Below are 55,809 nucleotides of genomic sequence, written 5' to 3' on the forward strand. Positions count from 1 at the left end.
GCGATCAGGATCTCTACAAGATCCTCCTCAGATCGTGCAGAATGAACCCACTCAGACGCTGAGCTGGAATAGACCCTCCCCAAATATCCCCGCCGGAGGCTTCCGCCGCCGGCCCGGCGCGCCCGCGGCGGCGGTCAGCGCAGCGCGCCCAGCCGCGGCACGCCCAGCTCGCGGATCAGCTTGGCGCGGATCGCCCGCGCGTAGTCGTCGAAATCCGCCGCCACCTCGACGAAGGCGCCGGGGCCGCGCACCACGAAGCTGCGGTAGTAGCGCGCCAACGCCACCTCGTCCGATTCGATCGCCAGACCGTTGATGGTGAGATCCGCCAGCGCCGGCGGGATCCGCAGCGCCTGCGGCGGCGGTCCGACATTGCTCTGCCCGTCGCCCGAGACGTCGATCTTGCGCGCCGCACAGGCCGGCGCGCGGCGCAGCTGCGCCAGCCCGTAGCGCAGCGCCGCGCCCAGCGCGGTGGGGGCATCGGCGAAGCCGCGCTCGCGCGTGCGCAGCCGGGCCACAAGCCGGTCCAGATCGGCCGCGCCGCGCAGCTCCACCCAGTCCTGGACCAGCGCCTGCTGGCCGATGCCGGACCATTCGTAGACCTGCAGTGCGACCACCTCCGAAGGCAGCGCGAACAGCGCGGCGCGCACCTGGCGGTCCTCGAACGCCCGCGCCAGCCCCTCCAGCTGCAGCCGATACTCGCGCGCATCGACCGAACTGCTGACGTCCAGCGCCAGGGTCAGCGCCAGCCGGCACTGCGCCGCGGCCGGGCCGGCCAGCGCCAGCAGCACCGCCAGCGCCAGCGCGCGGATCATGACGCCGGCACCACCACCTCGCGGTAAAGCTTGCGCCGGATCGCCCGCGGATAGTCGGAATAGCCGGTGGCGCGCTCGACGAAGCTGCCGTCGCCGGCGCGCACGAACTGCTCGTAGAACCGCGCCACGCTGATCCCGATCCGGTCGATCGCCAGCCCGTTCACCACCACCCCGCGCCGTTCGGCGGCGCGGCTCTCGGCGCGGGTCTCGCGGCCGTCGTTGGTGATGCCGTCGCCCGAGATGTCGATCACCCGCCGGGCGCACTCGGGCACCTGCTCGAACAGTGGCGCCATGAACGCCAGCGCGTCGCCCAACGCGGTCTTGCCGCCGGTCCAGCGCCGCGGCGCGGCACGCACCTGCGCCGCCAGCCGGGCGACATCCCCGGGCCCCGCCATCCGGCGCCACGGGATCGTCACCGCCTGGTCGGCGGCGCCGGACCACTGCACCACCGCCACGGTGGCGCCCTCGATCCACAGCGCGTCGGCCACGTCCGGCGCCTCCAGCGCCTCGGCCAACCCGTCCATCTGGAACCGGTACTCGCCGGAATCGATCGAGCCGGACACATCCACCGCCAGCAGCAGCGCCAGCCGGCAGCCGAACGCCGGCCCGGCCGCCGCCAGGCTTGCCAGCATCGCGATCGGCAGCGCCAGGATCCTCATGCCGGAAACCCTAGCGCCGCGCGGCCGGGCCTACCAGTGGCCAGTGTTCTCCATGCTTGCCCAGGGCTCCTGCTTCGGCAGGCTGTCGCCCTCCTGCAGCAGCTCGATCGAGACGTTGTCGGGGCTGCGCACGAACGCCATGTGCCCGTCGCGCGGCGGGCGGTTGATGGTCACGCCGGCGTCCATCAGCTTCTGGCACATCTCGTAGATGTTCCCGACCCGGTAGGCGAGGTGCCCGAAATGCCGGCTGTCGCTGGGCAGGCCGTCGTCGCCGTCCCAGTTGTAGGTCAGCTCCAGCGGGCACTCCTCCTGCCCCGGCGGCGCCATGAAGACATTGGTGTACCGCCCGCCCTCGCTGTCGGTGCGCCGCGTCTCCTCGAGGCCCAGCAGCCGGTAGAACGCCATCGACGTCTCCAGGTCCTTCACCCGGACCATGGTGTGCAGGTAGCGAATTTTCATATCGGGATCCCGTCCTTGATCAGAATTTGCAAACACACCCCAGATTTGGGTATGTTTCACGCCCGGACCGCCAGATAATGTAGCCCCCAGAATCAGCCGGACGAGGCGCGAGGATGAATGATATGTCGGACGACCCGCAAGCCCTGGACCAGATCGCCGCGCAGCGCGCCCAGACCCACCAGACCCGCCGCGCCACCGTCCCGGCGATGGAGGAGCGGCTCTACACCCCCCATCCGGTGCTCGACCACGGCTTCGTGCGGGTGGTCGACTACATGGGCGACGACAGCGCGATCGTGCAGGCCGCCCGCGTCAGCTACGGCGCCGGCACGAAAAAGGCGCGCAACGACGAGGGGCTGATCCGCTACCTGATGCGGCACTGGCACTCGACCCCGTTCGAGATGTGCGAGCTGAAGCTGCACGTCAAGCTGCCGGTTTTCGTCGCGCGCCAGTGGATCCGGCACCGCACCGCGAATGTCAACGAATACTCGGCCCGCTACTCGATCCTCGACCGCGAGTTCTACATCCCCGACCCCGCGCACCTGGCGGCCCAGTCCACCGCCAACAACCAGGGCCGGGGCGAGGTCCTGCACGGCGACGAGGCCGCCCGCGTGCTGGAGATCCTCAAGGCCGACTCGACCCGCGCCTATGACAACTACGAGGCGATGCTGTCCCAGGACGGCCAGCAGGGCCTGGCGCGCGAACTTGCCCGCATGAACCTGCCCGCCAACATCTATACCCAGTGGTACTGGAAGGTGGACCTGCACAACCTGTTCCACTTCCTGCGCCTGCGCGCCGACGCCCACGCGCAGTACGAGATCCGCGCCTATGCCGACGCGATCTGCGAGATGGTCAGGGACTGGGTGCCCGCCGCCTACGCCGCGTTCGAGGACTACCGCCTGAATTCCGTCCAGATTTCGGGCAAGGGGTTGAACGCGCTGCGCCGGATGCTCGCAGGAGAAGAGATGGACGCCGAGAAGGCGGGCATGAGCGCCGGGGAATGGCGGGAGTTTGAGGGGATATTGGAGAAGTAAGCATGTATTTCTCCGATCTAACCAATCGAGAAATAATAGAGCTTATTGAAGAAGAGGATGATCGCGCCTTCAGCAAAGGGCTAGGGCCAATGCATAGGTGCGCAGAAATAAAATATGCACTCTCCAAGCGCTTCGGATTTACAAATCACATTGGGTACGCCCCCGAAGGATCGGCCTCAAAAATTATTGATGACTACTATCACTCTATGTATAGAATAAAGGACACATCAATAGACGCTATCCATAGCGGAATTTTCATGCACAAGGACGTTTTTGGAAAAATATACCTCCCCGTGTTTTTCGGAACTAATTCAATTGATTATTTAGAATTTACAAACCTTAATCAGTATCAAAAAATATACATTAAATCAAACCCTACTGACCACGCCGCGTACAAGGAGTGTTGCAAGGATATTTTTCAGATAGGAACATCAATATTCCAATCTGACGTGAAGAGAAGGCTTGGAGAACATTCCTATCATCGATTTCGGCAAGCTGCTCTACACCTTCAAAGCGCTACTGCAATCTTAGACGGTGGTTCATCATTTCGCGGCGCCAATCAGTCGTCGATACTCGCAGTTGAGCAATTCCTAAAAGCTGCATGTATTGCGGCAGGGATGTCCGATAGGCAAGCAACAGATTTCAAACACAGAATATCTGAAATATATGACGCGCTTTCAGACTTCTATCCAAAGATACGCTCAAATGAATTATCCGAACTAATAGAGAGAACGCCCAATTATGTTAAAGACAGATACGAAAACAAGGAACCCACTAGATTGTACTCCGGAAGAAATATTATGCGCGCACAGCGCATCGGTAGCATTCTTACCGAAGAATTCATTGGCCACCATTGGCGCAATCATATTATTAAAGAAGGTTAATGGCGAGCGCAGGAGCTATATCCTACTCACCTAAAACACCGACCACACGCGCCTGCATGGTGGGGTGGAACCCCACGCTTTGGGCACCCAAAAACCAAATGTAAGGTGGTCTTCGGCCCACCAACCGCCACCCCCCGCCCGGATCCAAGGCCGAAGGCCGCCGGGCGCGCGCCTGCCCGTCCCGGCGGGCTGGCGCTTTGGCAGCCGCGCACTCCGGCCTGACCCTCTCAGACAGCGACGGGCATGAAGCGCAGACCGCGCACCTCGCAGCGCCACCCCACGGGCAGGCGCGTGCCCGGCTCGCACCCGGCCCCGGCGCCGCGGGGCGGCTGATCCCACGCGCCGCGCTCCGGCATCGGCCGGAATCCCTGCCGCCGCCGCCCGAAGGCCGCCGCCCTGGGGACGGACGCCCGCCGTCGATCCCGCCGGGCCATCGGTGCGGCGCGCGGGATTTCGCCGCGCGGGCGAAACTGTCCGCGCATCGGCGCCGTTCCTTCGCCGGTTCCCGATTCCGGGCCATTGATCCTGAGGAGTTCCACATGCGAGTTTTCGTTCCCGCCATCATCCTGCTCGTCGCGGCGGCCCCGGCCCTTGCCGGCCACGCCAGCGGCGACGCGCCCGGCATCGCCGCCATGGACGGCGCCGACCGCCACGGCGACGGCCGCACCAACGGCGAGGACTACGCCCCGGGGAAATCGGCACAGGAGCCCGATCCGACCTCGATCGACCGCAACGAGGACGGCAGGAAGAACGGCAAGGACTACGCCCCGGGCCAGATCCGCAACGGCAACTGAACGCCGCCCGCCCACCGGCGCAAGCGGCCCCGCGCGGGCCGCTTGCATCGCGGCGCCGGGCGGTCCGGCCCGCCGCGGCCCCCCGAAACCCCGGCCAGAGCCGGCGTTTAACGAAGTTTCGATATTCGTTTCATCAACGATATCATCTGGTTGAGGGGTTTTCACGGTGAAGCTGCCGCTTTTCACGGTCGCTGTCACGCTGCCCGCTCAGTCCTCGAACGCCGCCACCACCCGCCGCTCGCCCAGCGCGAAGGCGTCGGCGACGTGGATCATCGGGCCGTAGTCGGTGTCGCTCTCGCCCCGGTCGATCAGATCGGCCATCCGGGCATAGAGCCGCGGATACTCGGCATCGCCCGCGGTCTCGACCAGCGCGCCGTCGATCCGCAGCTCGGCCCCGCCCTTGCTCAGCCCCAGCGTGCCGGCGTCGGTCTCCACGTCGATGTCCCAGGTCTGCGGCCCGGTCTGCCGCCAGTCGAACACCGCCGACACCTCGGCCCCCGCCGGGTGCCGGAACGACAGCCGCGCCGCGATCGGCGTGCCCTTGTTCGCGGGGAACTCCAGCACCGCCTTCTCGACATGCACCGGATCGGGCAGGATCGCGGTCAGGATCGAAAGCGCGTTGATCCCCGGATCGAACACGCCCAGCCCCCCCGGCTGCCAGATCCACTCCTGCCCCGGATGCCAGTGCCGCACGTCCTCCTTCCAGGTGATGCGCAGGGATGTCAGCGTGCGATCCTTCAGCCAGTCCCGCGCCGCATCGACCTGCGCCGCCTCGCGGCTGTGCCAGGTGGCGAAGATCGTCACCCCCGCCGCGTCCGCCAGCCGGCGCAGCTCGAAGCACTCGGCCACGGTCGCGCCCGGCGGCTTTTCCATCATCACGTGCCTGCCCGCCGCGATCGCCTCGGCGGCATAGTCGAACCGCGCCGCGGGCGGCATGCACAGCGAGACGACCTCGACCTCGGGGTGCGCGGCCAGCATCGCGGCCTGCGTCACATGCGTCGGCACGCCCTCGACCTGCGCGTTGCGGCTGACGGCGGCGACCAGTTCGAACCGGTCCGAGCCTTCGATCGACGGGATGTGCTGGGTCCGGGCGATCGTGCCGACGGACACCAGGGCGAGCTTGTAGGCCATGCGTTCCTCCCCTGCCTCACTGGGTCGGGTTGCACCTAGCACCAAGCGGCCGCCCGCGCCACAGGATCGGATCGCGGCCGGACGGTCGTCCCGGATCGGGTCCCGCGCCGGTCAGGCCGCCACGGAAGATCACGTTGCCCGCACCGACGCGGCGAGCGGCCGGGGCGCGGCGGCAGTGCTAGTCGGCCTCGTCCGCGGTATCCGCGTTGAGCTGGGCGTAGCGTTCCGCCCCGATGTGCGTGTACAGCTCGATCTGCGTTTCCAGGTAATCGATGTGGCCCTCTTCGTCGGCGAGAAGCTCCTCGAACAGGTTCTTGCTGACGTAGTCGCCCACCTTCTCGCAGTGATCGCGCGCCTCGATATAGAGGTTGCGGGCGTCGTGCTCGGCCGCCAGGTCCGCGTCCAGCGTCTCCTTGGCGTTCTGGCCGATGCGCAGCGGGTCGAGCTTCTGCAGGTTCGGATGGCCGTCGAGGAAGATGATCCGGTCCACCAGCTTGTCCGCGTGGTGCATCTCCTCGATGCTTTCCGCGCGCGACTTGGCGGCCAGCCGGCCCAGGCCCCAGTCCTTTTGCAGGCGGTAATGGAGCCAGTACTGGTTGATCGCCGTCAACTCGCTGCGCAGCGCCGAGTTCAGGTACTCGATGACCTTCTTGTCGCCCTTCATCGCTTCACTCCTTGCCGATGATGTCCCGCAAATCCCGTAATGCGTCGGGAACGTCAGTATGTAGGCTGGCGGGGGCCGCGGCAAAGCCGGCGCACAGGTTGGGGTTCCGGCGCATGGTGGCCAGGAACAGCGGCAGGCAACCGCCGCAGTCCGGCGTCGTGCCCAGCGCCCGGTAGACCCTGCCCGGGGTGATCACGGTGTCGGGGTCGGCGGCGCGCATCCAGTCCAGCGCGGCGTGGATGTCCCGGTCCGAGATGGCTCGGCAGTGGCAGACGATCATGCGGTCCTCGTGGCGGGCGGGCGGGCTGCGTGCGGCGGGGCGGGCGTGGTCGCGGGCGCGGGCGCGGTCAGGATCAGACGTCGCAGGGTCACGGGGTATCCTTGTTCGCTGGTCCGGGCCGCGGCGGAGCCCGCCCCGTCGCCTTCTCTCAGGTCGCCCTATATCAGATTGAAACCGTCGGAAAAGCCCTTCCGACAAAATCAGTCACGATCGGAAAAGGGGCGCGAACGCCGCTCCGATGGCGTGGCCCCGGGGATCGGCTCGAGGTCGGGGGCGACCAGATCCACCGCGCGTGGTTGCCCTGCGTGTCGGTGTCCCCGCCGGTCAGAATGTCGCCGCTGCGGGCACCGGGGACGTTGTCCGGGCAGGCGATCGGGTCGCCCGGGCGCGTCCCGGTCCCGGCGTCAACGCCGTGGCAGGCGCGCGCCGGCTCCATGCGCGCGACGGCGACGCCGGACCGCACCGCGCCGGCGGGCCCGGCCCCCTTGCGCAAGCGCAGCCGCTGACGCAAGACGGAAGAACCACCCGAGCAGGAGGTTCCATGTCCGCCACAGACGCCCCCGCGCCCGCCAAGCCCAGTTGCTGCGCCCCGCGCAGCGCCGCCGGATCCGGTGGCGGGACGGCGGCGCCGGAATACGCCGCCCACACCGCCGCCGCGGACGCGGTCGCCCCCGGCCCCGCCGCCGTGCGCGCGGCGCTGCGTGCCGGGCTGGTCGAGATCCCCGGCGGCTTCTTCGACATGGGCACGCGCAGGCCGAACTATCCCGACGATCACGAGGGGCCGATGCGCAAGGTGCACGTCTCGACCTTCGGCGTCGCGCCCGGCACGGTGACCAACGCCGAATTCGCCCGTTTCGTCGCGGCCACCGGCTACCGCACCGTCGCCGAGACCGAGGGCTGGTCCTTCGTCTTCCACCTGCTGCTGGCAGATGCCGGCGCCTATCCGCAGCACCCGCCGCAGACGCCGTGGTGGCGGCAGGTGCACGGTGCGACCTGGGCCGCGCCCGAGGGGCCGGGCAGCACCACCGAGGGCCGCGAGACCCATCCCGTCGTCCATGTCTCGTGGTTCGATGCCGTCGCCTACTGCCGCTGGTCCGACCTGAGACTGCTGACCGAGGCGGAATGGGAAAAGGCCGCGCGCGGCGGGCTGGCGCACAAGAAGTTTCCCTGGGGCAACGTGCTGGAGCCGGGTGGCGCGCATCGCTGCAACATCTGGCAGGGCGATTTCCCGCACCGGAACACGCAGGCGGACGGCCATCTCGGCACCGCGCCGGTCGATGCGTACGCGCCGAACGGCTTCGGGCTGTGGAACATGACCGGCAACGTCTGGGAATGGTGCGCCGACTGGTTCGGCCCGGTCGCGCCGCCGCGCAGGCTGCCGCCGCGCGACCCGGCCGGCCCCGAGACCGGCGACGTCCGGGTGATCCGCGGCGGCTCGTTCCTGTGCCACCATTCCTACTGCGTGCGATACCACGTGCACTCGCGGTCGCGGAACACGCCGGACAGCACCTCCAGCAACACCGGCTTCCGGGTGGCGGCAAACCTCTGAGACGGCCGGGCGCCCGACCCGGCGCAGGATCGTCGGCATGTTGCGGGCGTGGCGACCGGCGACCCGCGCAGCTGATGTCCGCGACCATTACCGGTCGTGCATCCCCTTCCCCGCGAAGATCCTCGGCGCGTGCCTCTCCACCCGGCGCGCCCGCGTGGCCGACTGTTTCGCGTCCGAGATGTGCAGCACATAGCCGCGCTGCCGGCCCGGCGTCAGCGCCTCGAACGCGGCCTTGAAGTCAGGATCGGCATCCATCTTCGCCCGTAGCTCGTCAGGGTAGACCAACGCGCGCCTGGCCTTGAAGTCGACCTTCAGACCGGCCTTCTGAACCGCGATGGCGCTATCGATAATCGCCCGCAGAACCGGCTCCTTCTTGTCGATCTCGCCGAGGCTGCGGAACCGGATCTGCCGTGCCGCCTGCGAGTTCTTCCCCGGCGCGACCAGCACCCCCGCGGGATCGTCGATCAGCGCGCCCTTCAGGAAACCCAGCCCGACGCAATCCTTCATCGCGTACAGAATGACGACGTTCGCCCCGTCATGCGTATAGCAGGGCTGGCGCCACTTCAGCTCCTCGGTCAGCGGAAACTCCAGCAGGATCGCGCGCAGCCGCCGGCGTTCCTCGGCCCAGGTCTTCGCCTTGTCGAAATAGGGGTCCAGTCGCATCTGCATTCCGCATCGCTTCGGGTCCGCCGCGCGCAGTTTCACCGCGCAGCACGGGGCGACTGCATCACGATCCCGAAACCGAGTCCAGTGCCGCCGCCGGCCGGCGGCGACGAGGCCGGGTGCGGGGCCGGGTGCGGGGCGGGTGCGGGGGCGGCCCACACCCGCATCAGGTCAGGCCGGCCGCGCGTCGTGATGGCTGCGCAGCGACCAGGCCGCGAGCGCCAGCGTCAGAAGCCCGATCACCACGAAGTTCCACGTCGCCGCGAAGGCGCCGCCTTCGGCGCCCGCCGTCAGCGCGGCGAAGCCCAGCACCCAGGGCGAGATCACCAGCCAGGCGCCGACCGCCATGTCGGCCCACTCCTCCCAGTCGTGGAACTGGACGATCGCCAGGATCGCCATGACCGCGATGACGGCGCCGAACAGCAGCGCGTTCCACAGCGCCAGCTGCATCCCGGCGAACCCCAGGATCCAGGGCGACAGCATCAGCCAGATGCCGGCAAGCAGGCACACCACGTCCTGCCAGCCCTCGTTCGTTTTCTTCAGAAAGTCTGCCATTGCATCCCCCTCCATTGAACGGTCTGCATCGACGGTGGCCCGCCGAGGCAGGCACTGCCGGCAACCTCGTCATGCGAGCGCCGGCATGTCCGGAGACATAGGAAAGGCCAGCCGGATTTCAAGGGGTTAGGGCGCGTTCCGGCGCAGCTTCCGCGCCGCCGCCGGTCTGCGGGCGGGGCGGCACGGCCCCGCCCGGGTGCCTCGCGCGTCAGTGGTTGTTGCGCGGGGTGTCCTTGCCGGCGACGTCACGGAACTCGGGCGCGCCGCGCAGCACCATGCCCTCGGCCAGCGGCTCGACCTTCTCGCGGAAGATCGCCTGCCAGGGCGTCTGGCTGGGCGGCGAGCGGTAGCCGCCGTCGGCCTCCAGCGCCTGCTGGCGCTCGGCAAGCTCGGCGTCGTCCAGCAGCACGTCCACCCGCGCCTTCGTCAGGTCGATCCGGATCCGGTCGCCGTCGCGCAGCAGCGCCAGGTTGCCGCCGTCCGCCGCCTCGGGCGAGGCGTTCAGGATCGACGGCGAGCCCGAGGTGCCCGACTGCCGGCCGTCGCCGATGCACGGCAGCGAGTGCACGCCGCGCTTCAGCAGCTCGGCCGAGGGACGCATGTTCACCACCTCGGCCGCGCCGGGATAGCCCTTGGGGCCGGCGCCGCGCATCACCAGCACCGAGTTCTCGGTCACGCCGGTGGCCGGATCGTCGATCCGGTGGTGGAAATCCTCGGGGCCGTCGAAGACCACGACATTGCCCTCGAACGCCTCGGGATCGTCGGGGTTCGACAGGTAGCGGTCGCGGAATTCCTTCGAGATCACCGAGGTCTTGAGGATCGCGCTGTCGAACAGGTTGCCGGTCATGTTCAGGAACCCGGCCGAGGGCAGCATCGCGGTATCGACCGAGCGGATCACGTCCGGGCTGATCGAGCGCCTGTCGCCGCAGTTCTCGCCGATCGATTTGCCGTTGACGGTCAGCGCGCCGGGGTTCGGCAGCATGTCGGCGGCCATCAGCTCGCCCACCACGGCCGGCACGCCGCCGGCGCGGTGGTAATCCTCGCCCAGGTATTCGCCGGCGGGCTGCAGGTTGGTCAGCAGCGGCACGTCATGGCCGATGCGGGTCCAGTCGTCGTTGTTCAGCTCGACGCCCAGGTGCCTGGCGACCGCGTTCAGGTGGATCGGCGCATTGGTCGAGCCGCCCAGCGCCGAGCACACGGCGACCGCGTTCTCGAATGCCTCGCGGGTCATGACATCGGACGGGCGCAGGTTCTCCCACACCATGTCGACGATGCGCCCGCCGGTGCGATAGGCCATCTGGCCCCGCTCCCGGTACGGCGCGGGGATCGCCGCCGAGCCCGGCAGCTGCATGCCCAGCGCCTCGGCCAGCGAGTTCATCGTGGTCGCGGTGCCCATGGTGTTGCAGTATCCGACCGAGGGGGTCGAGGTGGCGACAAGCTCCATGAATCCGCGGTCGTCGATCTCGCCCGCGGCCAGCAGCTCGCGCGCTTTCCACACGATGGTGCCCGAGCCGGTGCGCTCGCCCTTGTGCCAGCCGTTCAGCATCGGGCCGACCGACAGCGCGATTGCCGGGATGTTCACCGTCGCCGCCGCCATCAGCAGCGCGGGCGTGGTCTTGTCGCAGCCGATCATCAGCACCACGCCGTCGATCGGATAGCCGTACAGCGATTCGACGCAGGACAGGTACGCCAGGTTGCGATCCAGCATCGCCGTCGGGCGCTTGCCGGTTTCCTGGATCGGGTGCACCGGGAACTCGATGCAGGTGCCGCCGGCGGCGGTGATGCCGTCGCGCACCCGCTTGGCCAGTTCCATGTGGTGCCGGTTGCAGGGCGACAGGTCCGAGCCGGTCTGCGCGATGCCGATGATCGGCTTGCGCTCGGCCAGTTCCTCCATCGTCAGGCCATAGTTGAGATAGCGCTCCAGGTAGAGGGCGGTCATCTCGGGGTCGTCGGGATTGTTGAACCACTTGCGCGAGCGCAGGTCTTCCGGCTTGACGGGCTTGTCGGTCATAATGTTCCTCCGAAACTCATTCGGGGCATTGCGTGCCATTGGCTGGCGGCCGGCCCCGAGCGGCGTGCGCCATTAATGCCGCGACCGGCGGGCGGATGCCAACGGTTTATTCCCGAAATCGTACCGGCACGACACCGGCGCCGGCGCTACCGCTTCTGGCAGTACAGCGAGTAGAGCACGTCCAGCACCGCCTCGGCCTCGAGGCTGGCCAGCCCGTGCAGGATCGTCTGGCCCTTGCGGCGGGTACCCACCAGCCCGGCGTCGCGCAGCCGCTTGAGCTGCTGCGACATCGCCGGCTGCGACAGCCCGCACTGCTCGGCCAGCTCGCCGACCGAGGCCTCGCCTTCGCGCAGGCGGCACAGCACCAGCAGCCGCGGCTCGGACGCCAGGCTGGACAGCAGCGCGGCGGCAGACTTCAGCTGCACGGGATCGAACCGGACGGTATCCAGCATCGGCACACCTTGTATATTCGATATCACTTATATATCATCCCGGGCAAGGCCGCAACCGCGGCACAGACAAGGGATGCGCACCATGCCAACCGAGTTCACACCCTGGGCATCGCTGCTGGGCGGCATGATGATCGGCGCCAGCGCGGTGCTGCTGATGGCCACCGCCGGGCGCATCGCCGGGATCAGCGGGCTGACCGTACGCCTGCTGACGCGCGGCGACGACGGCGAGGCGCGCGGCGTCTCGGCGCTGTTCGTGCTGGGCCTGCTGCTGGCCGCGCCGCTGTGGCGGCTGACCACCGGCGACTGGCCGGTGCAGAGCGTTCCGGACAACCTGGGCCTGATGGCCGTCGCCGGGCTGCTGGTCGGCTTCGGCGCGGTGTACGGCAGCGGCTGCACCTCGGGGCACGGCGTCTGCGGGATCTCGCGCGGCTCGCCGCGGTCACTGGCGGCGACGCTGACCTTCATGGCCACCGCCGTCGTCACCGTGTTCGTCGTCCGCCATCTGATCGGACTGTAGGGGGGATCGGCTGATGAGGCAGGTTTTCGCGCTTCTGTCGGGGCTGATCTTCGGCCTCGGGCTGGTGCTGTCGGGCATGGCCAACCCGGCCAAGGTCCTGAACTTCCTGGACCTGGCCGGCAGCTGGGATCCCAGCCTTGCGTTCGTCATGGGCGGCGCCATTGCCGTCACCGCGCCCGGCTTCGCGCTGCTGACCCGGCGCCGCGAACGGCCGCTCCACGCGGCGCGGTTCCACCTGCCCACGGCGCGCGATCTGGACCCGCGGCTGCTGGGCGGCGCGGCGGTGTTCGGCGTGGGCTGGGGGCTGGGCGGCTTCTGCCCCGGCCCGGCGCTGACCGCGCTGCCGGTCGCCGCCACCGGCACGCTGGTGTTCGTGCCGACGATGCTGGCCGGCATGTGGCTGGCCCGGCGCACCGCGACGCCGCGCCGGCGCAGCGCCGCGGCCTGAGATTTCAGCGAGGGAGAGACCCATGGACTATCCGCTAGACCTGTCCGTCACCCCCGAGGTCGAGGCGTTCTTCGACCCCGAAAGCAACACCTTCAGCTATGTGGTGAAGGATCCCGCCTCGGACGCCTGCGCGGTGATCGATTCGGTGATGGACATCGACTACGCCGCCGGTCGGATCGCCTTCGAGCACGCCGACCAGATCATCGAGTACATCCGCAGCAACGGGCTGACGCTGGAATGGATCATCGAGACCCATGTCCACGCCGACCACCTGTCCGCCGCGCCCTACATCCAGGACAAGCTCGGCGGCAGGATCGGCATCGGCGAGAAGATCTGCGTGGTGCAGGACGTGTTCGGCAAGATCTTCAACGAGGGCACCGAGTTCCAGCGCGACGGCAGCCAGTTCGACCGGCTGTTCAGGGACGGCGACACCTACACCATCGGCACGATGGCGGCCTTCACCATGTACACGCCCGGCCACACCCCCGCCTGCATGACGCATGTCATTGGCAATGCCGCCTTCGTCGGCGACACGCTGTTCATGCCCGACGGCGGCTCGGCGCGGGCCGATTTCCCCGGCGGCGACGCCGGCGATCTGTACGATTCGATCCAGAAGGTTCTCAGCCTGCCCGACGAGATGCGGCTGCTCATGTGCCACGACTACGGCCCCGGCGGCCGCGAGGTCCAGTACGAGACCACGGTGGCCGAGGAGAAGGCGAACAACATCCACGTCGGCCACGGCACCAGCCGCGAGGAGTTCATCAAGATGCGCACCGAACGCGACGCGACGCTGAACATGCCCCGGCTGATCATCCCGTCGCTGCAGGTGAACATGCGCGCCGGCGAGGTGCCGAAGGACGCGCAGGGCAACCCGATGCTGAAGGTGCCGATCAACGGGCTCCAGCGCCGGACCGAGTGAACGCGCCCGCGGCGCGGCGCCGCCGGCCAGCCCACCCCAGCGCCCGCGGGCGGGATCGGACTCCCGCCCGTCGGGCATCATTCTGCAAACTGTGCAATTTTTGCAGTTGGACTTTCCGGCCCAGCCGCTAGACTGCACGCATGCAGAAGACGCGCAAGAAAACCCGCCCCGGTCAGAGCGATATCGCCAGCGCGCTTGGCGTGTCGGTCAGCACCGTCAGCCGCGCGCTGGCGGACTCGCCGGCAATCAACGACGACATCAAGCACCAGGTGCAACAGGTCGCGCGGCAGATCGGCTATCCTGTGCGCCAGGCGCCGCGGGTCGAGGCGTTCGAGCGCATCTCCCTGATCACCTCGATCGGCGCGCTGAACGACAGCCGCTCGTCGATCTACGCCAGCATGATCAACGGCATCCGCGCCGCCGCGGCGCCGGTCTGCGCCCGCATCGAAAGCAGCATCACCCGGTCGCGCACGCTGCACGATCAGCCGCTGGACGGCAGCTTCGGGCCGCGTTCGGGGGTCATCTTCCTCGGCCTCGTGCCCAGCCCCGAGGTCGCCGCCGACATCGCCGCGCGGGGCATCCCGGCGGTGGTCTCGAACGGCGTCGACCAGGACTACCGGATCGACTCGATCGCTCCCGCGAACTTCGGCGGGGCGCGGCTGATGGGCCGGCACCTGACCGGGCTGGGGCACCGCGACTTCCTGTATCTGCAGGGAATCGGCCGCGCAACGCTGCGGCGCCGACTGGACGGGTTCCGCCAGCACGTCGAGGCCGAGGGCGGGCATATCGTCGGCGTGTTCGACGACGGCTCCAGCCTGAACGAAGAGACCTTCGAGCGTTTCACCGCCTGGCTGAAGGCCGAGCGCGGCGACGCCACGGCGCTGTTCTGCTTCAATGACGGCGCCGCCGCCTGGGCGCTCGAGGCGACCCGCGCCGCCGGGCTGTCGGTGCCGGACGATCTGTCGGTGGTCGGCTTCGACGACATGCCGATCGCGTCGATGACGACACCGCCGCTGACCACCTTCCGCATCGACTGGGACGCGCTGGGCGAGCAGACGGTCGAGCTGCTGCACCAGCGCCTGCGCGAACCGCAGCGCCCGGTGCAGTTCGTGCAGGTCGGCGGCACGCTGATCGAGCGCGAAAGCGTTCAGCGACTGCAGCGCGTGCCCGACCCCGCCTGATCCGACCCCGCCTGATCCGGCCCCGCCTGATCCGCCGCCGTGCGCCGCGTGCATACAGCAATCGCGCTCGACCCGAGCAACTTTTTTCCCAGTCTGCAATTTTTATCTATTGCAAATATCTTGCCAAAACGGCTAGCTGAAGCGGCAACGACGCGACAGGATTCGACGGCTTGGCAAAAATTGCACTCCTGATGCCCGACGGCACCTTCCAGCGGCAGATCAGCGCCGCGCACCTGGCCCGGCTCGAGTCGGTGGCCGGGGCGGGCAACGTCCTGCGCTTCGCCGGGCTGGACGCGCTGACCGCCGATCCGGCGGCGGCGCAGGTGGCGGTGATCGTCACCGGCTGGGGCGCGCCGCTGCTCGACGCCGCGGCCGCCCGCGCGCTGCCGGCGCTGCGGCTGATCGCGCACGGCGCGGGTACGCTGCGCACCATCGTCGATCCGGCGCTGTTCGACCTGGGCATCCGCGCCACCAACAGCGCCTGCGCCAACGCGGTGCCGGTGGCCGAGTTCACGCTGTCCTGGATCCTGCGCTGGAACAAGCGGCTGCCGCAGTTCGAGGCCGCCTACAAGGCGTCCACCGCCTGTTTCGCCGCGCGCGGCGAGGCCCCGTACCAGCGTATCGGCAACATCGGCAAGACCATCGGCGTGATCGGCGCCTCGCGCGTCGGCCGCAAGCTCATGCAACTCTTGCAGAGCTTCGACCTCGACGTCGCCCTCTACGACCCGCTGCTGGCGGCGTCGGAGTTCCCGGCGCTGGGCGCGCGTCGCGCGGACCTGGACGCGGTGATGGCCGCCGACATCGTTTCGGTGAACGCGCCGCTGCTGCCCGAGACGCGGCACATGATCGGCGCGGCGCAGCTGGCGCGGATGACCGACGGCGCGCTGCTGATCAACACCGCGCGCGGCGGGCTGGTCGACCACGACGCGCTGCTGGCCGAGCTGCGGTCGGGGCGGATCAGCGCCGTGCTCGACGTGACCGAGCCGGAGCCGCTGCCCGAGGGCTCGCCGTTCCTGGCGCTCGACAACTGCTGGCTGACGCCGCATGTCGCCGGCTCGCTGGGGACCGAGATCCACCGCATGACCGACAGCGTGATCTCGGAAATCGCGCTGTTCCTGTCCGAAGGCCGCCTGCGGCACGAGGTCGGCCCGGCGAACTGGGCCACCGCCGCATGACGGCGCCGGCGTTCCTTCCCGGCCTGTGCTCGGTCACCTTCCGCCAGCTGGCGCCGCCGCGGATCGCGGCGCTGGCCGCCGAGGCCGGGCTGCGCGCGGTGGAATGGGGCATGGACGGGCACCTGCCGCCGGGCGATGCGGCGACCGCGCGCCGGCTGCGCGCGCTGGCGGCGGACCACGGGCTGATCACGCCCACCGCCGGCAGCTACCTGCGCTGCGACGATCCGGCCGAGGACCCGGCGCCGACGCTCGACGCCGCCGCCGAGCTGGGCGCGCGCTGCGTGCGCGTCTGGGCCGGCCGGCAGGGCAGCGACCGGACCGGTGACCGCGCCGCCGCCGTCGTCGCCACCCTCCGCCGCCATTGCGAGGCCGCCGCCGGGCGCGGGCTGGTGCTGGGGCTGGAATACCACCGCAACACCCTGACCGACACGCCAGAAAGCGCCGCCCGCCTGCTGGCCGAGGTCGATCACCCCGCGCTGGTCGCCTACTGGCAGCCGCGCGGCGACGGCACCCGCGGCGCGATGGCCCGCGAGCTGGCGCAGCTGGCCCCGCACCTGGCACATCTGCACGTCTTTCACTGGCGCGACTACGCCGACCGGCTGCCCCTTGCGCAGGGCCGCGCGCTCTGGGCCGAGCGGCTGGCCGCCGCCGCCGCGACGCCCGCGCCGGAGGCCGGTCCGCGCTGCGCCTTTCTCGAATTCGTCCGCGGCGACGATCCCGAAGCGTTCCGGGAAGATGCCGCAATCCTGATCGGCCTGCTGAACGATACGGCCGACACCAAGATCAAGAACCCCGTGGGAGGATAAGATGACCAGACATGTTGGACGGCTCTGCCTGAGCACCGCCGTGCTGGCGCTGGCCGCCGGCGCGCCGGCGCTGGCGAACGGCTACACCCAGGCGCCCATGCTCGATGCCAGGGTCGACGCGGGCGAACTGCCCCCGGCCGAGGAGCGGATGCCGGCCGAGCCGCTGCAATTGGAGGCGCCCGAGGTCGGCACCTACGGCGGCACCTGGCGCTCGACGCTCAAGGGCAACAACGACGAGGGCTGGATCCGGCGCTCGGCCAATTACGAGCCGCTGGTCAGTTATACCTTCGGCTGGGACGGCGTCGTGCCCAACATCGCCCAGTCCTGGGACGTGAACGAGGATGCCACCCGCTTCACCTTCCATCTGCGCGAGGGTCACAAGTGGTCGGACGGCACCCCGTTCACCGCCGAGGACGTGGTGTTCGCGATCAACGACGTGATCAACAGCGACAGCTTTCCGGGCGAGCGTCCGCCGGCACTGCTGGGCGCCACCGCCTCGGCCCCCGATGCGCAGACGGTGGTGATCGACCTGCCCGTGCCGCACTCGCTGTTCCTCGAACAGATGGCCTCGGTCGCCGGGCCGCAGGTCGTGCACATGCAAAAGGCGTTCTGCTCGCAGTTCCATCCCGACTACAACCCCGACGCCGAGAAGAACGCGACCGACGCCGGCCTGTCCGGCTGGGGCGAGGCGATGATGCTGAACTGCGGCGTGCGCCGGAACCGCAACGCCGAGCGCCCGACGCTGGCCGCGTGGATCCAGCAGGTCGACTATGACGGCATCAACACCCCCGTCAGCTTCGCGCGCAACCCCTACTACTTCAAGGTCGACCAGGACGGGAACCAGCTGCCCTATATCGACACCCTGTCGATGACCCAGGTCGAGGACGCCAACTCGATCGTGCTGATGGGCATCGCCGGCGAGATCGACTTCACCAACCGTCACATCGACAACGTGGCCAACAAGCCGGTGTTCTTCGACAACCAGAAGAAGGGCGACTACAAGATCTACGACACGATCGTCGCGGACATGAACACCGCGATCATCCAGCTGAACCTCAACTACGACGACGACGGGTTCCGCGAGCTGTTCCAGAACAAGGACTTCCGCATCGCACTGTCCCACGGCATCGACCGGCAGGAGATCATCGACGTGGTCTACGCCGGGCTGGGCGAGCCCTACCAGGCCGCGCCGCGCCCCGAGTCGCCGTTCTACGACGAGGAACTGGCCAAGCAGTACACCGAATGGGACCCGGATCTGGCCAACCGGATGCTGGACGGCATCGGCCTGACCGAGCGCAACGGCGACGGCATCCGCCTGCTGCCCGACGGCCGTCCGATCTCGATCCGGATCGACACGACGACCGATCTGGGCACCTACCTCGACATCCTGGAACTGGTCGCCCTGCACTGGGAGGAGATCGGCATCGACCTGGACGTGCGCAAGGCCGAACGGTCCTATGTCTACGAGCAGAAGGACAACAACCGGCACATGGCCCACGTCTGGAAGGGCGACGGCGGCCTGGGCGACGCCATGCTCGACAGCCGCTACTACCTGCCGATGCACGACGAAAGCGCCTTCGCGCTGCGCTGGGCGATGAACTGGAAGGATCCCAACAACGCCACCCGGCAGGATCCGCCCGAAGAAGTGGCCCGGCAGCTGGACCTCTACAAGAAGATGTACGAGGCCGCCGACCCGGCCGAGCGCGACGAGCTGTTCCGCCAGGTGCTCGAGATCACCAGGGACCAGTTCTACACCATCGGCGTCTCGTTGCCGCCAAGCTCCTACGGGATCGCGTCCAACGCGATGGGCAACATCCCCGAGAACCAGCCGCATGCCTGGATCTATCCCAACCCCGGCCCGATGAACACCTCGCTGCTGTTCAAGCGCCAGTAGGACCGAAAACCCGAGGGCGGCCCGCGACCGACGGGCCGCCCCGCCCAAAGGGCATCAGGGGGACCCATGCTCCAGTTCATCGCGAACCGCATCCTGACGATGATCGGCATGACGTTGATGCTGTCCTTCGTGTGCTTCTTCATCATCCAGCTGCCGCCGGGCGACGTGATCTCGGCCTATGCCGCCGAACTTGCCGCCGCCGGCGACAGTTCCGGCGGGCAGATGGAGGAGATGCTGCGCGAGCGCTATGGCCTGAACCAGCCGTTCGTCGTGCAGTACCTGAAATGGCTGCGGAACCTGCTGGTCGGCGATCTGGGCTACAGCTTCAACCTGTCCAAGCCGGTGTCCGAGATCATCGAAAGCCGGATCGGCATCTCGCTTCTGGTCGAGATGCTGGCGATCACCGTGCTCTGGGCCATCGCCGTGCCCATCGGCATCTATTCCGCCGTGCGCCGCTATTCGGTCGGCGACATGTTCGCCACCGTGTTCGGCTTCATCGGCCTTGCCGTCCCGAACTTCCTGCTGGCGCTGCTGATCATGTACCTCGTCTATGTGTTCACCGGTACCGCGGTCGAGGGTCTGTTCTCGGCCGAGTACGCCAACGCCCGCTGGTCGCTGGGCCGTATCCTCGATTTCCTGTCCCATGTCTGGATCCCGGTGGTGGTCATCGCCACCGGCGGCGCCGCGCCGATCATCCGCGTGCTGCGCGCCAACCTGCTGGACGAGCTGAACAAGCCCTATGTCGTCACCGCCCGCGCCAAGGGCATGAAGGAAAGCCGGCTGATCATGCGCTACCCGGTGCGGGTCGCGATGATCCCGCTGGTCGCCACCGTCGGCTGGGTGCTGCCGACGATCATCTCCAGCTCGATCGTTACCGCCATCGTGCTGAACCTGCCGACGCTGTCGCCGATCCTGCTGCGCTCGCTGCTGTCCCAGGACATGCACCTGGCCGGCGCGCTGATCCTGTTCATGGGCATCCTGACGCTGGTCGGCACGCTGGTCTCGGACCTGCTGCTGGCCTGGATCGATCCGCGCATCCGCACCGGTATGGCGACATGAGCCGGGATCAGGACATGACCCGGACCGACACCGCCGATTTCGAGTTCGCGCCCCCCGCCCCCGTCGCCGTCTCGGGCACCGAGACGCAGGCGCAGCTGATCTGGCGCGCGTTCCGCCGCCACAAGCTGGCGATGGTCTCGCTGGTGGTGCTCGGGCTGCTCTACTTCGTCGCGCTGTTCGCCGAGGTGCTGGCGCCGAACGACCCGCACGAGGTCAACGCCCGCTACACCTACGCTCCGCCGCAGGAATTCCGCCTGTTCGACCGGGACGAGGATGGCGGCTGGGCGTTCCGCCCGCATGTGCTGGGCTACAAGGTCGAGGTCGATCAGGTCGCGCTGCGCCGCAGCTTCGTGCCCGACCCGGACAAGAAGATCTACATCCACCTGTTTCCCAGGACCCACGAGACCCGGATGTGGGGGCTGTTCACCATCGACCGCCACCTGATCGGCGTCGACGGCCGGCGCGAGGTGCTGTTCCTGATGGGCTCGGACCGGCTGGGCCGGGACCTGCTGTCGCGGCTGATCTACGGCGCGCGGATCACGCTGTCGATCGGACTTGCCGGCATCGTCATCAGCCTGCTGATGGGGGTGATCATCGGCGGCGTCTCGGGCTACTACGGCGGGCTGGTCGACAACGTGATCCAGCGGATCATCGAGTTCATCCGCTCGATCCCGCCGATCCCGCTGTGGATGGGCTTTGCCGCCGCCCTGCCCCGCGACTGGTCGGCGCTGCAGAACTATTTCGCGATCACCCTGATCCTGTCGCTGATCGGCTGGACGGAACTGGCCCGCGTGGTCCGAAGCCGGTTCCTGTCGCTGAAATCCGAGGATTACGTTTCCGCCGCCCGCCTCGACGGGGCGGGGGACTTCCGGATCATCTGGCGGCACATGCTGCCCGCCTTCACCAGCCACATCATCGCCACCGCGACGCTGGCGATCCCCGGCATGATCCTGGCCGAAACGGCGCTCAGCTTCCTGGGCCTTGGCCTGCAAAGCCCGGTGATCTCGTGGGGGGTGCTGCTGCAGGAGGCGCAGAACCTGCGCGCGCTGGCCGACGCGCCCTGGCTGCTGTTCCCCGGCGCCTTCATCGTGGTGACGATCCTGGCGATGAACTTCCTCGGCGACGGCCTGCGCGACGCGGCCGATCCCTATGGCGATACGCAGTGAGGCCCGACATGGAACAACCCGTCCTGCACGTCAGCGACCTCTCGGTCGGCTTCTCGGTCCGCAGCCATGTCACCGACGTCGTGCACGGCGTCAGCTTCGATCTGCACAAGGGCGAGACGCTGTGCGTCGTCGGCGAAAGCGGCTCGGGCAAGTCCGTCACCGCCCGCGCGCTGATGCGGATCTGCCGCCCGGGGCGGATCACCGGCGGGCAGATTCTGCTCAACGGCCCCGAAGGCACGGTCGACATCACCGCGCTCGACGACAATGACGAGGCCATGCGCGCGATCCGCGGCGACCGGATCGGCATGGTGTTCCAGGAGCCGATGAGCAGCCTGTCGCCGGTCCACACCATCGGCGCCCAGATCACCGAGACGATCCTGCTGCACCGCAACATGACCGACGCCGCGGCCCGCGCCGAGGCGATCGAGAGCCTGCGCCGCGTGCAGATCCCCGACCCCGAGACCGCCATCGACAAGTACAGTTTCGAGTTCTCGGGCGGCATGCGCCAGCGCGCGATGATCGCGATGGCGCTGGCCTGCCAGCCGGAAATCCTGATCGCGGACGAACCGACGACCGCGCTGGACGTGACCACGCAGGCCGAAATCCTGCGGCTGCTCAAGCGCCTTCAGGCCGAACTGGGCATGGCGGTCATCTTCATCACCCACGACATGGGCGTGGTCGCGGAAATCGCCGACCGGGTCGCGGTGATGTACCACGGCAGGCTGGTGGAACTCGGCCCCGCGCGGCAGGTGTTCCACGACCCGCAGGCGGCCTATACCAGGCACCTGATCGGCGCCTCGTCGCGGTTCTCGATCGCGCGCGATCACGACCGCGGCGGCACCCTGCCCCCGGCCGCCCCGAAACCGCTGCTCGAGGTGCGCGAGCTGGACCTGACCTTCCGCAAGACCACCGGCTTCATCCGCCGCCGCACCAAGGAATTCCACGCGCTGAAGCAGGTGTCCTTCACCCTGCACGAGGGCGAGAACCTTGGCATCGTCGGCGAATCCGGCTCCGGCAAGACCACGCTGGTCCGCGCCCTCGTCGGCCTGCTGAACGCCGACGCCGGCAGCGCGATGTACCGGTCCAAGGACGGTCGCAGCTTCGACCTGCTGGAGCCGGGCGCGCTGCGCGGCGCAGGCCTGAACCGCGAGATCCGCATGGTCTTCCAGGACCCGTTCTCGTCGCTCAACCCGCGCATGACGGTCGAGCAGATCATCGCCGAGCCGCTGATCCTCGAAGGCCGCCTGCCGCGCAGGGAAATCCGCGACAAGGCCGCGTACCTGCTGAACCGCGTGGGCCTGCCGCAGGCGATGCTGACCCGCTATCCGCACGCGTTCTCGGGCGGGCAGCGGCAGCGCATTTCCATCGCCCGCTCGCTGGCCGTGGACCCGCGCCTGATCATCGCCGACGAGGCGACCTCGGCGCTCGACGGCTCGATCCGCTCGCAGATCCTGGACCTGCTGTTCGACCTGCAGACCGAGCTTGGCCTCAGCTACATCTTCGTCGGGCACGATCTGGGCGTGGTGCGCTATTTCTGCGACCGCATCGCGGTGATGCACAAGGGCGAGCTGGTCGAGATCGACCGGGCCGCCCGCATCTGCCAGCAGCCCACCCGCGACTACACCCGCAACCTGATCGCTGCCGTCCCCGGCACCGACCCGGACCACCGCCGCCTGATCGCGGCAGAATAAACGACGCCGCCTGATCGCGGCAGAATAACCCCAGGGAGCTTCCATGAACCCGCTCGCGGACAACCCGCTTCGCACGCGCGACGATTTCGCCCGCTCGGCCGTCCAGCTGTGGCAGCCGCTCAAGCCCTATTTCAGCCCCGGCAAGGCCCGCGTCGACCTCGGCCTGCCCTCGGCCCATTTCACCCGCATCTCGGCGGAACTCGAAGGGTTCTCGCGCCCGCTGTTCGGCCTTGCGCCGCTGGTCGCCGGCGGCCTGCCCTTCGGCGACTGGGACATGTTCCGCGAGGGCTACATCAACGGCACCGACCCCGAGCACCCGGAATACTGGGGCACGTTCGAGGGCCGCGACCAACGCATCGTGGAAAGCGCCGCCATCGGCTTCGGACTGATCTTCGCCCGCGAAAAGCTGTGGGATCCGCTGACCGACGCGCAGAAGGAAAACGTCGCCAACTGGCTGAAATTCTGCCAGACCCGGCCCACCGCCGACAACAACTGGCACTTCTTCCACGTCTTCGGCAGCCTCGGGCTGGAGGCCGTGGGCGTCGAGCATGACCTGACCGTGCGCCGCGACGCGCTGAATCGACTGGAAACCTTCCATATCGACGAAGGCTGGTATGCCGATGGCGAGGCGCGCCGCTTCGACCACTACATCCCGTTCGCCATGCACTTCTACGGGCTGATCTATTCCAGGCTCGCCAAGGATGACGAGGCCCGCTGCCAGCGCTTCCGCGACCGCGCCCGGCAGTTCGCGCAGGAATTCCAGCACTGGTTCGACGCCGAGGGCGCATCGCTCGCCTTCGGCCGATCGATGACCTACCGCTTCGCGCAGGCCTCGTTCTGGGCCGGTCTTGCCTTCGCCGACGTCGAGGCGCTGCCCTGGGGCCAGATCAGGGGCCTGTGGGCGCGCAACATGCGCTGGTGGGGCAGGCGGGACTATTTCGACCGCGACGGGGTGATGCCGGTGGGCTACGCCTACCCCAACCTGCACATGTGCGAGATCTACAACTCGCCCGGCTCGCCCTACTGGGCGATGAAAGCCTACCTGACCCTCGCCCTGCCCGAAAGCCACCCGTTCTGGCAGGCCGACGAGGAAGACAAGGTCGAAACGGGCGCGCTGATGCGCTCTCCGGTCGCCGGGATGCTGGGCTTTCAGGCGGGCGGCAACCGGGTGATGCTGTCGTCGTGCAACGAGATGCGGATGCCGCTGCGCGGCGGCGCCGAGAAATACGGCAAGTTCGCCTATTCCACCGCCTTCGGCTTCTCGATGGACCCCGACCGGCGCGGCTTTCAGGTGAACCCGTTCGACAACATGCTGGCGCTGTCCCGCGACGGCGCCGAGTTCTTCACCCGCTGCGAGTTCGCCGAGGCGCAGATCGGCGACGACTTCCTGTGGTCGGAATGGAAGCCCGACGACGACATCACCGTCGAGACCTGGCTGATCGCCCGCGCGCCCTGGCACATCCGCGCGCACAAGGTGACCACCGCCCGCCCGCTGCTGACGACCGAAGGCGGTTTCGCCATCGAGCGCACTGACGCGGGGCTGGCGCGCCAGGGCAGCCGGCCGACCGTGGCCGAGGCGGTCACCGCCGCCCACGCCAGCCTGGCCGCCGACCTGTCGCCCCGGCGGCGCACGGCGAAGGTGCGCGAGAAGGTGCACCCGAACAGCTCGCTCTACTTCCCGCAGACCCACGTGCCGCACCTGGAAGGCGCGCTGGAGCCCGGAACGACCTGGCTGATCGGGGCCTACGCCGCCAGCACCAGCCCGGCGGACGCGGATGCATGGCTGGCCGCCATCCCGGACGCCCCGACCCCGGCGGACCTGGAAGCCGCGCGCGACGGGGCCGAGCGCGTCCGCGGCCTGAAATTCCGCGAGGCCGAACGCAGGTTGGCCTGAGCGCCTGCGCCGCGCGCGTCCATCCTCCGCGCGCGGTGCCGCCTCCCCAAGCTTGGCTTTCATGCTGCATCGCAGTATAGCAGCGCCGAGACCGGGTACCCTTGCGGCACGCCGGGCGCATGCCCGCATCGCCGCCCCATCCCGACAGACCATCACGCACGCGCGCCCATTCGCCGGCGCAGGAACGGGATCGCCATGTTTTCACTGCTTGCCTATCGCGACCAATGGTTCGGCAACATCCGCCCCGACCTGCTGTCGGGCCTCGTCGTCGCGCTTGCCCTGATCCCCGAGGCGATCGCGTTCTCGCTGATCGCCGGGGTCGATCCGAAGGTCGGGCTCTACGCCTCGTTCTCGATCGCGGTGATCACCGCGATCACCGGCGGGCGGCCCGGCATGATCTCGGCGGCGACGGCGGCGACGGCGGTGCTGATGGTGACGCTGGTCAAGGACCACGGGCTGCAATACCTGCTGGCGACGACGGTGCTGGCCGGGCTGCTGCAGATCGGCGCGGGGTTCCTGAAGCTGGGCCGGGTGATGCGCTTCGTCTCGCGCTCGGTGATGACCGGCTTCGTCAATGCGCTGGCGATTCTAATCTTCATGGCGCAGCTGCCGGAACTGATCGGCGTGCCGTGGCTGACCTATCCGCTGACCGCAACCGCGCTGGCGATCATCTACCTGTTCCCCTATCTCACCCGCGCGATCCCCTCGCCGCTGGTGGCGATCATCGTGCTGACCGCAGCGGCGATGGCGTTCGGGCTGGACGTGCGCACCGTGGGCGACATGGGCGCGCTGCCCGACACGCTGCCGGTGTTCCTGATCCCCGACATCCCGCTGACCTTCGAGACGCTGCAGATCATCTTTCCCTACGCGGTGGCGGTGGCGGTCGTCGGCCTGCTGGAAAGCCTGATGACGCAGAACCTGATCGACGATCTGACCGACACCACCTCGGACCGCAACCAGGAGTGCATCGGCCAGGGGCTTGCGAACCTCGGCACCGGCTTCATCGGCGGCATGGCGGGCTGCGCGATGATCGGCCAGTCGATGATCAACGTGAAATCCGGCGGCCGGGGTCGGCTGTCGTCGTTCACCGCCGGCACCGTGCTGCTGTTCCTGGTGGTGGTGCTGGGCGATCTGGTGGCGCAAATCCCGATGCCGGCGCTGGTGGCGATCATGATCATGGTCTCGATCGGGACGTTCTCGTGGTCGTCGATCAAGACGCTGCAGACGCATCCGAAATCCTCGTCGGTGGTGATGCTGGCGACGGTGATCGTGACCGTCTACACCCACAACCTGGCGATCGGCGTGCTGACCGGCGTGCTGCTGTCGGGGATCTTCTTCGCCGGCAAGATCGCGCAGCTGTTCCGCGTGGAAAGCAGCCTGTCGGACGACGGCCGCACCCGCACCTACACCATCATCGGCCAGCTGTTCTTCGCCTCGGCCGAGGATTTCATGAAGGCGTTCGACTTCAGGGAAGCCGCCGAAACCGTGGTCATCGACGTCAGCCGCGCCCACATCTGGGACATCTCTTCTGTTGCGGCGCTGGACATGGCCGTGCTCAAGTTCCGCCGGGACGGCGCCAGGGTCGAGCTGAAGGGCATGAACGAGGCGTCCGAAACCATCGTCGACCGTCTGGCCGAGCACGACAAGCCCGGCGCGATGGACAAGCTGCTGGCGCACTAGGAGAGCATGATGACCGACAAGATGATGGCGCTGATCGACGGCTCCGACTATGCGCGCAGCGTCTGCGAGCACGCCGCCTGGATCGCCGGCCGCACCGGCCTTGCAGTGGAACTGGTCCACGTCCTCGGCCGGCGCGAGACCGGCGGGCGGACCGACCTGTCCGGCTCGATCAGCCTTGGCGCCCGCACCGCGCTGCTCGAGGAGCTGTCCCGCCTCGACGAGCAGCGCGCCCAGCTGGTGACCCGCCGCGGCCGCATGATCCTCGACGATGCCCGCGCCATCCTGGCCGAGGCCGGGGTCGAGCGCGCCTCGGTCAACCTGCGCCACGGCGACCTGCTGGAGACCCTCGCCGATCTCGAACCGCAGGCCGCGATGGTGCTGATCGGCAAGCGCGGCGAGGCGGCGGATTTCGCCAGGGGCCACCTCGGCTCCAACCTCGAACGGGTGGTGCGCGCCACCCGCAAGCCGCTGTTCGTCGCCAACCGCGCCTTCAAGCCGATCAACCGCGTGCTGATCGCCTATGACGGCGGTCCGGCGGCGATGAAGGCGATCGACCACGTCTCGCGCAGCAGGCTGTTCGCGGACCTCGAGATCCGCATCGTCACCGTCGGCAAGTCCGGCGCCGCCGCCGAACGCGGCCTGGCCGACGCCAGGGCGGCGCTGGCCGCGGCCGGGCTTACCGCCGACACCGCGCTGCTGCCTGGCGAGCCCGCCGCCGTGCTCGGCCCGCTGGTCGAGGACGAGGGCTTCGACATGGTGGTGATGGGCGCCTACGGCCAGGGCCGGCTGCACCATCTGTTCGTCGGCTCGACCACGACCGAGATGATCCGCGCCTGCAAGGTGCCACTGCTGCTGCTGCACTGACCGCCCGCCGGGCCCGCCGGGCGCCCCGGCTTCCACTTTCCGGCCAGTATCCCCGCCGGAGGCCGCGCCCGCCCCCGGCGCGGCGCCCGTCCGCGGGCGCGGCCGGTGCATCCTGCGACGGCGCTGGTTCGGGTAACCCCGTTTGCACTGACGATCCTAGGTGTCGAACACGTGGACATGCTCCGGATCAGGCTTCACCCACAGCAGGTCACCGGCCTTGGCGGACAGGCGCTCTGGCGACAGGATCGTGATGTCATGTCCCGCCTTTCGCACCACGAGTTCCGTAAGCGCGCCCGTAGGTTCGACGACCACGACTTCGGCCCTGAAGGCACCGGCCTGTTGCTCCGGGCAAAGCGTCATGTTCTCCGGACGAATACCTATGGTTTTCCTGCCCGGGGTGAGCGGAGCGGGAATCCGGATCGCCTCGCCGTCGGAGAAACGCAGTTCCGTGGCATTTTCCGGCGACACCTCAAGATCCAGCAAATTCATCGTCGGTGACCCCAGGAAAGCGCCGACGAACGCGTTGGCGGGGTTGTCATAAAGCTCGAGCGGCGTTCCCACCTGCTCGATCCGCCCGTCGCGCAGCACGACGATCCGGTCGGCAAGGGTCATCGCCTCCACCTGGTCGTGGGTGACGTAGATCGTGGTGGTCCGAAGCTTCTGATGCAGCTCTTTCAGTTCGGCGCGCATCTTCACCCGCAGCTTCGCATCCAGGTTCGAAAGCGGTTCGTCGAACAGGAACACCTCGGGCTTGCGGACAATCGCCCGCCCCATGGCCACACGCTGACGCTGACCGCCCGAAAGCTGACGCGGCAGCCGGTCCAGGTATCCGTCGAGCCCCAGGATATCCGCCGCCCGCGCCACCTTGGTCCGCCGGTCCGCTTCGGGCTCGCCTGCGAGACGCAGCGAGAACGACATGTTCTGTGCGCTGTTCATGTGCGGATACAGGGCGTAGCTCTGGAACACCATCGAGATTCCCCGGTCCCTTGGCGGAACGTCGTTCATCGGGGCGCCGCCGATCTTCAACTCGCCCGACGAAATCGTCTCGAGCCCCGCGATCATGCGCAGAAGGGTCGACTTGCCACAGCCAGAGGGGCCGATCAGAACGACGAACTCGCCATCCGCGACATCGATCGAGACATCCTCGATCACATCGACCTTGCCGAAGCTCTTCGACAGGTTACTCAGCTGGACCGTGGCCATCCTTGGCTCCTTGTGCATCGGGTGAGAATGTGAACCGCAGGCGGGAGGCCCAGCTGTCACCCGGCTTCAGCAACATTCCGGTGCCGCTGGTTCCATCTGCCAGTCGGGCGCAATTCGACGGCTCGATCGCGAGGATGTTTCGCCGGGGACGCGGGTCGCGCCAGACCTGCACATACGGCAAGGGCGCGGTATCGCCTTCGATGCGAACCGAAATGCCGGGCCAGCCGCCCGCGGCCGGTCGACTGACGGAAGCATCGAAGGTCGGTGCGCCGTCCACACGGACACATTGCATGAGCGCCTCCGGCTGCTCCTTGCTAGGCGACGTAACGGCCCGTCCCTCCAGATCCACGCGCGTATCGGGGGCAACCAGCGGAAAGCCGAAATTGAGGTGATAGAGCACCATCAATTCGGCAGGTTCCGGCCCGATGTTCTCGACCCTGTCCTCCAGTGTCAGGCTGTTTCCGGCTATCGGCGCTTCGATGCGGCGGGTCAGCCTGAAACAGGCACCGCCGAGATGCGCGGAGACGGCCTCGCCTTCGACGAACAGCACCGGTCGCGGGCGCTGCCAGTCCTCGCCGCAAGCGGTCACGCGCGTCGGGGTCAAGGGCAGGCTGCCATGGAGCGGATACCCTGCCCGGGGCTGGCGGGCGTTCTCCAACCCGCAGGTCACAAGAAAACCCGAGAGGCTTCGCTGAATGCCGGTTCCGCTATCGGCCTGCGCGTTGTGAAGCGCGGGCGACACGAACCCGGCCGGATGCTGCCACGCCAATGGCGTGCCCCGCCAGCTGAGCTGCCCGATGTCGAGGCTGCGGTCCGACAGAACCCAGAAATCCAGACCGCCGCCGGTACTGAACACAAGCGCCCGAACCCCGCGCTCGGGGCCATCGTCCAGGACCACCCGGCGGACGGACGCGAGTTGCCTCAGGTCCGGCGTCAGATCGCGCAGGAAGGCGCGGGCTGGCCTCGGCAGCGGCGGGGTCATTCGAGTCGGCCGCCGGGCCTCAGGCCGATACGGCTGAACGCCTCGGCGGGCGCATCCAGCCCGACCATCAGACGCGCCATCTGCTCCAGCATGCGCGCCTCGATTACGGATGCCTCCAGCTTGCGCTCCTGCCCCGGATCCTCCTCAAGATCGTAGAGCCGCGTGTCGTTCTCGATCAGGCAGCCCGGGCCGTATGTGTCGTACATGACCGACTTCCGGCTGACAGGAACCCGCAGCACCGGCATGTTCCCGCTGAACGCGGAAGGGGCCGAGAGCTCGGCAGCCGCGAGTTCCTCTTCGTGGAAGAAGTCGAAGATATGCGTCGGCATGAGCGTGTACTGGTACACTTCCTGGGTATCGAGGTCGGGCGGGTAACGGTGATAGCTGTAGCGCCCGTCGGTGACGTTCACCGCGCCGCCGAAATACCCGAAGATGACCGCTTCGTGCGGCGAAGGCGCCCCGGCCAGCATGGGCAGAAGCGACGGAGCACACATGCGCGCCGGCGGCCGCGCATCGTGCAGGTCGAGGATCGTCGCCCCCAGGTCCGGCGTCTGGCTGAGCCCGTCCACCCGCATACCGGTCGCGCCCGGCTGGCGGGGGTCATGGATGAACAGCGGAATGTTCGCGATTTCCTTGTAGAGCGTCATCCGGTTCTTGGCCCACAGATCGTGCTCGCCCAGCAGAAAGCCGTGATCCGTGGTCACGATCAGCGCGGTGTCCTTCCACAGATCGTCCCGGTCGAAGATGTCCAGGACCCGGCCGAGCATCTCGTCGCACATGGCGACGGCGGCGTGGTAGTTCGCGCGCAATTCGGCCTGATCCGCTTCGGGCCGATCGCTGGGTCCATAGTCCGGCCAGTCCAGCACCCGCCCTTCCCTGCCGGTGGAGAAAGCGTCCCGGAACCGTTCGGGCGCCACGAAGGGCTCGTGTGGTGCAAATGTCTCGATCTGAAGGAACCAGTTGTCCGCAGTCCGGTTCCGCTCGATGAAATCGACACCGGCCTCGAAGACCTTGAACGTTGGATGATCCGTCTCGTCGCGGATGTGGTCACGGTTGACGACATTGTGCCGCTTGTAGCTTCTCGCCGTCCGTGAAACCTGGCTGGCGTCGTAGGTCGCGTCCAGTCGGGCCCAGTCGGGCGCGACGACTCCCTGCCAGCGATCTCCTTCCTGGCCACGGAAGAACTCGTAGCTGTCGTATCGATTGTGATAGGTGGCGCCCCCATCCTCCCAGTAATGGAAATGATCGGTGACGAAATGGCTGTAGACGCCTTTCTCCCGGCTCAGCACCTCGGGAAAGGTGACGTCGAACGGCTCGACCGGGCCCCAGCTGCGGTGAAGGAAAGACATCCGTCCGGTCAGCAGGTCGCGCCGCGCGGGCATGCAGGGCATGGAGCCGACATGATGCTGCTCGAACGTGGCGCTACGCGCCGCGAGGCGATCGAAATTCGGCGTTGGAACGGCGGTCCCTCCATAGGGACCGAGAACGTGACGGTTGAGCGAGTCGAAAAGGATCAGAACGGTTTTCATGTCGGGTCCTATTTCACGGCGCCGGAGGTGAGCCCGCGAACGATGAAGCGCTGTGCAAATAGCAGAAGGAAAAACGCCGGAAGGATCGAAAGGGTGGATGCGGCCGCCATCTCGGTGAAGGCGATCGTGTTCTCCTGGGCGTATTTGCCGATACCCAGGGGCACCGTCGCGGTCTGCCGCTGGCTGAGCACGAGGACCACAGGGAACTCGTTCCAGCTGAAGATGAAGGTCAGGATGCCCGTTGCAGCCAGCCCGGGGCGCACGATCGGCAATACCACGTACCAGAGGGTCTGCGGGATCCGCGCCCCGTCGATCTGCGCCGCCTCGACCAGTTCCCTGGGAACGTCCCGCACGAAGACACCCATCATCCACAGCGCCATGGGCAGATGCAGCGTCGTATGCGCCAGGATGATCCCGGTGTAGGTGTTGTCGAGCCCCACGGCGCGGAACATCGTGTACCATGCGCCCGCCAGGGTGATCGGCGGCACCATGTGGAACACCACGGACCAGCCAAGCAGGCTGTGCAGCACCCAGCCCGGCCATTGCAGCCTGTAGAGCGAAAACGCCGCGAGCGTTGCCACGGTGAGCACCAGGAACGTGCTCACAAGGCCGATGATCATCGAGTTCGAGAAATTCCGGACGAAATCCGAAGTCTTGTCGAAGATCACCTTCACGAAGCCCTGAACGTTCGGCTCGAAGAGCACCTTGCCCATCAGCAGGTCGATCTGGGTCTTGAACGCGGCCGAGATGATCCAGAAGAAGGGAAACAGAACGACCAGGGCGAAGCCGATCAGCACGATGTGGCGGCCGATCGCGACGCGCCGTTCGGTGGCCCCGATCATGCCTTGGCTCCCTTTCCGGCGGTGGCCCGCATGGCGCCCACGATCATCGCGGCAATCACCGCGATCACCGCAATCGACATCGCGGCGCCGTAGCCGGTCTGATCCTCGGTGAAGAACCTGCGGTAGATCGTGAAACTGATGACTTCGGTCGAGGTGCCGGGACCGCCGCCGGTCAGAAGGTAGATCTCGTCGAAGACCTTGAACGCGAGGATCATCCGGAAGACGAACGTCACCGCAATAGTCGGCAGCATGAGTGGCAGCGTGATGTGCCGCAGAAGCTGCCAGCCTGTCGCGCCATCGATCCTCGCGGCTTCGAAGATGTCGTCAGGCAGCGACTCCAGTCCCGCCAGAAGAAGCAGGAAACAGAAGGGCGTCCAGTGCCACACATCGACGATGATGACCGACAGAAGCGCCAGGTCCGGATCGCCAAGCCAGTCCTGCGGCGTCAGGCCGAGCCACATCAGCAGGCTGTTCAGCACCCCGAAATCATAGGAATACATCAGCTTCCAGATCGCGCCGATGATGATGCCCGGCACGAGAATGGGAAGGATGAAGACGGTCCGATAGAACACCCTGCCCCGCACCACGCGCGTCGTCAGCAACGCCAGCACGAAGCCGATGAGCATCTGCAGGGCGACCGCGACAATCGCGAAGATCAGCGTGTTCACCACGCCGGCGCGCAGCAGGTTGTCCTCGGGCAGGGCGGCGTAGATCTCGAAGCCCACCCATTCCCAGACGGCCTCTCGGTTCACCCACTCGACGTCGTTGAAGCTCAGCGCGACCAGGTTGGCCAGGGGCAGGATCGTGAGCAGCGCGAACAGCAGGATCGCCGGCATGAGCGTCAGGTGACGCCAGACGGTGTCGGTCTTCATGTGTCGGTCCGTGATTTCGGCGGCCACAGGCGTACCTGCGACCGCCGGCGCAGGTTACTGAAGCGGATCGAGCGTCGGCGCGTCATAGCCCGAGTCGGCCATGACCTTGGCGATCTCCTCGGCCGCCATGTTCAGGGCTTCCTTCAGCTCGAGTTCGCCGCCGATCGCCTGGTTGAACCGCAGCTCGGTCACGGCAAGCACCTGGCTGGCTTCGGGGATGACGAGGGCGTACAAGTAGAACTCGCCGACTCCTGGGGCACCACCTACTGGCCCATGAAACTTGAGCAACTTAATGGATAACCGGCATCGTGTCCCAACCGCAGATGAGAACACGTCCGACCAAATTGTTAGAATCCCTTGGATATCGGAACGGACTCTCGCCAAAGCATCTTCTGGAACGTCCCGCCCGTCACGCGCCGCAGCCACGTGGTTTCTCAGATAACTTCTACAGTTCCTGATGCGCTCCGATGCTAGGGCCTGCTGGCCAAGTGTGCTTGCAAGCCTGCGCCCCTTCACCCGACTTAAGCTGATAAATGCAAAAGCTGCAAAAGAAACTGCTGCAATTACTGCGAGAGCAACTGCCCAAACCAGATCTTTTTGTGATTGGGACGTGGCCACTCCCGCCCAAAGCGCTGCCGGGATGAGGTCCAGCCGCTCCGTCCTGTCTTCACCGATCCGGTGCGTGGTTCCGCAGCCACAGGGACAATAGAGGCTGTCGGGCTCGATCACCCGCTCAATCCGCGGCAAGTCCTCGGGCAGGTTGCCGCGATTGCGCCGGGCGGCCCGATGCTATGGCGAGGCGGCAGTAATCGCCTGTTCCTGCCGCGTCTCGACCTCGGCGACAGCGGTGTCCAGATCTCCGAAGGCCAGTTGCCGCTCGTCCTCGCTCAACTTCTCAGAGTGCTTGCCATAAACGGACCGACGGCCAGCGCCGCCTGCGTCAGCGCGGCCAGACCATCATGGCCTTTCCGGAAACCCACCGGCTTTGTCGCTAGCAGGATCCGCACGCCCTGAGACGGCATCAGCATGTGGATATGCCGAGTGCATGCGCGATCAACAGTGAACAGCGGTCCGAATCTCTCACCGGTAGAACTGCAGAACTCGACGATCATAGTCCTTGCGGCTTTGCGCACGTCGCCACTATGATGGTTATACATCAGGAGTTAGACAATGACATCAAGGCCTACAATCAAGGACATTGCAATCGAGGCCGGTGTGAGCACCGCAACCGTCGACCGTGTATTGAATGGCCGGGTTCAGGTGCGAGAGGAGACGGTGCGCAAGGTCGCTGACGCAGCGCATCGGATTGGGTATCATGCGCGCGGTCTGATCGACCAGCGCCTCAGCCCGGCAGTCCCGAAAATGACGTTCGGCTTCGTTCTCCATAAGGCAAAGCAGGATTTCTATCAAAATTTCGCTAGAGAGATAGAGAATGCCGTCGCCAGCCGACGCGACATTCGCGGCAAGGCCGTCATCGGCTTCTCGGCGGATCAGAGCCCGGAGGGTTTTCTCCGCGAGATAGAGGCGATTTCGGGCAGCGTCGACGCGCTGGCGAGTTCTGCGGTCAATCACCAGAACATCACCCGTGAGGTCCAGCGACTGAAGGAGCAGGGTGTTCCGTGCTTTGCTGTCCTGAACGACTTCGCTCAAGGCGTGCGGGAGAACTACCTGGGCCTGAACAACATGCAGGTTGGACGTATCGCCGCCTGGATCATGACCAAGACGCAGTGCGAACCCGGAAAAGTTGCGGTCTTTGTCGGCGGAAACCGCTGGCACGGCCATCAGCTCCGCGAGACCGGGTTTCGCAGCTACATACGGGAAGGCGCTCCCGATTTCACGGTAGTGGACACTCTGGTGAACCTGGAGACTCGCGCCGTCACTCACGAGGCGACACTCGACCTGCTCGCGCGTCATTCGGATCTGAGGGGAATTTATGTCGCGGGCGGAGGCATGGAGGGCGCCATAGCCGCGCTTCGGGAGGTTCGGCCACCGGAAAAGGTGTCCCTGGTCGTAAACGAGTTGACTGAAGAAAGTCGCGCCGGGCTCACTGACGGGTATGTCACCATGGTGATCGCGACCCCCCTGGCGCAGCTGTGCGCGGACCTGGTCGACATGATGGTCAACGCTGTGCGTTCTGGAATGACGGATCTTCCCGGTCAACACTTTCTCGAGCCGAGGCTCATTCTCCCGGAGTCGATATAGCCGCCAGGGAATGACGCGAATGCATCGTCCTGATGGCGTTAATAACATCATGAATGATGTATAATGCATCGATCTGATTGACCGGACCTCGTTTTGAGAACAGTGTGAGCGGTGCCGGGCGGGGATCAGCGAGTCCTCTCGGCAATGGGAGGGGGGCTAGAGCCCGTTGGCGTCGGAAGGTCGCACCGCTGCTTTGCTGCGGAGCGATGGGCAATCGCCCGTGTCCGCGCGCGACTTGTCACCACGGACGCCTTTCTCAGCAAGCAACTGGCCGCCTTTGCGGCACATCCGGCCAATCAAGTTGGTGTGCCGGACACAATGAACGGGAGGATACCCTATGAGAAAGTTCTTTGCCGCCACCACTTTGGCAACCCTGATGTCCACTTCGGCCATGGCCGAATCCATCGGTGTGTCGATGGCGCTGTTCGACGACAATTTCCTGACCGTTCTCCGCAATGGCATGGTCGAGATGGCCGAAGGGATGGACGACGTCGATATCCAGGTCGAGGATGCTCAGAACGACGTGGCGCGTCAGCTCGATCAGATCAACAACTTCATCGCCTCGGGCGTCGATGCGATTATCGTGAACCCCGTCGACACCTCGGCCACGCAGGCGATGTCGGACGCTGCCGACGCCGCCGGCGTGCCGCTCGTCTACGTTAATCGTCAACCCGTCAACGTCGACACCCTTCCCGACAACCAGGCATTCGTCGCTTCGGATGAGCGTGAATCGGGCACGCTCGAAACGGTCGAGATCTGCGATATTCTCGCGGCTGCCGGCAAGGATCCGGCGAACGTCTATATCATGATGGGTGAGCTTTCGAACCAGGCCGCTGTCCAACGCACGCAGGACATCGACGATGTGATCGCGAACGACCAGTGTTCAGTCACGTTGAACATCATCGACCGGCAGACCGCAAACTGGTCGCGCGACGAGGCCCAGGACCTCATGACCAACTGGCTGTCGACGGGTGAGCCCTTTGACGCGCTCATTTCCAACAACGACGAGATGGCGATCGGCGCCATCCAGGCGATGAAGGCCTCCGGCATCGCCATGGAGAATGTTGTCGTCGGCGGGATCGACGCCACGCAGGACGCGCTTTTTGCAATGGCCGCCGGGGAACTCGACGTGACGGTGTTCCAAGACGCCGCCGGCCAAGGCGCGGGTGCGCTCGATGCCGCGCTCAAGCTGGCACGCGGCGAGGACGTGGACCAGAAGGTCTACGTGCCGTTCCAGCTCGTGACGCCGGAAAACATGTCCGAGTTCACGACCAGGAACTGAGCCTTCGCTCATCGATCCGGGGCGGCCAGACAGTGCGGCCCCGGTATCCAATCGTGCATCCCCGAGGGAGGAGGATCACCGGAATGGCCGAATCTACGCATGGAATTGGCGGGCTGACGTTCGACACCTCGAAGCGAAGCCTGCCGCCCGAGGCCGGGGTCGCAATCGCTCTCGTCCTGATCGTCGTGGTCTTCGAGCTGCTGGGGCGGCTCGTGATGAACGATAGCTTTCTCTTCAACACACGTGAGAACGTCGACGGCATTTTCAACACGGCGCGTTTGCAGATCATCATCCTGCAGGTCTCGATCATCGGGATAATCGCGCTGGGCGTGACCCAGGTGATCATCACCGGCGGGATCGACCTTTCGTCCGGCTCTGTCGTCGGCGCCACCGCCATGATCGCGATGAGCTTCGCTCAGGTCGGCGAGGTCAGCGGGCACACGTCGAAGGACATGATCGCGAAGTATGCGGGCGCAGCGCGGCAGAAGATGCGTACCCGGCAGGCAGCGGAGCGGCGCCGGTGAACGGAACAAGTACGGAACGTGAAACTGTTAAATGGAGTGTTAAATGCTTGACCGTACCCGAAACGTTCCCTAATGAATGCAGCAGGTTGGCGACGTGGCGGAGTGGTTACGCAGCGGATTGCAAATCCGTGTACACCGGTTCGATTCCGGTCGTCGCCTCCACCCCGTCCGCGGCTGATCTTCCCGACCGCCCCCGGCACCCGGCCGCCTCGGCGCTGGACATCCGCATTTGGCGCGATAGACCGGACAGCATGAAACGCGCAATCGTCACGGGCGGCGCCGGCCTCATCGGCTCCGGCATCTGCGAGGCGCTGGCCGGCGCCGGCTGGGACGTCGCCGCCTTCGACCTGCGGCCGGGGGACGGCCCGGCGCGGCAGGTGCATTGCGACGTGACCGACGAGGCGTCGGTCGCGCAGGCATTTTCGACGCTGGGCTGGGACAACCTCGACCTGCTGGTCAACAACGCCGGCATCGCCGGGGCCGACAGCGGGCCGATCGAGGCGCTGTCGCTGGCGCAGTGGCGGCGGGTGACCGACAGCCACCTGACCGGGGCGTTCCTGATGACCCGCGCGGCGGTGCCGCTGCTGCGCGACGGCGGCAGCATCGTCAACATGGCCTCGACCCGCGCCTTCATGTCCGAGCCCGACACCGAGGCCTACGCCGCCGCCAAGGGCGGGCTGGTGGCGCTGACCCACGCGCTGGCGATCAGCCTGGGGCCGCGGCTGCGCGCGAACGCCATCGCGCCGGGCTGGATCGCCTCCGGCGAGGGGCTGAGCGCGGCCGACCACGCCCAGCACCCGGTCGGCCGGGTGGGCGGCGCCGGCGATATCGCCGACGCGGTGCTGTACCTGGCGGCGGCCGGCTTCGTCACCGGTCAGGTGCTGACCGTCGACGGCGGCATGACCCGGAAGATGATCTACCAGGATTGACCGCCGGGCGATCCGGCCCCGGCCCCGGCGGCGCTGTGCCGCCGGGGCCGCGGATCGCCGATCAGAACGGGCTGTCGGGGAAGTAGTACTGCCCGGCGTTCTCGGGCGTCACCAGCACCGAGCCGATGATGAACTCGCCCGACACCGGCGCGTTCGACACCAGCCCGACGGCGGTGATCTCGATCGCGGTGGCGATCATCGACGGCGGGTAGGTGACGTTCGCCGGGATCATCGCGTCGCCGTCCATGGTGCGCTTGACCATCTCCTTCATGCCCGCGCCGCCGAGCACGAACTGGATGTCCTCGCGTCCCGACGCCTCGATCGCCGCCAGGACGCCGATCGCCATGTCGTCGTCCGAGGCCCAAACCGCGTCGATCTCGGGGTATTTCGACAGGAAGTCCTGCATCACCGTGAAGCTGTCGTCGCGGTTCCAGTTGCCGTGCTCCATCGCCAGGATCTCGATCCCGGTGCCCTCGGTGGCGGCCTGGAAGCCCTCGACCCGCTCGTTGTCGATCGTGGTCGGGATGCCGCGCAGCACGACGATCTTGCCGCCGTCGGGCAGCTTCGAGGCCATGTACTCGCCCGAGACCCGGCCGAAGCCCGGGTTGTCGCCGGCGACGTAGAGGTCCTCGATCCCCTCTTGGCTCAGGCCGCGGTCGACGACGGTGACCCAGGCGCCGCTTTCGGCGACGCCCTGCACCGGGCCGGTCAGCGGCTCGGATTCGAACGGCAGCACCACCAGCGCGTCGATGTTGCGGGTGGCCAGCATGTCCTCGATGTCCGACACCTGCTTGGCCGGGTCCGAGGCGGTGGCCAGCACGAAGTCGAGGTTCTCGTAGGTCGCCTCCAGCCGCTCCACGGCCTCCTGCGCGAAATAGTTCATGCCGCCGGCCCAGCCGTGCGTCGCGGCGGGGATCGACACGCCGATCACCTTGGTATCCTGCGCCAGCGCCGGCGTCGCGGCCAGCAGCGCCCCCAGCGCCAGCCCGGTCATGAGATGCTTCATCTTGGTTCCTCCCACTTGTGATGGCCGGCTCAGCCGCCGGCCCTGCCCTCGCGCTGCAGAATGACAGCGAGAATGATGATCGCGCCCTGGATCGCGCCGTTGAGATAGGGCGACACCAGGTCGGTCAGGTTCAGGATGTTGCCGATCAGGCTGAGGATCAGCACGCCGATCACCGTGCCCCAGACCCGGCCGAAGCCGCCCTTCAGCACGGTGCCGCCGATGATCACCGCGGCGATCGCCTCCAGTTCCCACAGCAGCCCGGTCGAGGCCGAGGCCGAGCCCAGCCGCGGCACGTACATGATCGTGGCGACCCCGACCAGCAGGCCGAGGAAGACGTAGGTCATCAGCCGCACGCGGTTGACGTTGATGCTGGAATATCTCGCCACCTGGTCGTTCGAGCCGATCGCCGCGCAGTGCCGGCCGAACACCGCGCTGCGCATGGCGATCTCGCCCAGGATCACGACCACGGCAAATACGATGATCGGCCAGCCGATCCCGAGGATGCCGTCGTAGTAGACCGGCCGGTAGAAGGTGCGCAGCCCGAAATCCAGGCTCAGCGTGCCGCCGTCGGCCAGCCAGGTCACCAGGCTGCGGTAGATGCCCATCGAGCCGAGCGTGACGATGAACGCCTCGATCCCGAGGCTGGTGATCAGGATCCCGTTCAGGAACCCGGCCGCCAGCCCGGCGGCCACCGCCGTCGCCATGCCCAGCAGGATGATCGGCACGCCGATGCCCAGCGCCGGCAGCGCCGCGTTCATCACCAGGATCATCAGCCCGGCGATGAACGCCGCCATCGAGCCGACCGACAGATCCAGCCCGCCGGCGGTGATCACGAAGGTCATGCCCACGGCGATGATGCCGATGAAGGCCGAGCGCGCCAGCACGTTGGTGATGTTGGCATGGCTGAGGAAGTTCTCGTTCAGGAACATGCCGATCGCCAGCAGCACCAGCAGCGCCAGGATCGGGCCCAGCACGGTCATCGACGGCAGGCCCCGGCGCGGCGCCCGGGCGGGCGGGGTCTGGGTCGCGGTCATCTCGCCTCCATCGGGGCGGCCTCGCGCCCCTGCCCCTCGACGCCCATGGCCAGGCGCACGATGTCGTCCTCGGTCATCCGGTCGCCCGAGACCTCGCCGGCGATGCGGCCCAGCCGCATCACCAGGACGCGGTCGGCCAGGCCGATCACCTCCTGCATCTCGGACGAGATCACGACGATGCTGCGCCCCTGGGCGGCCAGCGCGCGGATGAAATCATAGATCTGCTGCTTGGTGCCGATGTCGATGCCGCGGGTCGGCTCGTCGATCACCACGATGTCGGGCTCGGCCAGCATGGTCTTGGCCAGCAGCAGCTTCTGCTGGTTGCCGCCCGACAGGTTGCCGACCTTGATCGCGCGGTCGCCGGCGCGGATGTCGAACGCGCCGATCGCCTGCGTAAGCGCCGCCTCTTCGGCTTTCTGGTCGATCATCCAGCCCGAGAACGCACCCAGCGACTGCAGCGTCAGGTTCTCGCGCATGGTCTTGTTCAGCAGCAGGCCGCGGGTCTTGCGGTCCTCGGTCAGATAGCCCAGCCCGTACGCCAGCGCGTCCCAGGGGTGGCGGATCTGCACCGGCCGGCCGTGGATCCGGACCGTGCCGCGATGCGGGCGCAGGCCGCACAGCCCCTCGAAGGTCTCGGTCCGGCCCGAGCCGATCAGCCCGGCGATGCCCAGGATCTCGCCCCTGTTCAGGGTGAAGGAAATGTCGTCGGCGTAACCCGGTACTGCCAGCCCCGCGACCTCCAGCACCGGCTGCGGCGCGGGCGCGGCGGGCTTGGGCGGGAACAGGTTCGACACGTCGCGGCCCACCATCGCTTCGGCCATCTGGTGCTCGTCCAGGTCGGCGGCGGGGCCGGAGTAGACCACGTCGCCGTCGCGCATGATCGTCAGATCGTCGGCGATCGCCTTCACCTCGTCCAGCTTGTGCGAGGTGAACAGGATCGCCGTGCCGTGCGCGCGCAGGGCGCGGACCTGCTCCAGCAGGATGTCCGTCTCGGCATAGGTCAGCACCGCGGTCGGCTCGTCCATCACCAGCACCCGGGCGTCGCGCGACAGCGCGCGGGCGATCTCCAGCATCTGCTTGTCCGAGTTCGGCAGGCCGGACACCACCCGGTCGACATGCGCGGCGCAGCTCAGCCGGTCGAGGTACTCGCGCGCCACCGCCCGCATCCCGGCCTTGTCCAGCAGCCAGCCCTTCTTCAGCTCGCGGCCCAGAAAGAAGTTCTGCTCGACCGTCAGCTGCTCGGCCAGGTTGAACTCCTGGTGGATCATGACGATGCCGCGCGCCTCGGCCTCGGCCATGTCGGCGAAGGTCACCGGCTGCCCGTCCAGCCGGATCGTGCCGCTGGTGGCGGGCTGGTAGCCCGCCATGATCTTCATCGTCGTGGACTTGCCGGCGCCGTTCTCGCCGATCAGCGCATGGACCCGGCCGGGCCTGAGCGCGATGTCGACGCCGTGCAGCACCTCGACCGCGCCGAAGCTGCGGCTGACCCCGTGCAGCGAGAGGATCGGCTCGCTCACAACCTCACCCAGGCCGCGTTGTCCTTCGAGGACCGCACGCAGGCATCGATGAAACGCATCCCGGCCATGCCCGCCGCGATCCCCGGCAGATGCCCCGGCGCCTTGTCGCCGCCCGGGGTCCAGTCGCGGATCGCCTGCGCCGCCTCGGTATAGATGTTGGCGAAACCTTCCAGATAGCCCTCGGGGTGGCCGCCCGGAATGCGGCTGACGGCGGTCGACGCGTCGACCGCCCCGGCGCCGTTGCGGGTGATCAGGCGCTTGGGCGCGCCGAACGGCGTGTGCCACAGGTAGTTCGGATCCTCCTGCGCCCATTCCAGCCCGCCGGTTTCGCCATAGACGCGCAGGCGCAGGCCGTTCTCGTTGCCCGGCGCGACCTGGCTGGACCACAGCATCCCGCGCGCGCCGCCCCTGAAGCGCAGCATCATGTGGGCGTTGTCGTCCAGGCTGCGCCCGGCGCCGAAGCACTGCAGGTCGGCGGCCAGTTCCTCGACCTCCAGCCCGGTGACGAAGCAGGCCAGGTTGTGCGCATGGGTGCCGATGTCGCCCACCGAGCCGCCCGCCCCCGAGCGCGCCGGGTCGGTGCGCCACTCGGCCTGTTTCACGCCATCCTTCTCGGGGGTGCCGGTCAGCCAGTCCTGCGGATACTCGACCTGCACCACCCGGATCTTGCCCAGCTCGCCGGCGGCGACCATCGCCTGCGCCTGCCGGATCATCGGATAGCCGGTGTAGTTGTGGGTCAGGACGAACAGCGCATCGGCCTGCGCGACGGCCTTCTCCAGCCGCGCCGCATCCTCCATGGTCGAGGTCAGCGGCTTGTCGCAGATCACGTGGATGCCGCGCTTCAGGAACGCCTCGGCGGCGGCGGCGTGGACGTGGTTCGGGGTGACGATGGACACCGCCTGGATGCCGTCCGCGCGCCCGGCCTCGGCCTCGGCCATCTGCTCGAAACTGCCGTAGCAGCGGTCCGGGTCCAGCCCCAGCGCCTGCCCGGACGCCGTCGATTTCTCGGGCGTCGAGGACAGCGCCCCGGCGACCAGCGCGAAATGCCCGTCGATGCGGCTGGCGATGCGGTGCACGCCGCCGATGAAGGCGTCGTTGCCGCCGCCGACCATGCCAAGTCTGATCTGTTTCATGGCTCAGATCCCCAGCATGCGGCGGTTGGCGGCGTCGTCGGTGCCGCCGCCGGCGAAATCGTCGAACGCCTTCTCGGTCACCCGGATGATGTGGTCCGAGACGAACTGCGCGCCCTCGCGCGCGCCGTCCTCGGGGTGCTTCAGCGCGCATTCCCATTCGACCACGGCCCAGCCGTCGAAATCGTTCGCCGTCAGCTTCGAGAACACCGCCCCGAAATCCACCTGCCCGTCGCCGAGGCTGCGGAACCGCCCGGCGCGGTCCACCCAGGACTGGTAGCCGCCGTAGACGCCCTGCCGCCCGGTCGGGTTGAACTCGGCGTCCTTGACGTGGAACATCCGGATCACGTCCTTGTAGATGTCCAGATTGTCAAGGTAATCAAGGCACTGCAGAACATAGTGCGAAGGATCGTAGAGCATGCAGGCGCGGCGGTGGTTGCCGGTCCGCTCGCGGAACATCTCGTAGGTGACGCCGTCGTGCAGGTCCTCGCCCGGATGGATCTCGTAGCAGACGTCGACGCCGTTTTCCTCGGCATGATCCAGGATCGGCGTCCAGCGCTTCGCCAGCTCGTCGAACCCGGTCTCGACCAGCCCGGCGGGGCGCTGCGGGAACGGATAGAGGAACGGCCAGACCAGCGCGCCCGAGAACGTCGCCATCGCGCCGAGGCCCATGTGCCGCGAGGCGGTCAGCGCCTTCTTCACCTGCTCGACCGCCCATTCCTGCCGCGCCTTCGGATCGCCCCGCACCGCGGGCGCGGCAAAGCCGTCCATGGCCTCGTCATAGGCCGGGTGCACGGCGACCAGCTGGCCCTGCAGATGGGTCGAAAGCTCGGTCACCTCGACGCCGTTCTCGCGCGCCACGCCCAGGAACTCGTCGCAGTAGTCCTTGCTCTCGGCGGCCTTGTCCAGGTCGATCAGCTGGGCGGCGAAGGTCGGCACCTGCACCCCCTTGTAGCCGCAGTCGGCAGCCCATCTGGTGATCCCGTCCCAGCTGTCGAACGGCGCCTCGTCGCCTGCGAACTGCGCCAGAAACAGCGCCGGTCCCTTGATCGTCTTCATGATAATCCTCCCTTCGCCGGTCCGAACTCAGACGTAGCGGTTCACGATGTTCTCAAGCTTCTCCTGCCGCCCCGAGACCGGCTGCGGGTCCAGCCCGGCGGCCTCGGCCCGGTCGGCGATGTCGGCAAGCGTCGCCCCGGGCGCCAGCATTGCGCGCGCCTCGGGCGTTTGCCAACCGGCATAGCGGGCGCGGCGCGCCTCTTCGAGCCTGCCGTCCTCCAGCATCGCCGCCGCCGCCTTCAGCCCGCGCGCGCAGACGTCCATCGCCCCGGCGTGGGCGGCGATCAGGTCCTCGGCGTCCAGGCTCTGCCGACGCAGCTTGGCGTCGAAATTGGTGCCGCCGGTGGTGAAGCCACCGGCCTTCAGCACCTCGTAATAGGCCAGCGCCACCTCGGGCACGTTGTTGGGGAACTGGTCGGTGTCCCAGCCGGACTGGTAGTCGTTGCGGTTCATGTCGATCGAGCCCAGGATCCCCAGCGAGGCGGCCAGCGCCAGCTCGTGCTCGAAGCTGTGCCCGGCGAGGATCGCGTGGCCCTGCTCGACGTTGACCTTGACCTCGTCCTCAAGCCCGAACCGCTTCAGGAAACCGTACACCGTGGCGACATCGTAGTCGTACTGGTGCTTGGTCGGCTCCTGCGGCTTCGGCTCGATCAGGATCTGCCCCTTGAAGCCGATCTTGTGCTTGTGCTCGACCACCATGCTCAGGAACCGGCCCATCTGCTCCAGCTCCTGGCCCAGATCGGTGTTCAGCAGCGTCTCGTAGCCCTCGCGCCCGCCCCACAGCACATAATTTGCGCCGTCCAGCCGCTGCGTCACCTCCATGCAGCTGCGCACCACCGAGGCGCAGTAGGCGAACACGTCCGGGTCCGGGTTGGTCGCGGCGCCCGCCATGTAGCGGCGGTTCGAGAACATGTTGGCGGTGCCCCACAGCAGCTTCGGCCCGCCGGCCTCCATCTTCTGCGCGAAATGGTCGGCCATCTCGTTCAGGCGCCGGTGGCTCTCGGCCAGGCTGGCGCCCTCGGGGCGGACGTCGTGGTCGTGGAAGGCGAAGAACGGCACGCCGAGGATGCGGAACATCTCGAACGCGGCGTCGGCCTTCAGCTTCGCCAGCTCCATGGTGTCGGCCGGGAACCAGGGCCGCTCGAAGGTGCGGCCGCCGAACGGGTCGTTCCCCTCCCAGACGAAGTTGTGCCAGTAGCACACGGCGAAGCGCAGGTGGTCCTCCATCCGCTTGCCCATCACCATCTCGTCGGGGTCGTAGTGCCGGAACGCCAGGCCGTCGGCCTGCGGGTCGTGGCGCAGCGGCGCGATGTCGCTGAAGTATCCGCTCATGGATCGTCTCCTCGGGGTGCCGGCGCGGGCTGCGCCGGCAGGTTGTCCTTGACGTAGATCGTCGGCGTGATGCCCGGCGCGGGCGGAACCGGCAGCCCGTCGGCCAGCGCGCGCATGATGTCCAGCGCGGCGGCGACCTCCTCGGCGGGCTTCTGGTCGATCACCGCGTCGATCAGCCCCGCCTCCAGCGCCGCGCGGCTGTGCGGCACCAGCTCGTGCACGATCACCAGCGGCCGCGCCGCCGGGTCCAGCGCCGCGACCGCCTGCACCAGGCCGCGGTTGCCGGCGCCGGCGCTGTACAGCCCGGTCGGCCGCGCCGCATCCGCCAGCGCCTGCGCGACCGCGGCGCGCATCCGCGCCGGATCGTCCCGGGTCTCGACCGCCGGCAGCAGCGCGATGCCGGCCGCCGCGTCCAGCACCTGCGCCACCCCGGCCAGCCGCTGGGCGTGGTCCTGCGCCGCACGGGTGCCGATCAGCGGCAGGATCCGCCCGGCGCGGCCGCGGTGGCCCAGCGCCATCAGCCGCCCGGCGGTGCGCCCGGCGCCGATGTTGTCGATGCCGACATAGGCCGCGCGCGCCGGCGACGGGATGTCCGACACCACCGTCAGCACCGCGACCCCGGCGTCCGACAGCCGCGCGACCTGCGCCGCCACCTCCGGATCGTCGACGCCCAGGAAGGCGACGCAGTCGCAGCTCTCGGCCGTCAGCCGCGCCAGCGCCCCGGCCAGCGCCGCGCCGTCGAACGCCGGCACCGCGTCCAGCGACACCGCCACCCGGTCCTGCGCCCGCGCCGCCTGCTCGGCCAGCACCGACTGGCGCAGGCTGCGGAAGAAGCCGTGATCGCCCGAGGGCAGCAGGAACCGGAAGCGATAGACCCGCCGCCGCGACAGGTTGGCGGCGTGCACGTCGCGGCGATAGCCCAGCCGCGCGATCGCCGCACGCACCTGCGCCTCGGCCCGCGCCGAGACGTTGCCGCGCGCGTTCAGCACCCGGTCCGCCGTCGCATAGCTGACGCCGGCGGCCGCCGCCACATCGTGCAGGGTCGGCTTGCGCATGCCCCGTCATTCCTCCCGCGGGCACGGTGCGCGCGAATCTGATAGACGTCAATCATTTTCTGACAGACGTCTGTCAATGCGGCCCCGCGCCGAACGCAGATCCGATGGCAGCGGAATTGAACGAACGTTCAATTCTGGTCCGGCGCGCCGCGACTGGACACAGGCCCCCGCGCCGGGTCACATGGCCGGCGATGGACATCAAGCTCGACCATATCGACCTCAGCATCCTCAAGGCGCTGCAGATCGACGCCGCGCTGTCGCAGCGCGACCTGGCCGACCGGCTGGGGCTGTCGCAGAACGCCTGCTGGCGCCGCGTGCGCCGGCTGAAGCAGGCCGGCGTGCTGCGCGCCCCCGCCGCAAGGGTCGACGCCGCCGCGCTGGGGCTGGACCTGGCGGTGTTCATGCTGGTGCGCACCCGCCACCACGACGCCGCCTGGGCGGCGCGCTTCCGCAGCCGGGTCGAAAGCCTGCCCGAGGTGATGGAACTGCACCGCATCGGCGGCGAATGGGACTATCTGATCAAGGTGCTGACCACCGGCATGCGCGGCTACGACCGCGTCTACCAGCGGCTGATCGAGGATCTGGACATCGAGAAGGTCACCGGCCTGTTCTCGATGGAGCAGATCCTCACCGACCGGCCGGTCGCGGTGCCGCAGGGGCGCTGACGCCCCAGGCCGTCCGCCGCCGCGCGGGCGTCACGCGGCCGGTCAGGCGGCCGCGATCATCCCCGCCCAGCGCGCCAGCAGCGCCCGCTCCTGCGCGCGGGCCCGGCCCAGCCAGCCGCGGCCGCCGCGCGGGTTCTCGACGGTGACCGCCTGCGCCCGCGCCGCCATGTCTGCCGACAGGATGGCGAAGGCGTAGCGGCGCCCGCCGCCGTCCTCGATATACCCGGCCAGGCCGCGCGCGAAGTTCAGCGTGCCGGTCTTGGCGATGACCCGGCAGCCGGCCTTCTCGACATCGGGCAGGTTGACCGGCTTCAGCAGCCCCGGCAGCGCGCCGACGGCGGCGATGTCCAGCACCTGCACCAACTCCGAGGCGCTGATCCGGGTGACGTCGGTCAGGCCGCTGTGGTTGACGAAGCGCGCGCCGCCGATGCCGTGGGTGGCGGTCAGCCAGTCGGTCATCGCGACCGCGGAATCCGCGATGCTGGCCGGCTGCTGGCCGGTGATCTGGGTGGCGCGCAGCCCCAGCACCTCGGCGGTCAGGTTGGTCGAGTACTTCAGCATCGCCGCCGCCATCCGCTCGAGCGGCGCGCTCTCGGCCTCGGCGACCACCGCCAGCCCCTCGGGCAGGCGCTCGGCCAGGCGCAGCTCGGGCAGGCGCAGGTTGTGCTGCACGGCGAGGGTGCGGAACACCTCGGCGGCGTAGCGTGCCGGCTCGCGCACCGGCAGCCAGCGCGCGCCGCCCTTGCCCAGCGCGCCGCGCGCCACCGACCAGATCTCGCGCCCGCCGTCGGCGGCATAGGCGAACACCGGTCCGTTGCGATCGACCACCCGCATCTCGGCCAGCCGCACCGCCGGATCGAACCGCCCGCTGCGCGCGGTCATCGCCAGCCGGTACTCGCCGCCGTCCGGCTTCCACTCGAAATGCACGCGGTTGAAGTTCAGGTTCAGCCCCGAGATCGCCGGGTTGTAGCCGACATGCACCGGCTGCTCGGGGTCGATCTGGCGGTGATAGGGCAGCGCGCCGGCCATGACATAGGCGTTGCCGTCGACGCCGAAGATGCCGGCGTCGGCGACCTGCCCGGCCAGGTCGGCCAGCCCGTCGGTGTCCAGGTGCGGATCGCCGTCGCCGATCAGGTACAGATCGCCGCGCACGCGCCCGTTCTGCACCGGCCCGGTAATCGCGACGCGGGTGCGGAAGCGATAGCCCGGCCCCAGCGCCGCCAGCCCGTAGAGCGTGGTGATCGCCTTGCTGACCGAGGCCGGCGGCAGCGGCAGCCGCGGCTGGTGCGCCTCGACCACGCGCCCGCTCGACAGGTCGCGCAGCGCAAATCCGGTGATCTCGCGCAGCCCCCAGTCGGCCAGGATCGCTTCGGCCGAGCCCTCGGGCGGCGGCAGCCGCAGCCCCGACGGCCGGGGCAGCGGGCGCACCTGCGCCAGCGCCGCGCCGGGCAGCGTGGCGGCAAGCCCGCTCAGAAGCGCGCGTCGCGACAAGGTCATCGTGATGCTCCTCCCTTTAGCCGGTCCGCGGCCGAATATGCCCGCGTCGCCGGCGTCATACAAGCCGTGCCCCGCGACCGCACGCGCCGGCGAGTCCGCCGCGCCATGGTCACGCTCTCGCGGACCCGGTGCGGGCCCGCGCCGCCAGGCGGCGCTCAGTGGACCCAGACCCGCGCCGCCCGGCGGCGCTCAGTGGACCCAGACCCGCGCCGCCCGGCGGCGCTCAGCGGATCCAGGCCCCCGCGCGCCGCAGCGCCGTCGACGAGGCCTCGACCATCGGCCCGCTCAGCAGCAGCCAGGCCGGCGGGCGCGCCAGCGCCAGCCGCGGCGCGGCCTCCTTCGGCAGCCGCCAGCGGGCGTAGCCGCGCGCCGCCGGCGACAGCCCGGCGCGGACCTGCTCGCCGGGGCGCGCCAGCACCCCGATCGGCACCTGCTCCATGATGTCGCGCCACTTCTCCCAGCGGTGGAACCCGGCCAGGTTGTCCGCGCCCATCAGCCAGACGAAGCTGACGCCGGGATAAAGCGCCGCAAGACGCCGCAGCGTGTCGGCGGTGTACCGCGTCCCCAGCCGCGCCTCGATGTCGGTGACCTGCACCCGCGGATGGCGTACCAGCGCGCGCGCCGCGTGCAGCCGGCGCGCCATCGCCGCCGGGGCGTCGGGCTTGAGCGGGTTGCCGGGGCTGAGCAGCCACCAGACCTGGTCCAGGTCGAACCGGCGCAGGGCGCGGCGGGTGATGTGCACATGGCCCAGGTGCGGCGGGTCGAACGACCCGCCCAGCAGGCCGACCTTCAGCCCCGCCGCCGCCTTCGGATACCCCTGCCGCACCCGGTCCCCCGTCCCGCGCATACGATCGCACACGGGGCCCGTCCCGCGCCGGCACAGCAAAGGCAAGCGCGGCGGGGTTGTCAATCTGCGCGGCGGCGCAAGCAGCCTCTGGCCCCTTGCGTGCGAGCGTGCCAGACTGCCGGTACACGCCGGAAGACCGTAACTGCGAAAGACCATGGTGCGCCTGCGACCCGCCGCCCTTCTCGTCAGCCTGATCCTGCTGCTGGCCGCCTGCGCGGCCGGCCCGCTGGGCAATCCGGCGCCGATCACCCGCGCCGCGCTGACGCCCGCGGCGGTGGCCGCCGACGGCACCCGGCTGGCGATGTCGTCCTGGCCCGCGCACGGGCGGCCGCGGGCGGTGATCCTGGCGCTGCACGGCTTCGGCGACTTCGGCCCGTCGACCTACGACGCCGCGGCCGACGCCTGGGCGGCGCGGGGCATCACCACCTACGCCTACGACCAGCGCGGCTTCGGCCGCAACGACAGCTTCCGGCGCTGGCCCGGCCCCGAGATCCTCGAATCGGACCTGCGCGCGGTGGCGGCGCTGATCCGCGCCCGGCACCCGGACCTGCCGCTGATCGTGGTCGGCCACTCGATGGGCGGCGGCGTGGCGCTGGCGGCAGCCGGCGACGGGCTGGCCGCGGACGCGCTGGTGCTGGCCGCGCCGGCGATCGCCGGCGGCGACGGCATCCCGCCCTCGCAGCGCTTCGGCGGCTGGCTGGCGGCGGCGCTGGCGCCGGACAAGCGCTTCACCGGCAAGGGGCTGGTGCGGATCGTGCCCACCGACAACGACGCCGCCTGGCGCAGCGTCTCGCGCAACCCGCGCCACTTCGGCGACCCCTCGGGGCGCGAGCTGATGGGCCTGATCCGGGTGATGGACCGCGCCGCGGCGGCGGCGCCGCGGGTAACGCTGCCGACGCTGACGCTGATGGGGCGGCAGGACCAGATCCTGCGCACCGGCGCGGTGCGCCGGGTGCACCGGCAGATCGCCGGCCGCAAGCGCTTCGTGCTCTACGACGACGGCTGGCACTGGCTGTTCCGCGACCTGCAGGCGGCGCGGGTCTGGGACGACGTCGCGAGCTTCGCGCTGGCGCAGCGCCGCCGCCCCTGAGCCGGGTCCGGCCCCCGGCTAGTACTCGTTGATGCCGCAGGTCAGCGCGATCTGCAGGCCGATGAACGGGTTGCCCTCGACCACCCGCTTGATGATCGTGCGGTCATAGGCCATGCGGTGGATCTCGGGCATCGTCACCCGCGCGGTGTTGGCCAGGCAGCTGCAGCGGCGCTGGTCGAAGGCCGGCGCGCAGGTGCGCACGAAGGTCGACACGCCGCCGTCCGCGCCGCTGGCGTTCGAGCGCATCGCCGCCAGGATCCCGGCCGCCGCCGCCTCGGCGACGGTGCCGCAGGGGATCTTGCGTCCGGCGGCCTCGCCCATGCCCTGCAGCAGCAGCCGCTTGCCGGCGTCGCCCAGCGCCGCGCCCAGGTCCGGGTCCGAATACTTGCCGCCGAAGATCGAGCCGACGGTGGCGGTCATCGCGAAGCGCGCCAGCTCCCAGCGGTCGCCCAGATCCCGCGGCGCGTCGCAGGTCTCGGCCAGCGCGCTGGCGACCCCGGCCATGAACGGCACGTTCTGGGGCGTCAGGCGGAACGGCTCGCCGCGCAGCAGCGCCTGCAGATCCTCCATCGGCCCGTCACGCTTCGGCGGCGCGCCGTCCCGCTGCCGGTTCTCGCCGTAAAGATCCGGCGTCGGCTTCGGCTTGTCGATCGCCGCAAGATAGGCGGCGGCGGTCTCGTCCCCGGCCTCGGCGGCCTTTTCCAGCAGCTTGCGGCCGCGGACGCGGTCCGCCGCCACCCCCTCGCCGTGATAGACCAGCCGCCCCAGCTCGGCCTGCGCCGCGGTCGAGCCGGCGTCGGCGGCCGGCTCCAGGATCCGCACCGCCTTGCCGGCATTCTGCTTCACGCCCTGACCGCGCGCCAGCATAAAGCCGGCGAAATAGGCGGCCGCGGCGTGCTGCCGTTCGGCGGCGGCCTCGAACAGCTTGAACGCCGCCTCCCGGTCCTCATCCACGCCTTCGCCGTAGTACAGCATCCGCCCCAGCCGGTAATGCGCCTCGAGATCGGTCTCGTCCACGCCCTGGCGGTAGTAGCGCACCGCGCGTGCCGGGTTCGCGACGACGCCGTAACCGCCCTCGTAGAGGATCCCCAGCTGCGTCGCGGCGCCGCGCACGCCCGCCTCCAGCGCCGTCTTCAGGTGGTCGCGCGCGGCAGAATAATCGCGGGTGCCGAAACTGCCGTAGGTTTCGTAATAACCCAGCAGGTAGGCGCCCATCGGATCGCCGCGCCCCGCCGCCGTGGCCAGCAGCCGCCGCGCCGCCTCGGGATCCTTGCGTGCGCCGAGCCGCCCGTTCGCCAGGATGTCGGCCTGCATCGCCAGCGCCGGGCCGAAGCCCTCGTCCACCAGCGCCGCGACCAGCCCGCGGGTCTCGGCCGCCTTCTCCTTCAGGAACAGCGCGCGCGCCAGCGCATAGCGCACCGAGGCCGAGGGCCGCTGCGCCAGCGCGCGGCGGCAGGCCGGCTCGGCCGCGGCCGCGTCGATCGCGTTCATCCAGCGGCCCGCCGCATGTTTGCCGGGCATCGCCGCAACCGCCGGGTCCTGCGGATGCCCGGCCAGCGCCAGGCACTCCGCCTCGGCCGCCGCCGCGCGCAGCGCGCGCTGCTCGGCGGGGGTGGTGGCGAAGCGGTAGACCAGGGGCGCCTCGGCGGCATCCAGCTCGTCGCGCGCCAGCGTCGCGCCGACGAAGCGCCACAGCTCGACCGGGGTGTCCAGCTTGACGCCCGAGCCGCCCTCCTCGACGAAGCGCAGCCCGGCGGCGTGCAACTCGGCGCGGCGCGCCTTGTCGACCCTGGGGGCGAACATCTCCAGGTCGCGGCCGCGGACCCGCCCGAAGTAATAGCTGGCGCCGCCGGATTTGGCGTCGATCACCTGCAGCAGCCGCAACTCGTCCCGCCCGCGGATCTGGTGCACCGACACGCCGCGCCACACATCCTGCCCGTCCAGCACATAGCTGCCGCCGTCGAACCGGCCCGAGATCAGCGTCACCGCGCCGTCCTCCTCCGGCACCGGGCCGGCGCCGCTCCACATGGCGGCGACGAAGCCGTCGCCCAGCGCCGCCGCGCCCCCGGCCAGCGGCAGCAGCGGCTTGTCCGATTCGAGCTGGCACCCGGCCAGCAGCAGGCCCAGCAGGCAGGACAGGACGGGCGGCGGAATGAGGGTGCGCAAATGCATCGGGCAACTCCGGAACCATGAACCACAATGGCTGCCCGATCCCCGCGGCTCTTGGCGGCCGTCCGGGACCCCAAGACTGTCCCGCCACCCCGCCGCCTGTCAACCGCGCCTCCCTTTTCTTCCCCCGCGCAAGCCGCTACACGTCCGCCGAGCACCAGATCAGCGGAGCAGTCGAATGGCCAAGTACCAGTACGTCTACCACATGGACGGGGTCTCCAAGACCTACCCGGGCGGCAAGAAATGCTTCGAGAACATCCGCCTGTCATTCCTGCCGGGGGTGAAGATCGGCGTCGTCGGCGTCAACGGCGCCGGCAAGTCGACCCTGATGCGGATCATGGCCGGCCAGGACAAGGAGTTCACCGGCGAGGCCTGGGCCGCCGAGGGCGCGCGCGTCGGCTACCTGCCGCAAGAGCCGCACCTGGACGAGACCAAGACCGTGCGCGAGAACGTCATGGACGGTGTGGCCGCCAAGAAGGCCCTGCTGGACGAGTTCAACGAGATCGCCATGCAGATCGCCGAGGACCCGGATCTTATGGACCGGATGACCGAGCTTCAGGACCAGATCGACGCGCAGAACCTGTGGGATCTTGACAGCCAGATCGACATCGCGATGGAGGCGCTGCGCTGCCCGCCCGACGACGCCATGCCCGCGACCCTGTCGGGCGGCGAGCGCCGCCGCGTGGCGCTGTGCAAACTGCTGCTCGAGGCGCCCGAAATGCTGCTGCTGGACGAGCCGACCAACCACCTCGACGCGGAAACCATCGCCTGGCTGCAGAAGCACCTGATCGAGTACCGCGGCACGATCCTGATCGTCACCCACGACCGCTATTTCCTCGACGACATCACCGGCTGGATCCTCGAACTCGACCGCGGCCGCGGCATCCCCTACGAGGGCAACTACTCCGCCTGGCTGGAGCAGAAGGCCAAGCGGCTGGCGCACGAGGCGCGCGAGGACAAGACCCGGCAGAAGACGCTGGAGCGGGAGCTGGAATGGATCCGCCAGGGCGCCAAGGCCCGGCAGGCCAAGCAGAAGGCGCGGATCAACGCCTACAACGAGCTCGCCAACACCTCCGAGCGCGAGAAGATCGCCCGCGCGCAGATCGTCATTCCCAACGGCCCGCGCCTCGGCTCGCAGGTGATCGAGGTCGAGGGGCTGAAGAAGGGCTATGGCGACAAGCTGCTGATCGACGATCTGTCGTTCAGCCTGCCGCCCGGCGGCATCGTCGGCGTGATCGGCCCCAACGGCGCCGGCAAGTCCACGCTGTTCCGCATGCTGACCGGGCAGGAGCAGCCCGACGAAGGCACCATCACCTTCGGCGACACGGCGAAACTCTCCTATGTCGACCAGTCCCGCGACGCGCTCGACGACAGCAAGACGGTGTGGGAGGAGATTTCCGACGGGCTCGACATCATCAGGCTGGGCGACGCCGAGATGAACTCCCGCGCCTATGTCGGCGCCTTCAACTTCAAGGGCGGCGACCAGCAGAAGAAGGTCAGCCTGCTCTCGGGCGGCGAGCGCAACCGCGTGCACATGGCGAAACTGCTGCGCACCGGCGGCAACGTGCTGCTGCTCGACGAGCCGACCAACGATCTCGACGTCGAGACCCTGCGCGCGCTGGAGGACGCCCTCGCCGACTTCGCCGGCTGCGCGGTGATCATCAGCCACGACCGCTTCTTCCTCGACCGGCTCTGCACGCACATCCTGGCGTTCGAGGGCGAGGCCCGGGTCGAGTGGTTCGAGGGCAACTTCGAGGACTACGAGGAAGACAAGATCCGCCGGCTGGGCCCGGACTCGGTCGAGCCGAAGCGGATCAAGTACAAGAAGTTTGCGCGGTGAACAAATGCTTCGGAAGTTCCTTTTCTATACGGAAATAATACTAACAGTCCTAGTCACCTTCGTTTTCCTGATTGCCTGGATGGCCTTTTCTGGCCCCCAAATGCATGTGGCAGAAACCTTCGCGGGCCTTACCATCGCGTTTCTTATCCTGGTTCTGGGCGTCCTTTGGGCGCGGCGTCGTCTTCGACGCCGGGAAGCAGCAGCAGAAGCACTTCTCCGTGAAGCCGAATTAGCAAGGCAACGCGCAGAGGAAGAGCAGCGCATTCGTGAGGCATGGGAAGAAGAAGTCCGTGTCGCGGAACGCGAAGCGAAATGGCAAACTGAGCGAGAAGAAAGATTGCGACGCGCAACTGAGAGCGCACGCAGAAAGAGTTCTACCGGTCCGAGGTCGACGAAGTCGTCAGAGGCGGTAGGCTCGCAATCTTTCGACGCGCGCGCGTTCATCGATGAGCTACTTTTTGAGCTGGATGAGCAAGAGCAGTTGGCGCTCAGTGACTGGCTTAAAAGACTTCTGGAAATCAGAGAGCTGCGATCCACGAACAAGAAGGTACGGAGCCTTGGGGCGAGCCTGAAAAGTTCCCGTGCACTTTCGCCGGTGGCAAAGCTCGTCCTGATCAAACTGAAAAAACATGGCTGGGATGACCTCGGTGGCATTGCAAAATGGACGGTAGCTGCAGGCGGAGCCGGATTGCTGTTGTTTGGAGGCGCAGGCGCTGGAATTGCCGCATTTGGCGGCGCAATTGGAGTGCCGCTGTTTGTGGTTTTCGGAGCTGGTGGTGCGCTTGCCGGGACAATTGTTCAGGAGATCGAACGACGGTCGAAAAAATAAATTGATCTGACCTCTCTTTGTCTGGTGTCGACGCACAGGGGCTTCCCTTTTCACTAACATTGCGCACCCACCTTTCTGCGGGCCTATCCCGGCACACTGAGAAAATTCGGCCATGGCGAAGGGCACTCGGCAGCTGCTAGACATCATGCACTCGCTTGCCTTTGCGGGGCCGGACTTCAGCCCTGCATCCCCCCGACGTCACCTCCAGAAAATCGGATTGCTGAAGCCCGCCCCGTGTTGCTTCTCCAAATCCGCCGTCCCGCACCCTGATCCCGCCCCACTGTCCGCCGGGAACCAATCTCGCCGCGGCGCGTTATGATCCCGCATGACTCCGTGGAAAGGCGCGCCAGATGCTCGGTACCATTCTTCTCATCATCCTGATCCTTCTCGTCATCGGTGCCCTTCCGAACTGGGGCTACTCGCGCAACTGGGGGTACGGCCCGTCCGGCGGCCTCGGGTTGATCCTGGTCATCCTGCTGGTGCTGGTGCTGATGGGTCAGATCTGACCGCCACCCCGGCCTGCCTCATCGACAATCTTCCGCCGCGCCGGAGGCCGACCGGCTCGCGGTGAACCGATGGTGCGCGCGGCAACTTGCGCCCGCGCACCCGTCGTGGCGGCGAGGACGGGCTTACCCAGCGTCACGCAGACTCCGCTTGCTTTTTGGCGCCGCAGGGTCCATATGCACCGGGCTACGTTATTCTCTATCGACCAACTGTCTCCGTCACCGGCCTCAGTCATTCGATCTTGCTATGACCGCGCCGGGCTGCCGCATGTTGCGGGCAGCGCTTTTACAGGAGATCTCACGATGGCCAACGGCACCGTGAAATGGTTCAACGCCACCAAAGGCTTCGGCTTCATCCAGCCCGAGGGCGGCTCGAAGGACGTGTTCGTCCACATCTCGGCGCTCGAGCGCGCCGGCATCAGCCACCTCGACGATGGCCAGAAGGTCACCTTCGACATCGAAGCCGGCCGTGACGGCCGCGAGTCGGCCGCCAACCTGGCGCTGGCCTGACACCCGGGCGGACAGGCCCCGCGCCTGTCCCGACCGCATCGATGCGACGCCGTTGCCCCCGCCCTGCGCGGGGGTAATGCTTTTTCAGGACTCTGTTTCCGAATTATATCAAGGGCTTGAGGG

54 protein-coding genes, 1 tRNA gene and 1 pseudogene are annotated in these 55,809 nt (G+C 68.0%); 28 read left to right on the forward strand and 28 right to left on the reverse strand.

Annotation, left to right across the window (positions count from 1 at the left end):
- Nucleotides 1–134: 134 nt before the first annotated feature.
- The 3 genes from GE300_RS00005 to GE300_RS00015 are packed head-to-tail and all read right to left on the reverse strand — an operon-like array spanning nt 135 to nt 1,930.
- Entirely contained in the window at nt 135–812 is a 678-nt protein-coding gene (locus tag GE300_RS00005; RefSeq protein ID WP_154443667.1) for a DUF1194 domain-containing protein, read from the reverse strand.
- Nucleotides 809–1,471, reverse strand: coding sequence for a DUF1194 domain-containing protein (locus GE300_RS00010; protein WP_154443669.1), 663 nt, complete (start codon nt 1,469–1,471; stop codon nt 809–811). The genes GE300_RS00005 and GE300_RS00010 overlap by 4 nt, the downstream gene beginning before the upstream one ends.
- Before the next feature lie 30 nt (nt 1,472–1,501).
- On the reverse strand, nt 1,502–1,930 hold the full coding sequence (locus tag GE300_RS00015; RefSeq protein ID WP_154443671.1) for a VOC family protein: 429 nt from the start codon (nt 1,928–1,930) through the stop codon (nt 1,502–1,504).
- A gap of 122 nt (nt 1,931–2,052) precedes the next feature.
- Here GE300_RS00015 and thyX point away from each other — a divergent pair, with 122 nt between their 5' ends.
- The 3 genes from thyX (at nt 2,053) to GE300_RS00030 (ending at nt 4,639) form a co-directional block, all read left to right on the forward strand.
- Nucleotides 2,053–2,961, forward strand: a complete 909-nt coding sequence (thyX, locus tag GE300_RS00020) for an FAD-dependent thymidylate synthase (protein WP_407647651.1) — start codon at nt 2,053–2,055, stop codon at nt 2,959–2,961.
- Nucleotides 2,962–2,963: 2 nt separating this feature from the next.
- Complete coding sequence (locus GE300_RS00025; protein ID WP_154443675.1) at nt 2,964–3,845, forward strand: hypothetical protein; 882 nt, start codon at nt 2,964–2,966, stop codon at nt 3,843–3,845.
- A gap of 539 nt (nt 3,846–4,384) precedes the next feature.
- Complete coding sequence (locus tag GE300_RS00030; protein WP_154443677.1) at nt 4,385–4,639, forward strand: hypothetical protein; 255 nt, start codon at nt 4,385–4,387, stop codon at nt 4,637–4,639.
- A 207-nt stretch (nt 4,640–4,846) separates the two neighbouring features.
- On the opposite strand, the gene GE300_RS00035 is transcribed toward GE300_RS00030, so the two are convergent.
- The 3 genes from GE300_RS00035 to GE300_RS00045 form a co-directional block, all read right to left on the reverse strand.
- Entirely contained in the window at nt 4,847–5,770 is a 924-nt protein-coding gene (locus tag GE300_RS00035) for a Gfo/Idh/MocA family protein (RefSeq protein ID WP_154443679.1), read from the reverse strand.
- A 178-nt stretch (nt 5,771–5,948) separates the two neighbouring features.
- Nucleotides 5,949–6,434 (reverse strand): bacterioferritin, encoded by a 486-nt coding sequence (gene bfr, locus GE300_RS00040; protein WP_154443681.1) that lies wholly within the window; start codon nt 6,432–6,434, stop codon nt 5,949–5,951.
- A 4-nt stretch (nt 6,435–6,438) separates the two neighbouring features.
- Nucleotides 6,439–6,714 carry a (2Fe-2S)-binding protein gene (locus tag GE300_RS00045; protein ID WP_154443683.1) on the reverse strand — a complete coding sequence of 92 codons (276 nt, stop codon included), beginning with the start codon at nt 6,712–6,714 and terminating at the stop codon, nt 6,439–6,441.
- A gap of 541 nt (nt 6,715–7,255) precedes the next feature.
- Here GE300_RS00045 and GE300_RS00050 point away from each other — a divergent pair.
- Nucleotides 7,256–8,263: a formylglycine-generating enzyme family protein gene (locus tag GE300_RS00050; protein WP_154443685.1), complete on the forward strand. Its 1,008-nt coding sequence runs from the start codon at nt 7,256–7,258 to the stop codon at nt 8,261–8,263.
- Nucleotides 8,264–8,350: 87 nt separating this feature from the next.
- On the opposite strand, the gene GE300_RS00055 is transcribed toward GE300_RS00050, so the two are convergent.
- The 4 genes from GE300_RS00055 to GE300_RS00070 form a co-directional block, all read right to left on the reverse strand.
- Nucleotides 8,351–8,932 (reverse strand): YdeI/OmpD-associated family protein, encoded by a 582-nt coding sequence (locus GE300_RS00055; RefSeq protein ID WP_154443687.1) that lies wholly within the window; start codon nt 8,930–8,932, stop codon nt 8,351–8,353.
- Between the two features lie 165 nt (nt 8,933–9,097).
- Nucleotides 9,098–9,481 (reverse strand): SPW repeat protein, encoded by a 384-nt coding sequence (locus GE300_RS00060; protein ID WP_154443689.1) that lies wholly within the window; start codon nt 9,479–9,481, stop codon nt 9,098–9,100.
- Nucleotides 9,482–9,689: 208 nt separating this feature from the next.
- Nucleotides 9,690–11,492: an IlvD/Edd family dehydratase gene (locus GE300_RS00065; protein WP_154443691.1), complete on the reverse strand. Its 1,803-nt coding sequence runs from the start codon at nt 11,490–11,492 to the stop codon at nt 9,690–9,692.
- Nucleotides 11,493–11,638: 146 nt separating this feature from the next.
- Complete coding sequence (locus GE300_RS00070; protein WP_154443693.1) at nt 11,639–11,944, reverse strand: ArsR/SmtB family transcription factor; 306 nt, start codon at nt 11,942–11,944, stop codon at nt 11,639–11,641.
- A gap of 82 nt (nt 11,945–12,026) precedes the next feature.
- Between GE300_RS00070 and GE300_RS00075 the strand changes: the two genes are divergently transcribed.
- From GE300_RS00075 to GE300_RS00135, 13 genes are all read left to right on the forward strand, one after another.
- Nucleotides 12,027–12,461, forward strand: a complete 435-nt coding sequence (locus GE300_RS00075; RefSeq protein WP_154443695.1) for a YeeE/YedE family protein — start codon at nt 12,027–12,029, stop codon at nt 12,459–12,461.
- Between the two features lie 13 nt (nt 12,462–12,474).
- On the forward strand, nt 12,475–12,909 hold the full coding sequence (locus GE300_RS00080) for a YeeE/YedE family protein (RefSeq protein WP_154443697.1): 435 nt from the start codon (nt 12,475–12,477) through the stop codon (nt 12,907–12,909).
- 22 nt (nt 12,910–12,931) lie between these two features.
- The gene (locus GE300_RS00085) at nt 12,932–13,828 is read left to right on the forward strand and encodes an MBL fold metallo-hydrolase (protein WP_154443699.1); all 897 of its coding nucleotides are present in this window, start codon (nt 12,932–12,934) and stop codon (nt 13,826–13,828) included.
- A gap of 140 nt (nt 13,829–13,968) precedes the next feature.
- The gene (locus tag GE300_RS00090) at nt 13,969–15,009 is read left to right on the forward strand and encodes a LacI family DNA-binding transcriptional regulator (protein ID WP_154443701.1); all 1,041 of its coding nucleotides are present in this window, start codon (nt 13,969–13,971) and stop codon (nt 15,007–15,009) included.
- Nucleotides 15,010–15,179: 170 nt separating this feature from the next.
- Complete coding sequence (locus GE300_RS00095) at nt 15,180–16,184, forward strand: hydroxyacid dehydrogenase (protein WP_154443703.1); 1,005 nt, start codon at nt 15,180–15,182, stop codon at nt 16,182–16,184.
- Nucleotides 16,181–16,990 carry a sugar phosphate isomerase/epimerase family protein gene (locus tag GE300_RS00100; RefSeq protein ID WP_154443705.1) on the forward strand — a complete coding sequence of 270 codons (810 nt, stop codon included), beginning with the start codon at nt 16,181–16,183 and terminating at the stop codon, nt 16,988–16,990. The genes GE300_RS00095 and GE300_RS00100 overlap by 4 nt, the downstream gene beginning before the upstream one ends.
- 1 nt (nt 16,991) lies before the next feature.
- Nucleotides 16,992–18,884 carry an ABC transporter substrate-binding protein gene (locus GE300_RS00105; RefSeq protein WP_154443707.1) on the forward strand — a complete coding sequence of 631 codons (1,893 nt, stop codon included), beginning with the start codon at nt 16,992–16,994 and terminating at the stop codon, nt 18,882–18,884.
- 66 nt (nt 18,885–18,950) lie between these two features.
- Entirely contained in the window at nt 18,951–19,943 is a 993-nt protein-coding gene (locus tag GE300_RS00110) for an ABC transporter permease (RefSeq protein ID WP_154443709.1), read from the forward strand.
- Between the two features lie 14 nt (nt 19,944–19,957).
- Nucleotides 19,958–21,109, forward strand: a complete 1,152-nt coding sequence (locus tag GE300_RS00115) for an ABC transporter permease (RefSeq protein ID WP_233416676.1) — start codon at nt 19,958–19,960, stop codon at nt 21,107–21,109.
- 8 nt (nt 21,110–21,117) lie between these two features.
- Nucleotides 21,118–22,800: an ABC transporter ATP-binding protein gene (locus tag GE300_RS00120; protein WP_154443713.1), complete on the forward strand. Its 1,683-nt coding sequence runs from the start codon at nt 21,118–21,120 to the stop codon at nt 22,798–22,800.
- A gap of 43 nt (nt 22,801–22,843) precedes the next feature.
- Nucleotides 22,844–24,694 carry a DUF2264 domain-containing protein gene (locus GE300_RS00125; protein ID WP_154443715.1) on the forward strand — a complete coding sequence of 617 codons (1,851 nt, stop codon included), beginning with the start codon at nt 22,844–22,846 and terminating at the stop codon, nt 24,692–24,694.
- A 195-nt stretch (nt 24,695–24,889) separates the two neighbouring features.
- The gene (locus tag GE300_RS00130; RefSeq protein WP_154443717.1) at nt 24,890–26,374 is read left to right on the forward strand and encodes a SulP family inorganic anion transporter; all 1,485 of its coding nucleotides are present in this window, start codon (nt 24,890–24,892) and stop codon (nt 26,372–26,374) included.
- Nucleotides 26,375–26,383: 9 nt separating this feature from the next.
- Nucleotides 26,384–27,238, forward strand: a complete 855-nt coding sequence (locus GE300_RS00135; RefSeq protein WP_154443719.1) for a universal stress protein — start codon at nt 26,384–26,386, stop codon at nt 27,236–27,238.
- Between the two features lie 156 nt (nt 27,239–27,394).
- On the opposite strand, the gene GE300_RS00140 is transcribed toward GE300_RS00135, so the two are convergent.
- The 8 genes and pseudogenes from GE300_RS00140 to GE300_RS00170 form a co-directional block, all read right to left on the reverse strand.
- Nucleotides 27,395–28,441: an ABC transporter ATP-binding protein gene (locus GE300_RS00140; RefSeq protein WP_154443721.1), complete on the reverse strand. Its 1,047-nt coding sequence runs from the start codon at nt 28,439–28,441 to the stop codon at nt 27,395–27,397.
- Entirely contained in the window at nt 28,419–29,423 is a 1,005-nt protein-coding gene (locus tag GE300_RS00145) for a DUF4432 family protein (RefSeq protein WP_154443723.1), read from the reverse strand. The genes GE300_RS00140 and GE300_RS00145 overlap by 23 nt, the downstream gene beginning before the upstream one ends.
- Complete coding sequence (locus GE300_RS00150; RefSeq protein ID WP_154443725.1) at nt 29,420–30,952, reverse strand: sulfatase; 1,533 nt, start codon at nt 30,950–30,952, stop codon at nt 29,420–29,422. Before GE300_RS00150 ends, GE300_RS00145 begins: the two co-directional genes overlap by 4 nt.
- Nucleotides 30,953–30,960: 8 nt before the next feature.
- Complete coding sequence (locus GE300_RS00155; protein ID WP_154443727.1) at nt 30,961–31,794, reverse strand: carbohydrate ABC transporter permease; 834 nt, start codon at nt 31,792–31,794, stop codon at nt 30,961–30,963.
- Nucleotides 31,791–32,666, reverse strand: a complete 876-nt coding sequence (locus GE300_RS00160; protein WP_154443729.1) for a carbohydrate ABC transporter permease — start codon at nt 32,664–32,666, stop codon at nt 31,791–31,793. The genes GE300_RS00155 and GE300_RS00160 overlap by 4 nt, the downstream gene beginning before the upstream one ends.
- A gap of 54 nt (nt 32,667–32,720) precedes the next feature.
- A complete protein-coding gene (locus tag GE300_RS22785) occupies nt 32,721–32,900 on the reverse strand; it encodes a hypothetical protein (protein ID WP_233416677.1) in 180 nt (59 codons plus the stop codon).
- Between the two features lie 399 nt (nt 32,901–33,299).
- Nucleotides 33,300–33,440: pseudogene (locus tag GE300_RS23830) on the reverse strand (IS66 family transposase zinc-finger binding domain-containing protein); the annotation flags it as partial.
- Nucleotides 33,441–33,553: 113 nt separating this feature from the next.
- Nucleotides 33,554–33,778, reverse strand: coding sequence for a hypothetical protein (locus GE300_RS00170; protein ID WP_154443731.1), 225 nt, complete (start codon nt 33,776–33,778; stop codon nt 33,554–33,556).
- Between the two features lie 58 nt (nt 33,779–33,836).
- On the opposite strand from GE300_RS00170, the gene GE300_RS00175 reads away from it, so the two are divergent.
- The 5 genes from GE300_RS00175 to GE300_RS00195 all read left to right on the forward strand — a co-directional run bounded on the left by GE300_RS00175 (nt 33,837) and on the right by GE300_RS00195 (nt 37,603).
- Entirely contained in the window at nt 33,837–34,868 is a 1,032-nt protein-coding gene (locus tag GE300_RS00175) for a LacI family DNA-binding transcriptional regulator (RefSeq protein ID WP_154443733.1), read from the forward strand.
- 337 nt (nt 34,869–35,205) lie between these two features.
- The gene (locus GE300_RS00180; RefSeq protein WP_154443735.1) at nt 35,206–36,150 is read left to right on the forward strand and encodes a sugar ABC transporter substrate-binding protein; all 945 of its coding nucleotides are present in this window, start codon (nt 35,206–35,208) and stop codon (nt 36,148–36,150) included.
- 83 nt (nt 36,151–36,233) lie between these two features.
- Complete coding sequence (locus GE300_RS00185; RefSeq protein WP_325063040.1) at nt 36,234–36,674, forward strand: hypothetical protein; 441 nt, start codon at nt 36,234–36,236, stop codon at nt 36,672–36,674.
- Between the two features lie 88 nt (nt 36,675–36,762).
- Nucleotides 36,763–36,836, forward strand: a tRNA-Cys gene (locus GE300_RS00190).
- A gap of 89 nt (nt 36,837–36,925) precedes the next feature.
- Complete coding sequence (locus GE300_RS00195; RefSeq protein WP_154443737.1) at nt 36,926–37,603, forward strand: SDR family oxidoreductase; 678 nt, start codon at nt 36,926–36,928, stop codon at nt 37,601–37,603.
- A gap of 61 nt (nt 37,604–37,664) precedes the next feature.
- On the opposite strand, the gene GE300_RS00200 is transcribed toward GE300_RS00195, so the two are convergent.
- Genes GE300_RS00200 through GE300_RS00230 form a run of 7 tightly spaced genes read right to left on the reverse strand, consistent with a single transcriptional unit; the run spans nt 37,665 to nt 45,736 of the window.
- Complete coding sequence (locus GE300_RS00200; protein ID WP_154443739.1) at nt 37,665–38,609, reverse strand: ABC transporter substrate-binding protein; 945 nt, start codon at nt 38,607–38,609, stop codon at nt 37,665–37,667.
- Nucleotides 38,610–38,638: 29 nt separating this feature from the next.
- The gene (locus GE300_RS00205) at nt 38,639–39,643 is read right to left on the reverse strand and encodes an ABC transporter permease (protein ID WP_154443741.1); all 1,005 of its coding nucleotides are present in this window, start codon (nt 39,641–39,643) and stop codon (nt 38,639–38,641) included.
- Nucleotides 39,640–41,160, reverse strand: a complete 1,521-nt coding sequence (locus GE300_RS00210) for a sugar ABC transporter ATP-binding protein (protein ID WP_325063041.1) — start codon at nt 41,158–41,160, stop codon at nt 39,640–39,642. The genes GE300_RS00205 and GE300_RS00210 overlap by 4 nt, the downstream gene beginning before the upstream one ends.
- Nucleotides 41,157–42,293: a Gfo/Idh/MocA family protein gene (locus GE300_RS00215; RefSeq protein ID WP_154443743.1), complete on the reverse strand. Its 1,137-nt coding sequence runs from the start codon at nt 42,291–42,293 to the stop codon at nt 41,157–41,159. The genes GE300_RS00210 and GE300_RS00215 overlap by 4 nt, the downstream gene beginning before the upstream one ends.
- Nucleotides 42,294–42,296: 3 nt before the next feature.
- On the reverse strand, nt 42,297–43,349 hold the full coding sequence (locus GE300_RS00220) for a sugar phosphate isomerase/epimerase family protein (protein ID WP_154443745.1): 1,053 nt from the start codon (nt 43,347–43,349) through the stop codon (nt 42,297–42,299).
- A gap of 27 nt (nt 43,350–43,376) precedes the next feature.
- Nucleotides 43,377–44,681 (reverse strand): xylose isomerase, encoded by a 1,305-nt coding sequence (gene xylA, locus GE300_RS00225; protein ID WP_154443747.1) that lies wholly within the window; start codon nt 44,679–44,681, stop codon nt 43,377–43,379.
- The gene (locus tag GE300_RS00230; RefSeq protein WP_154443749.1) at nt 44,678–45,736 is read right to left on the reverse strand and encodes a LacI family DNA-binding transcriptional regulator; all 1,059 of its coding nucleotides are present in this window, start codon (nt 45,734–45,736) and stop codon (nt 44,678–44,680) included. The genes xylA and GE300_RS00230 overlap by 4 nt, the downstream gene beginning before the upstream one ends.
- A gap of 191 nt (nt 45,737–45,927) precedes the next feature.
- Here GE300_RS00230 and GE300_RS00235 point away from each other — a divergent pair, with 191 nt between their 5' ends.
- On the forward strand, nt 45,928–46,401 hold the full coding sequence (locus GE300_RS00235) for an Lrp/AsnC family transcriptional regulator (RefSeq protein WP_154443751.1): 474 nt from the start codon (nt 45,928–45,930) through the stop codon (nt 46,399–46,401).
- Nucleotides 46,402–46,443: 42 nt separating this feature from the next.
- Here the strand turns inward: GE300_RS00235 and dacB are convergent, their stop codons facing one another.
- On the reverse strand, nt 46,444–47,898 hold the full coding sequence (gene dacB, locus GE300_RS00240) for a D-alanyl-D-alanine carboxypeptidase/D-alanyl-D-alanine endopeptidase (protein ID WP_154443753.1): 1,455 nt from the start codon (nt 47,896–47,898) through the stop codon (nt 46,444–46,446).
- Nucleotides 47,899–48,121: 223 nt separating this feature from the next.
- A complete protein-coding gene (locus GE300_RS00245; protein WP_325063078.1) occupies nt 48,122–48,724 on the reverse strand; it encodes a nicotinate-nucleotide adenylyltransferase in 603 nt (200 codons plus the stop codon).
- 175 nt (nt 48,725–48,899) lie between these two features.
- Between GE300_RS00245 and GE300_RS00250 the strand changes: the two genes are divergently transcribed.
- The gene (locus GE300_RS00250; protein WP_154443757.1) at nt 48,900–49,835 is read left to right on the forward strand and encodes an alpha/beta hydrolase; all 936 of its coding nucleotides are present in this window, start codon (nt 48,900–48,902) and stop codon (nt 49,833–49,835) included.
- An 18-nt stretch (nt 49,836–49,853) separates the two neighbouring features.
- Here GE300_RS00250 and GE300_RS00255 read toward each other — a convergent pair whose 3' ends face one another.
- Complete coding sequence (locus tag GE300_RS00255; RefSeq protein ID WP_154443759.1) at nt 49,854–52,007, reverse strand: tetratricopeptide repeat protein; 2,154 nt, start codon at nt 52,005–52,007, stop codon at nt 49,854–49,856.
- A gap of 175 nt (nt 52,008–52,182) precedes the next feature.
- Between GE300_RS00255 and ettA the strand changes: the two genes are divergently transcribed.
- The 4 genes from ettA to GE300_RS00275 all read left to right on the forward strand — a co-directional run bounded on the left by ettA (nt 52,183) and on the right by GE300_RS00275 (nt 55,686).
- Nucleotides 52,183–53,844 (forward strand): energy-dependent translational throttle protein EttA, encoded by a 1,662-nt coding sequence (ettA, locus tag GE300_RS00260; protein WP_154443761.1) that lies wholly within the window; start codon nt 52,183–52,185, stop codon nt 53,842–53,844.
- 4 nt (nt 53,845–53,848) lie between these two features.
- Complete coding sequence (locus GE300_RS00265; RefSeq protein ID WP_154443762.1) at nt 53,849–54,673, forward strand: hypothetical protein; 825 nt, start codon at nt 53,849–53,851, stop codon at nt 54,671–54,673.
- Nucleotides 54,674–55,023: 350 nt separating this feature from the next.
- Nucleotides 55,024–55,179, forward strand: coding sequence for a DUF3309 family protein (locus GE300_RS00270; RefSeq protein WP_154443764.1), 156 nt, complete (start codon nt 55,024–55,026; stop codon nt 55,177–55,179).
- Nucleotides 55,180–55,479: 300 nt separating this feature from the next.
- Nucleotides 55,480–55,686 carry a cold-shock protein gene (locus GE300_RS00275; protein ID WP_154443766.1) on the forward strand — a complete coding sequence of 69 codons (207 nt, stop codon included), beginning with the start codon at nt 55,480–55,482 and terminating at the stop codon, nt 55,684–55,686.
- The last annotated feature ends 123 nt before the right edge of the window (nt 55,687–55,809 follow it).

The organism is Halovulum marinum, assembly GCF_009697225.1.
GTDB classification, from domain to species: domain Bacteria; phylum Pseudomonadota; class Alphaproteobacteria; order Rhodobacterales; family Rhodobacteraceae; genus Halovulum; species Halovulum marinum.

Excerpts from the sequence above, each read along its gene's own strand:
- GE300_RS00005 (WP_154443667.1), bottom strand. The coding sequence starts at position 812 with ATGATCCGCGCGCTGGCGCTGGCGGTGCTGCTGGCGCTGGCCGGCCCG.
- GE300_RS00010 (WP_154443669.1), bottom strand. The coding sequence starts at position 1,471 with ATGAGGATCCTGGCGCTGCCGATCGCGATGCTGGCAAGCCTGGCGGCG.
- GE300_RS00015 (WP_154443671.1), bottom strand. The coding sequence starts at position 1,930 with ATGAAAATTCGCTACCTGCACACCATGGTCCGGGTGAAGGACCTGGAG.
- thyX (WP_407647651.1), top strand. The coding sequence starts at position 2,053 with ATGTCGGACGACCCGCAAGCCCTGGACCAGATCGCCGCGCAGCGCGCC.
- GE300_RS00025 (WP_154443675.1), top strand. The coding sequence starts at position 2,964 with ATGTATTTCTCCGATCTAACCAATCGAGAAATAATAGAGCTTATTGAA.
- GE300_RS00030 (WP_154443677.1), top strand. The coding sequence starts at position 4,385 with ATGCGAGTTTTCGTTCCCGCCATCATCCTGCTCGTCGCGGCGGCCCCG.
- GE300_RS00035 (WP_154443679.1), bottom strand. The coding sequence starts at position 5,770 with ATGGCCTACAAGCTCGCCCTGGTGTCCGTCGGCACGATCGCCCGGACC.
- bfr (WP_154443681.1), bottom strand. The coding sequence starts at position 6,434 with ATGAAGGGCGACAAGAAGGTCATCGAGTACCTGAACTCGGCGCTGCGC.
- GE300_RS00045 (WP_154443683.1), bottom strand. The coding sequence starts at position 6,714 with ATGATCGTCTGCCACTGCCGAGCCATCTCGGACCGGGACATCCACGCC.
- GE300_RS00050 (WP_154443685.1), top strand. The coding sequence starts at position 7,256 with ATGTCCGCCACAGACGCCCCCGCGCCCGCCAAGCCCAGTTGCTGCGCC.
- GE300_RS00055 (WP_154443687.1), bottom strand. The coding sequence starts at position 8,932 with ATGCAGATGCGACTGGACCCCTATTTCGACAAGGCGAAGACCTGGGCC.
- GE300_RS00060 (WP_154443689.1), bottom strand. The coding sequence starts at position 9,481 with ATGGCAGACTTTCTGAAGAAAACGAACGAGGGCTGGCAGGACGTGGTG.
- GE300_RS00065 (WP_154443691.1), bottom strand. The coding sequence starts at position 11,492 with ATGACCGACAAGCCCGTCAAGCCGGAAGACCTGCGCTCGCGCAAGTGG.
- GE300_RS00070 (WP_154443693.1), bottom strand. The coding sequence starts at position 11,944 with ATGCTGGATACCGTCCGGTTCGATCCCGTGCAGCTGAAGTCTGCCGCC.
- GE300_RS00075 (WP_154443695.1), top strand. The coding sequence starts at position 12,027 with ATGCCAACCGAGTTCACACCCTGGGCATCGCTGCTGGGCGGCATGATG.
- GE300_RS00080 (WP_154443697.1), top strand. The coding sequence starts at position 12,475 with ATGAGGCAGGTTTTCGCGCTTCTGTCGGGGCTGATCTTCGGCCTCGGG.
- GE300_RS00085 (WP_154443699.1), top strand. The coding sequence starts at position 12,932 with ATGGACTATCCGCTAGACCTGTCCGTCACCCCCGAGGTCGAGGCGTTC.
- GE300_RS00090 (WP_154443701.1), top strand. The coding sequence starts at position 13,969 with ATGCAGAAGACGCGCAAGAAAACCCGCCCCGGTCAGAGCGATATCGCC.
- GE300_RS00100 (WP_154443705.1), top strand. The coding sequence starts at position 16,181 with ATGACGGCGCCGGCGTTCCTTCCCGGCCTGTGCTCGGTCACCTTCCGC.
- GE300_RS00105 (WP_154443707.1), top strand. The coding sequence starts at position 16,992 with ATGACCAGACATGTTGGACGGCTCTGCCTGAGCACCGCCGTGCTGGCG.
- GE300_RS00110 (WP_154443709.1), top strand. The coding sequence starts at position 18,951 with ATGCTCCAGTTCATCGCGAACCGCATCCTGACGATGATCGGCATGACG.
- GE300_RS00115 (WP_233416676.1), top strand. The coding sequence starts at position 19,958 with ATGACCCGGACCGACACCGCCGATTTCGAGTTCGCGCCCCCCGCCCCC.
- GE300_RS00120 (WP_154443713.1), top strand. The coding sequence starts at position 21,118 with ATGGAACAACCCGTCCTGCACGTCAGCGACCTCTCGGTCGGCTTCTCG.
- GE300_RS00125 (WP_154443715.1), top strand. The coding sequence starts at position 22,844 with ATGAACCCGCTCGCGGACAACCCGCTTCGCACGCGCGACGATTTCGCC.
- GE300_RS00130 (WP_154443717.1), top strand. The coding sequence starts at position 24,890 with ATGTTTTCACTGCTTGCCTATCGCGACCAATGGTTCGGCAACATCCGC.
- GE300_RS00135 (WP_154443719.1), top strand. The coding sequence starts at position 26,384 with ATGACCGACAAGATGATGGCGCTGATCGACGGCTCCGACTATGCGCGC.
- GE300_RS00140 (WP_154443721.1), bottom strand. The coding sequence starts at position 28,441 with ATGGCCACGGTCCAGCTGAGTAACCTGTCGAAGAGCTTCGGCAAGGTC.
- GE300_RS00145 (WP_154443723.1), bottom strand. The coding sequence starts at position 29,423 with ATGACCCCGCCGCTGCCGAGGCCAGCCCGCGCCTTCCTGCGCGATCTG.
- GE300_RS00150 (WP_154443725.1), bottom strand. The coding sequence starts at position 30,952 with ATGAAAACCGTTCTGATCCTTTTCGACTCGCTCAACCGTCACGTTCTC.
- GE300_RS00155 (WP_154443727.1), bottom strand. The coding sequence starts at position 31,794 with ATGATCGGGGCCACCGAACGGCGCGTCGCGATCGGCCGCCACATCGTG.
- GE300_RS00160 (WP_154443729.1), bottom strand. The coding sequence starts at position 32,666 with ATGAAGACCGACACCGTCTGGCGTCACCTGACGCTCATGCCGGCGATC.
- GE300_RS00170 (WP_154443731.1), bottom strand. The coding sequence starts at position 33,778 with ATGATCGTCGAGTTCTGCAGTTCTACCGGTGAGAGATTCGGACCGCTG.
- GE300_RS00175 (WP_154443733.1), top strand. The coding sequence starts at position 33,837 with ATGACATCAAGGCCTACAATCAAGGACATTGCAATCGAGGCCGGTGTG.
- GE300_RS00180 (WP_154443735.1), top strand. The coding sequence starts at position 35,206 with ATGAGAAAGTTCTTTGCCGCCACCACTTTGGCAACCCTGATGTCCACT.
- GE300_RS00185 (WP_325063040.1), top strand. The coding sequence starts at position 36,234 with ATGGCCGAATCTACGCATGGAATTGGCGGGCTGACGTTCGACACCTCG.
- GE300_RS00195 (WP_154443737.1), top strand. The coding sequence starts at position 36,926 with ATGAAACGCGCAATCGTCACGGGCGGCGCCGGCCTCATCGGCTCCGGC.
- GE300_RS00200 (WP_154443739.1), bottom strand. The coding sequence starts at position 38,609 with ATGAAGCATCTCATGACCGGGCTGGCGCTGGGGGCGCTGCTGGCCGCG.
- GE300_RS00205 (WP_154443741.1), bottom strand. The coding sequence starts at position 39,643 with ATGACCGCGACCCAGACCCCGCCCGCCCGGGCGCCGCGCCGGGGCCTG.
- GE300_RS00215 (WP_154443743.1), bottom strand. The coding sequence starts at position 42,293 with ATGAAACAGATCAGACTTGGCATGGTCGGCGGCGGCAACGACGCCTTC.
- GE300_RS00220 (WP_154443745.1), bottom strand. The coding sequence starts at position 43,349 with ATGAAGACGATCAAGGGACCGGCGCTGTTTCTGGCGCAGTTCGCAGGC.
- xylA (WP_154443747.1), bottom strand. The coding sequence starts at position 44,681 with ATGAGCGGATACTTCAGCGACATCGCGCCGCTGCGCCACGACCCGCAG.
- GE300_RS00230 (WP_154443749.1), bottom strand. The coding sequence starts at position 45,736 with ATGCGCAAGCCGACCCTGCACGATGTGGCGGCGGCCGCCGGCGTCAGC.
- GE300_RS00235 (WP_154443751.1), top strand. The coding sequence starts at position 45,928 with ATGGACATCAAGCTCGACCATATCGACCTCAGCATCCTCAAGGCGCTG.
- dacB (WP_154443753.1), bottom strand. The coding sequence starts at position 47,898 with ATGACCTTGTCGCGACGCGCGCTTCTGAGCGGGCTTGCCGCCACGCTG.
- GE300_RS00250 (WP_154443757.1), top strand. The coding sequence starts at position 48,900 with ATGGTGCGCCTGCGACCCGCCGCCCTTCTCGTCAGCCTGATCCTGCTG.
- GE300_RS00255 (WP_154443759.1), bottom strand. The coding sequence starts at position 52,007 with ATGCATTTGCGCACCCTCATTCCGCCGCCCGTCCTGTCCTGCCTGCTG.
- ettA (WP_154443761.1), top strand. The coding sequence starts at position 52,183 with ATGGCCAAGTACCAGTACGTCTACCACATGGACGGGGTCTCCAAGACC.
- GE300_RS00265 (WP_154443762.1), top strand. The coding sequence starts at position 53,849 with ATGCTTCGGAAGTTCCTTTTCTATACGGAAATAATACTAACAGTCCTA.
- GE300_RS00270 (WP_154443764.1), top strand. The coding sequence starts at position 55,024 with ATGCTCGGTACCATTCTTCTCATCATCCTGATCCTTCTCGTCATCGGT.
- GE300_RS00275 (WP_154443766.1), top strand. The coding sequence starts at position 55,480 with ATGGCCAACGGCACCGTGAAATGGTTCAACGCCACCAAAGGCTTCGGC.